The 57,671-nt window shown below is 51.1% G+C and carries 59 protein-coding genes (1 of these 59 running past the window's edge); 27 read left to right on the top strand and 32 right to left on the bottom strand.

Features of this window, described 5'->3' with window-relative positions:
* A partial coding sequence (locus FDX19_RS12240; RefSeq protein WP_137382916.1) for an MFS transporter occupies positions 1-497 on the top strand: 497 nt, incomplete at its 5' end.
* Between the two features lie 36 nt (positions 498-533).
* Here the strand turns inward: FDX19_RS12240 and FDX19_RS12245 are convergent.
* Positions 534-1,241, bottom strand: a complete 708-nt coding sequence (locus FDX19_RS12245) for a CTP synthase (RefSeq protein WP_137382917.1) — start codon at positions 1,239-1,241, stop codon at positions 534-536.
* 185 nt (positions 1,242-1,426) lie between these two features.
* Between FDX19_RS12245 and FDX19_RS12250 the strand changes: the two genes are divergently transcribed.
* Positions 1,427-1,774 (top strand): DUF488 domain-containing protein, encoded by a 348-nt coding sequence (locus FDX19_RS12250; protein WP_137382918.1) that lies wholly within the window; start codon positions 1,427-1,429, stop codon positions 1,772-1,774.
* 7 nt (positions 1,775-1,781) lie between these two features.
* On the opposite strand, the gene FDX19_RS12255 is transcribed toward FDX19_RS12250, so the two are convergent.
* Entirely contained in the window at positions 1,782-2,030 is a 249-nt protein-coding gene (locus tag FDX19_RS12255; RefSeq protein ID WP_137382919.1) for a DUF333 domain-containing protein, read from the bottom strand.
* Positions 2,031-2,216: 186 nt separating this feature from the next.
* On the opposite strand from FDX19_RS12255, the gene FDX19_RS12260 reads away from it, so the two are divergent.
* Genes FDX19_RS12260 through yoaJ form a run of 3 tightly spaced genes read left to right on the top strand, consistent with a single transcriptional unit; the run spans position 2,217 to position 3,465 of the window.
* Positions 2,217-3,242: a sensor domain-containing diguanylate cyclase gene (locus FDX19_RS12260; protein ID WP_137382920.1), complete on the top strand. Its 1,026-nt coding sequence runs from the start codon at positions 2,217-2,219 to the stop codon at positions 3,240-3,242.
* Positions 3,243-3,289: 47 nt separating this feature from the next.
* Positions 3,290-3,388 carry a YoaK family small membrane protein gene (locus tag FDX19_RS12265; RefSeq protein ID WP_086523648.1) on the top strand — a complete coding sequence of 33 codons (99 nt, stop codon included), beginning with the start codon at positions 3,290-3,292 and terminating at the stop codon, positions 3,386-3,388.
* Between the two features lie 2 nt (positions 3,389-3,390).
* Complete coding sequence (gene yoaJ / locus FDX19_RS12270) at positions 3,391-3,465, top strand: protein YoaJ (protein WP_099530266.1); 75 nt, start codon at positions 3,391-3,393, stop codon at positions 3,463-3,465.
* Positions 3,466-3,514: 49 nt separating this feature from the next.
* Here the strand turns inward: yoaJ and FDX19_RS12275 are convergent, their stop codons facing one another.
* Positions 3,515-3,763: a GlsB/YeaQ/YmgE family stress response membrane protein gene (locus FDX19_RS12275; protein WP_137382921.1), complete on the bottom strand. Its 249-nt coding sequence runs from the start codon at positions 3,761-3,763 to the stop codon at positions 3,515-3,517.
* Between the two features lie 360 nt (positions 3,764-4,123).
* Between FDX19_RS12275 and fdhF the strand changes: the two genes are divergently transcribed.
* Positions 4,124-6,271: a formate dehydrogenase subunit alpha gene (gene fdhF / locus FDX19_RS12280; RefSeq protein ID WP_137382922.1), complete on the top strand. Its 2,148-nt coding sequence runs from the start codon at positions 4,124-4,126 to the stop codon at positions 6,269-6,271.
* 55 nt (positions 6,272-6,326) lie between these two features.
* On the opposite strand, the gene FDX19_RS12285 is transcribed toward fdhF, so the two are convergent.
* From FDX19_RS12285 to leuE, 4 genes are all read right to left on the bottom strand, one after another.
* Complete coding sequence (locus tag FDX19_RS12285) at positions 6,327-6,971, bottom strand: hypothetical protein (RefSeq protein ID WP_137382923.1); 645 nt, start codon at positions 6,969-6,971, stop codon at positions 6,327-6,329.
* 227 nt (positions 6,972-7,198) lie between these two features.
* The gene (locus tag FDX19_RS12290; protein WP_003030733.1) at positions 7,199-7,381 is read right to left on the bottom strand and encodes a DUF1869 domain-containing protein; all 183 of its coding nucleotides are present in this window, start codon (positions 7,379-7,381) and stop codon (positions 7,199-7,201) included.
* A gap of 3 nt (positions 7,382-7,384) precedes the next feature.
* Complete coding sequence (gene yeaR, locus FDX19_RS12295) at positions 7,385-7,747, bottom strand: DUF1971 domain-containing protein YeaR (RefSeq protein WP_045441926.1); 363 nt, start codon at positions 7,745-7,747, stop codon at positions 7,385-7,387.
* 174 nt (positions 7,748-7,921) lie between these two features.
* Positions 7,922-8,560 carry a leucine efflux protein LeuE gene (gene leuE, locus FDX19_RS12300; RefSeq protein WP_137382924.1) on the bottom strand — a complete coding sequence of 213 codons (639 nt, stop codon included), beginning with the start codon at positions 8,558-8,560 and terminating at the stop codon, positions 7,922-7,924.
* Positions 8,561-8,807: 247 nt separating this feature from the next.
* On the opposite strand from leuE, the gene ycaC reads away from it, so the two are divergent.
* Positions 8,808-9,434 (top strand): isochorismate family cysteine hydrolase YcaC, encoded by a 627-nt coding sequence (gene ycaC / locus FDX19_RS12305; RefSeq protein ID WP_005120379.1) that lies wholly within the window; start codon positions 8,808-8,810, stop codon positions 9,432-9,434.
* A 70-nt stretch (positions 9,435-9,504) separates the two neighbouring features.
* Here the strand turns inward: ycaC and zinT are convergent, their stop codons facing one another.
* From zinT to FDX19_RS12340, 7 genes are all read right to left on the bottom strand, one after another.
* Positions 9,505-10,149: a metal-binding protein ZinT gene (gene zinT / locus FDX19_RS12310; protein WP_170974371.1), complete on the bottom strand. Its 645-nt coding sequence runs from the start codon at positions 10,147-10,149 to the stop codon at positions 9,505-9,507.
* An 83-nt stretch (positions 10,150-10,232) separates the two neighbouring features.
* On the bottom strand, positions 10,233-10,748 hold the full coding sequence (locus FDX19_RS12315) for a phospholipase D family protein (protein WP_137382926.1): 516 nt from the start codon (positions 10,746-10,748) through the stop codon (positions 10,233-10,235).
* Between the two features lie 20 nt (positions 10,749-10,768).
* The gene (locus FDX19_RS12320) at positions 10,769-11,374 is read right to left on the bottom strand and encodes an ATP-binding cassette domain-containing protein (protein ID WP_137382961.1); all 606 of its coding nucleotides are present in this window, start codon (positions 11,372-11,374) and stop codon (positions 10,769-10,771) included.
* A complete protein-coding gene (locus FDX19_RS12325) occupies positions 11,358-12,152 on the bottom strand; it encodes an ATP-binding cassette domain-containing protein (protein ID WP_137382927.1) in 795 nt (264 codons plus the stop codon). Before FDX19_RS12325 ends, FDX19_RS12320 begins: the two co-directional genes overlap by 17 nt.
* Positions 12,146-12,958 carry an ABC transporter permease gene (locus tag FDX19_RS12330; RefSeq protein ID WP_137382928.1) on the bottom strand — a complete coding sequence of 271 codons (813 nt, stop codon included), beginning with the start codon at positions 12,956-12,958 and terminating at the stop codon, positions 12,146-12,148. Before FDX19_RS12330 ends, FDX19_RS12325 begins: the two co-directional genes overlap by 7 nt.
* Positions 12,948-13,922 (bottom strand): ABC transporter permease, encoded by a 975-nt coding sequence (locus FDX19_RS12335; protein ID WP_137382929.1) that lies wholly within the window; start codon positions 13,920-13,922, stop codon positions 12,948-12,950. Before FDX19_RS12335 ends, FDX19_RS12330 begins: the two co-directional genes overlap by 11 nt.
* The gene (locus tag FDX19_RS12340) at positions 13,922-15,508 is read right to left on the bottom strand and encodes an ABC transporter substrate-binding protein (protein ID WP_137382930.1); all 1,587 of its coding nucleotides are present in this window, start codon (positions 15,506-15,508) and stop codon (positions 13,922-13,924) included. The genes FDX19_RS12335 and FDX19_RS12340 overlap by 1 nt, the downstream gene beginning before the upstream one ends.
* Before the next feature lie 431 nt (positions 15,509-15,939).
* Here FDX19_RS12340 and FDX19_RS12345 point away from each other — a divergent pair, with 431 nt between their 5' ends.
* Both FDX19_RS12345 and FDX19_RS12350 read left to right on the top strand, forming a co-directional pair.
* Entirely contained in the window at positions 15,940-18,027 is a 2,088-nt protein-coding gene (locus FDX19_RS12345; protein WP_137382931.1) for a TonB-dependent receptor, read from the top strand.
* Between the two features lie 102 nt (positions 18,028-18,129).
* The gene (locus tag FDX19_RS12350) at positions 18,130-18,372 is read left to right on the top strand and encodes a helix-hairpin-helix domain-containing protein (protein ID WP_137382932.1); all 243 of its coding nucleotides are present in this window, start codon (positions 18,130-18,132) and stop codon (positions 18,370-18,372) included.
* A 37-nt stretch (positions 18,373-18,409) separates the two neighbouring features.
* Here the strand turns inward: FDX19_RS12350 and FDX19_RS12355 are convergent, their stop codons facing one another.
* The 3 genes from FDX19_RS12355 to icd all read right to left on the bottom strand — a co-directional run bounded on the left by FDX19_RS12355 (position 18,410) and on the right by icd (position 22,741).
* Positions 18,410-20,338, bottom strand: a complete 1,929-nt coding sequence (locus FDX19_RS12355; protein ID WP_137382933.1) for a bifunctional diguanylate cyclase/phosphodiesterase — start codon at positions 20,336-20,338, stop codon at positions 18,410-18,412.
* A gap of 17 nt (positions 20,339-20,355) precedes the next feature.
* On the bottom strand, positions 20,356-20,850 hold the full coding sequence (locus FDX19_RS12360; RefSeq protein WP_137382934.1) for a molybdopterin-dependent oxidoreductase: 495 nt from the start codon (positions 20,848-20,850) through the stop codon (positions 20,356-20,358).
* Between the two features lie 640 nt (positions 20,851-21,490).
* Complete coding sequence (icd, locus tag FDX19_RS12365; protein ID WP_137382935.1) at positions 21,491-22,741, bottom strand: NADP-dependent isocitrate dehydrogenase; 1,251 nt, start codon at positions 22,739-22,741, stop codon at positions 21,491-21,493.
* Between the two features lie 202 nt (positions 22,742-22,943).
* Between icd and rluE the strand changes: the two genes are divergently transcribed.
* The 8 genes from rluE to roxA all read left to right on the top strand — a co-directional run bounded on the left by rluE (position 22,944) and on the right by roxA (position 30,799).
* Positions 22,944-23,567, top strand: a complete 624-nt coding sequence (gene rluE, locus FDX19_RS12370; protein WP_137382936.1) for a 23S rRNA pseudouridine(2457) synthase RluE — start codon at positions 22,944-22,946, stop codon at positions 23,565-23,567.
* Between the two features lie 9 nt (positions 23,568-23,576).
* Positions 23,577-24,038 (top strand): NUDIX hydrolase, encoded by a 462-nt coding sequence (locus tag FDX19_RS12375; protein WP_137382937.1) that lies wholly within the window; start codon positions 23,577-23,579, stop codon positions 24,036-24,038.
* A gap of 53 nt (positions 24,039-24,091) precedes the next feature.
* On the top strand, positions 24,092-25,198 hold the full coding sequence (gene mnmA, locus FDX19_RS12380; RefSeq protein ID WP_137382938.1) for a tRNA 2-thiouridine(34) synthase MnmA: 1,107 nt from the start codon (positions 24,092-24,094) through the stop codon (positions 25,196-25,198).
* Between the two features lie 34 nt (positions 25,199-25,232).
* Positions 25,233-25,874 carry a high frequency lysogenization protein HflD gene (gene hflD / locus FDX19_RS12385; protein WP_005120991.1) on the top strand — a complete coding sequence of 214 codons (642 nt, stop codon included), beginning with the start codon at positions 25,233-25,235 and terminating at the stop codon, positions 25,872-25,874.
* Between the two features lie 3 nt (positions 25,875-25,877).
* Positions 25,878-27,248, top strand: coding sequence for an adenylosuccinate lyase (gene purB, locus FDX19_RS12390; protein ID WP_137382939.1), 1,371 nt, complete (start codon positions 25,878-25,880; stop codon positions 27,246-27,248).
* A 202-nt stretch (positions 27,249-27,450) separates the two neighbouring features.
* Positions 27,451-28,122 (top strand): two-component system response regulator PhoP, encoded by a 672-nt coding sequence (gene phoP / locus FDX19_RS12395; RefSeq protein WP_137382962.1) that lies wholly within the window; start codon positions 27,451-27,453, stop codon positions 28,120-28,122.
* Positions 28,122-29,585: a two-component system sensor histidine kinase PhoQ gene (phoQ, locus tag FDX19_RS12400; protein ID WP_137382940.1), complete on the top strand. Its 1,464-nt coding sequence runs from the start codon at positions 28,122-28,124 to the stop codon at positions 29,583-29,585. Before phoP ends, phoQ begins: the two co-directional genes overlap by 1 nt.
* A 92-nt stretch (positions 29,586-29,677) precedes the next feature.
* Entirely contained in the window at positions 29,678-30,799 is a 1,122-nt protein-coding gene (roxA, locus tag FDX19_RS12405) for a [50S ribosomal protein L16]-arginine 3-hydroxylase (protein WP_137382941.1), read from the top strand.
* Positions 30,800-30,908: 109 nt separating this feature from the next.
* Here the strand turns inward: roxA and pepT are convergent, their stop codons facing one another.
* The gene (gene pepT, locus FDX19_RS12410) at positions 30,909-32,132 is read right to left on the bottom strand and encodes a peptidase T (protein WP_137382942.1); all 1,224 of its coding nucleotides are present in this window, start codon (positions 32,130-32,132) and stop codon (positions 30,909-30,911) included.
* A 249-nt stretch (positions 32,133-32,381) separates the two neighbouring features.
* Between pepT and potA the strand changes: the two genes are divergently transcribed.
* Genes potA through potD form a run of 4 tightly spaced genes read left to right on the top strand, consistent with a single transcriptional unit; the run spans position 32,382 to position 36,206 of the window.
* Positions 32,382-33,518 carry a spermidine/putrescine ABC transporter ATP-binding protein PotA gene (gene potA / locus FDX19_RS12415; protein WP_137382943.1) on the top strand — a complete coding sequence of 379 codons (1,137 nt, stop codon included), beginning with the start codon at positions 32,382-32,384 and terminating at the stop codon, positions 33,516-33,518.
* The gene (gene potB, locus FDX19_RS12420) at positions 33,502-34,359 is read left to right on the top strand and encodes a spermidine/putrescine ABC transporter permease PotB (RefSeq protein WP_137382944.1); all 858 of its coding nucleotides are present in this window, start codon (positions 33,502-33,504) and stop codon (positions 34,357-34,359) included. Before potA ends, potB begins: the two co-directional genes overlap by 17 nt.
* The gene (gene potC, locus FDX19_RS12425) at positions 34,356-35,135 is read left to right on the top strand and encodes a spermidine/putrescine ABC transporter permease PotC (RefSeq protein ID WP_003030794.1); all 780 of its coding nucleotides are present in this window, start codon (positions 34,356-34,358) and stop codon (positions 35,133-35,135) included. Before potB ends, potC begins: the two co-directional genes overlap by 4 nt.
* A 24-nt stretch (positions 35,136-35,159) precedes the next feature.
* Positions 35,160-36,206 carry a spermidine/putrescine ABC transporter substrate-binding protein PotD gene (gene potD / locus FDX19_RS12430; protein ID WP_137382945.1) on the top strand — a complete coding sequence of 349 codons (1,047 nt, stop codon included), beginning with the start codon at positions 35,160-35,162 and terminating at the stop codon, positions 36,204-36,206.
* Positions 36,207-36,305: 99 nt separating this feature from the next.
* Here potD and cobB read toward each other — a convergent pair whose 3' ends face one another.
* From cobB to lolC, 5 genes are all read right to left on the bottom strand, one after another.
* A complete protein-coding gene (gene cobB, locus FDX19_RS12435) occupies positions 36,306-37,127 on the bottom strand; it encodes a Sir2 family NAD+-dependent deacetylase (RefSeq protein WP_040231971.1) in 822 nt (273 codons plus the stop codon).
* A gap of 15 nt (positions 37,128-37,142) precedes the next feature.
* Positions 37,143-38,054 (bottom strand): N-acetylglucosamine kinase, encoded by a 912-nt coding sequence (gene nagK / locus FDX19_RS12440; protein WP_137382946.1) that lies wholly within the window; start codon positions 38,052-38,054, stop codon positions 37,143-37,145.
* 145 nt (positions 38,055-38,199) lie between these two features.
* Positions 38,200-39,444, bottom strand: a complete 1,245-nt coding sequence (gene lolE / locus FDX19_RS12445; protein WP_137382947.1) for a lipoprotein-releasing ABC transporter permease subunit LolE — start codon at positions 39,442-39,444, stop codon at positions 38,200-38,202.
* Entirely contained in the window at positions 39,444-40,145 is a 702-nt protein-coding gene (gene lolD, locus FDX19_RS12450; RefSeq protein WP_137382948.1) for a lipoprotein-releasing ABC transporter ATP-binding protein LolD, read from the bottom strand. Before lolD ends, lolE begins: the two co-directional genes overlap by 1 nt.
* Positions 40,138-41,337, bottom strand: coding sequence for a lipoprotein-releasing ABC transporter permease subunit LolC (lolC, locus tag FDX19_RS12455; protein ID WP_137382949.1), 1,200 nt, complete (start codon positions 41,335-41,337; stop codon positions 40,138-40,140). The genes lolD and lolC overlap by 8 nt, the downstream gene beginning before the upstream one ends.
* Before the next feature lie 260 nt (positions 41,338-41,597).
* On the opposite strand from lolC, the gene FDX19_RS12460 reads away from it, so the two are divergent.
* From FDX19_RS12460 to FDX19_RS12470, 3 genes are all read left to right on the top strand, one after another.
* Positions 41,598-42,662, top strand: a complete 1,065-nt coding sequence (locus FDX19_RS12460; protein ID WP_137382950.1) for an acyltransferase family protein — start codon at positions 41,598-41,600, stop codon at positions 42,660-42,662.
* A 119-nt stretch (positions 42,663-42,781) separates the two neighbouring features.
* The gene (gene mfd, locus FDX19_RS12465; RefSeq protein WP_137382951.1) at positions 42,782-46,228 is read left to right on the top strand and encodes a transcription-repair coupling factor; all 3,447 of its coding nucleotides are present in this window, start codon (positions 42,782-42,784) and stop codon (positions 46,226-46,228) included.
* 148 nt (positions 46,229-46,376) lie between these two features.
* Entirely contained in the window at positions 46,377-47,342 is a 966-nt protein-coding gene (locus tag FDX19_RS12470; RefSeq protein WP_137382952.1) for a L,D-transpeptidase family protein, read from the top strand.
* Between the two features lie 85 nt (positions 47,343-47,427).
* Here the strand turns inward: FDX19_RS12470 and bhsA are convergent, their stop codons facing one another.
* Positions 47,428-47,685 (bottom strand): multiple stress resistance protein BhsA, encoded by a 258-nt coding sequence (gene bhsA / locus FDX19_RS12475; RefSeq protein ID WP_137382953.1) that lies wholly within the window; start codon positions 47,683-47,685, stop codon positions 47,428-47,430.
* A 243-nt stretch (positions 47,686-47,928) separates the two neighbouring features.
* Between bhsA and comR the strand changes: the two genes are divergently transcribed.
* The gene (gene comR, locus FDX19_RS12480; RefSeq protein ID WP_137382954.1) at positions 47,929-48,564 is read left to right on the top strand and encodes a TetR family copper-responsive transcriptional repressor ComR; all 636 of its coding nucleotides are present in this window, start codon (positions 47,929-47,931) and stop codon (positions 48,562-48,564) included.
* 253 nt (positions 48,565-48,817) lie between these two features.
* Positions 48,818-50,998 carry a TonB-dependent siderophore receptor gene (locus tag FDX19_RS12485; protein ID WP_137382955.1) on the top strand — a complete coding sequence of 727 codons (2,181 nt, stop codon included), beginning with the start codon at positions 48,818-48,820 and terminating at the stop codon, positions 50,996-50,998.
* A gap of 56 nt (positions 50,999-51,054) precedes the next feature.
* Here FDX19_RS12485 and FDX19_RS12490 read toward each other — a convergent pair whose 3' ends face one another.
* The 8 genes from FDX19_RS12490 to hinT all read right to left on the bottom strand — a co-directional run bounded on the left by FDX19_RS12490 (position 51,055) and on the right by hinT (position 57,100).
* Positions 51,055-51,594 carry a glycine zipper 2TM domain-containing protein gene (locus tag FDX19_RS12490; protein WP_048211960.1) on the bottom strand — a complete coding sequence of 180 codons (540 nt, stop codon included), beginning with the start codon at positions 51,592-51,594 and terminating at the stop codon, positions 51,055-51,057.
* A gap of 168 nt (positions 51,595-51,762) precedes the next feature.
* Positions 51,763-53,067, bottom strand: coding sequence for an NADH-quinone dehydrogenase (ndh, locus tag FDX19_RS12495; protein WP_048211961.1), 1,305 nt, complete (start codon positions 53,065-53,067; stop codon positions 51,763-51,765).
* 236 nt (positions 53,068-53,303) lie between these two features.
* The gene (gene ycfP / locus FDX19_RS12500) at positions 53,304-53,846 is read right to left on the bottom strand and encodes an alpha/beta hydrolase YcfP (protein ID WP_137382956.1); all 543 of its coding nucleotides are present in this window, start codon (positions 53,844-53,846) and stop codon (positions 53,304-53,306) included.
* Positions 53,847-53,867: 21 nt separating this feature from the next.
* Complete coding sequence (gene nagZ, locus FDX19_RS12505; protein WP_137382957.1) at positions 53,868-54,893, bottom strand: beta-N-acetylhexosaminidase; 1,026 nt, start codon at positions 54,891-54,893, stop codon at positions 53,868-53,870.
* Between the two features lie 10 nt (positions 54,894-54,903).
* The gene (gene thiK, locus FDX19_RS12510) at positions 54,904-55,728 is read right to left on the bottom strand and encodes a thiamine kinase (protein ID WP_137382958.1); all 825 of its coding nucleotides are present in this window, start codon (positions 55,726-55,728) and stop codon (positions 54,904-54,906) included.
* A complete protein-coding gene (gene lpoB / locus FDX19_RS12515; protein ID WP_048212601.1) occupies positions 55,709-56,341 on the bottom strand; it encodes a penicillin-binding protein activator LpoB in 633 nt (210 codons plus the stop codon). The genes thiK and lpoB overlap by 20 nt, the downstream gene beginning before the upstream one ends.
* Before the next feature lie 22 nt (positions 56,342-56,363).
* Positions 56,364-56,738 (bottom strand): YcfL family protein, encoded by a 375-nt coding sequence (locus FDX19_RS12520; RefSeq protein WP_137382959.1) that lies wholly within the window; start codon positions 56,736-56,738, stop codon positions 56,364-56,366.
* Positions 56,739-56,740: 2 nt separating this feature from the next.
* Positions 56,741-57,100 carry a purine nucleoside phosphoramidase gene (gene hinT / locus FDX19_RS12525; protein ID WP_005121105.1) on the bottom strand — a complete coding sequence of 120 codons (360 nt, stop codon included), beginning with the start codon at positions 57,098-57,100 and terminating at the stop codon, positions 56,741-56,743.
* 348 nt (positions 57,101-57,448) lie between these two features.
* Between hinT and fhuE the strand changes: the two genes are divergently transcribed.
* Positions 57,449-57,671, top strand: the 5' portion of a protein-coding gene (gene fhuE / locus FDX19_RS12530; protein WP_137382960.1) for a ferric-rhodotorulic acid/ferric-coprogen receptor FhuE. The gene runs 1,964 nt beyond the window's last position; 223 of the gene's 2,187 nt are visible here — the first part of the coding sequence; it begins with the start codon at positions 57,449-57,451; the stop codon falls past the right edge of the window.

Here is a 57,671-nt window from a genome sequence, read left to right on the forward strand (position 1 = left end):
TCGGCTGGCTACCCGCCATTATGATCAGTCACGGCTACAGTGAAGCGCAGGCGGGCTCGCTGCATGGTTTGCTGCAACTGGCGACCGCAGCGCCTGGGCTACTGATCCCCCTTGTCCTGTATCGGTTTAAAGATCAGCGCACTATCGCCGCACTGGTCTCGTTAATGTGCGCTATTGGCGCTGCCGGGTTTGCTGCCATGCCCGAGCAGGCGGCCCTGTGGACTGTGCTGTTTGGCTTTGGCTCCGGTGCCACGATGATCCTCGGCCTCACCTTCATCGGGCTACGTGCAAGCTCTGCGCACCAGGCTGCCGCGCTATCCGGCATGGCGCAATCTGTCGGGTATTTACTGGCCGCGTGTGGGCCACCGATGATGGGGAAAGTTCACGATCTTAACGATAGCTGGCAGGTCCCGCTGGTTGGCGTCGCGCTGCTCGCTCTCATCATGGCCGTGTTTGGCGTCTGTGCAGGACGCGAGAAAGAGATCGCCAGCGCGTAATACATCGGGCAGGCGAAAAACCAACCTGCCCAGTGGTTATCCTCTGGCCGCGCGCAGCAGTGCCTGGACGAGCGGTACAGGCTTTCCTGCCAGCGCCCCTCGTTCGTGCTGAAAAAGCGTCCCTACATAAAACGGATGGGTCACCAGTTCAATTGCGCGAACATCACCCGCGTCATCCCAGCCCGTTACTCGCAGATCGCCGCTTTCAAGCTCAGCGGCAAAGGCTTCCGACACGCCATAGTTGCAGTGATACCCTTCTGTAATGACATCCCGTCCATAGGCTCTGGCGATCAGCGTATTCGCACGCAGTTCAATATCATCCGTCTTTTCGACCAACGAGCAGGTCAGTGGTGCAATCACCATACGACCCGTGGTCTCTGTTTCCGCATGCGCGGCATCACGCCAGCCCAGCACATTGCGAGCATACTCAAGAATGGCATGCTGAAAACCGCCACAAGTGCCCAAAAATGGAATACTGTTTTCGCGTGCGTAACGTACTGCCGTCAGCGCGCCTTCCGGATGCTGGTAAGGACTGCCGGGGACCACCCAGATGGCATCATAGCCGACTAAATCTTCACCACTACTAATATCAGATGTGGTGAGCCAGTCATAATCAGCCACTAATTCCAGAACGGCGGCAGCATCATCGATAGCAAGGGGAATGGCCTGGTGCGCCACAATATCGGGGCTGTAATCGCCCACCAGCGCAATGCGAAGCGTATCTTTAACAGGGGAAATTTCCATTAACTTTCCTTATGTCCAGACAATGAGGGACAACATAAGGAGCCTCAGCCTACCGATTTTTTGTTGTTATCACAATCCCTTAAATTGAGAGTCTATGTGGCCAAAATGCTATAATGGTCACGTTTTACGATCTTATTTAACCGTAATGAAGACGAGTGCAGTGGCTTAACGGAGCGGATTAAGAGATGAATATTCAGTGTAAGCGCGTGTATGACCCGGCAGAAAAAAGTGATGGCTATCGTGTTCTGGTCGACAGGCTGTGGCCACGCGGGGTGAAAAAAACCGATCTTGTTTTCAATGAGTGGGATAAAGCGCTGACGCCCTCGCCTGATTTACGTAAGGCATTCCACGCTGATGTTATCGATTTTGCCCATTTCTCCGAGCAATACCGCGCAGAACTTGCCCTACAACAGCAGGAAGGCAAGCGACTCGCGGACATTGCCCGGCAACAGCCGTTAACGCTGCTGTATGCGGCGAAGGATACGCAGCAAAACCATGCGCAGGTTCTGGCTGAGTGGCTACGCCAATTGTGACAGCTGGCTATTTGCCCGTTGCCGGATGATCTCTGCGCCAAAGTGCCCATTCATCAATAACTTCACCACCGGGTAGCTTGCAATCCGACCTTACGCCTTGCGGTGTCTGCACCGCAATCAGCACGCCGCCCTTTTGCTCACAATATACGGATGCCGGGTTCGCCATGCCAATTTTCGGTGGTACGGGTGCTTCAGGTGATGTGGAACACCCCGCCAGCGCCAAAATGCCGGGCACAACGATAGAGGCCAGTTTCATATTCACTCCTGTTAAAAACGTTACTCTGGAAGAGTACCCCGACTCCCCACCTATCTCCATGTTTTACTGACGTGTTTCAATCTCATGTCTACATTTTGACCCGGATAGCGTGTTTCATCTTTCCCTCCGATGTTCTATTATGCCGGCAATACAGGACTTATCAGCATTCTGGAGTATTTGCCTCTCATGTCAGACATGATCCTCGCCCGAGTCTCACAATCATTAGCCACGGAGCAGTCTGTTGAGAGTCTGGTTCGGCAACTTCTGGAGATGCTGGAGGTCGTGACTGAGATGGAGTCGACCTATCTTACTAAGGTCGATTTAGATGCGCGTCTGCAGCATATTCTGTATGCGCGTAATAGTAAGCAAATGCAGATCCCCGAAGGGCTGTCGGTGCCGTGGGATGAGACTCTCTGCAAGCGCGCAATAGACGCAAACTGTCTGTATAGCGATAACGTTCCCGCGCGTTGGCCAGAATGTAGCGCCGCACGCGCACTGGAGATCACAACCTTTCTGAGTACTCCAGTCCACCTGCCCGATGGCACGTTCTATGGCACCCTCTGCGCCACCAGTCGTCAGCAACAGCCGCTAAGCGAACGAGGTGAGCAGGTATTGCATCTGTTCGCGGGCCTGATTGCGCAGTCTATTCAGAAAGAATCTTTGGTTGCTCAGTTACGTGAAGCAAATGCTGCGCTGATAGCCCACTCCTACACTGACGTTCTGACCGGGCTACCTAACCGTCGGGCAATATTTGAAAATATCGAAACCCTCTTCTCGCTGGCTCGCCACCTCAGACACAAAATTATTGTCGCCTATATTGATTTAGATGATTTCAAACTGATCAACGATCGTTTTGGTCACGAAGTCGGTGACCAGTTTTTGATCCAAATTGGCCAGCGTTTACGCCGTGGATGCAGTGAGAATGATATTCTTGGTCGTCTGGGCGGTGATGAATTTTTAGTCGCCAGCCTGTCAGTGGAAAACGAAATGTCGCCGTGTATTCGTTTGCAAAGCGTGAAAAACCACTTACAGCAGCTCATTTGCGGTGACTATGACCTGGGTGGAATCTGTTTGTATTATCCGGGAGCCAGTCTGGGCGTTGTGGAAATAGACCCGCTGGAGACAGACGTCAACTGTGCGCTTCATCTTGCAGACAGTGCGATGTATCAGGATAAGAAACGTCAGGATAAAACCGCTTTTGTCGTACATTAAGCCCTGTTATGCTTAATCGTCTTAAAATTATTCTGGCAGATAAGTGTATGCGACTCGGTATTATTTTCCCCGTTATCATTTTCATTTCCGCTGTCGTTTTCCTGTCCTGGTTCTTTATTGGCGGCTACGCCTCACCAGGAGCATAACGATGAAAAAAACAACGCTTATTATGATTGGCGTGGCCATTATTGTCGTGCTGGGAACGGAACTGGGCTGGTGGTAACCCAAAATAAAGGCCACATAAATGTGGCCTTTATTGGCTGATTCGTTACTTAGCTTTTGATTTTTCTGTAGATAAACAACACCACAATCGCGCCGATAATTGCCACGACAAAGCTGCCGAAGTTGAAACCATCAACTTTACCAAATCCAAAGAATGTACTGATCCACCCGCCCACGACGGCACCAACTACCCCTAAGATAATGGTCATAAAGAAACCGCCGCCATCTTTCCCCGGCATGATCCATTTTGCCAAAATCCCCGCGATAAGACCAAAAATCACCCATGAAATAATACCCATTATTTTCCTCGCTTATGTTTTTACGTGAACGATTTACTCGTTATATAAAAGCATAGCATAGCGCCGAAAAATTAAAATTTGTGATCAGTGTCACTTTGATTTTTCATCTTTATCTGATGTTTCATGAGGTTAAACCTCGCAAAAACGGTGATATTTACTGACGTTTATCGTCATTAGTGTCAAATCGTCAGTCATTATTCTGCTATTTTTGCTTTCGCTCCCCGCCATTGCTGAATTTTCAATTCTGGCACAGTTTATGCTTTAACAGCCCGTCGCTACGACAAATCGTAGTCCGCGAAAACTCTCGCGAGACTCCGTCTACAATTCGCGCTATTTCAGCATTTAACAGGTCTGTTATTGATGAAAAAAATCACCAGTGTTTGCCCATACTGTGGGGCCGGGTGCAAGCTCAAGCTTGTTGTTGAAAATAACAAAATCATCCGCGCTGAAGCCGCTGAGGGTGTAACGAACCAAAACCAGCTATGTCTGAAAGGCTACTATGGCTGGGACTTTCTGAACGACACTCGCCTTTTGACTCCCCGTCTGACCCGACCAATGATCCGCTATGAAAAAGGTGGGAAATTCACTCCCGTCAGTTGGGATGAAGCCATCCGCTACACCGCAAAACGCTTATCCGAGATCAAAAATGCCTATGGTCCTCGCGCCATCATGACGACGGGTTCATCTCGTGGAACCGGGAATGAGACCAACTACGTGATGCAAAAATTCGCACGTGGCGTACTCAACACCAACAATGTCGATTGCTGCGCCCGCGTCTGCCACGGTCCATCCGTCGCCGGGCTGCAGGAAACGCTGGGCAATGGTGCGATGAGTAACTCAATTAGCGATATTGAAAACTCAAAATGTCTGCTCATCTTTGGCTATAATTGCGCCGATTCCCACCCGATTGTGGCACGCCGGGTGATCAAAGCTCGCCAGAACGGGGCAAAAATCATTGTCTGCGATCCCCGCCGCATTGAAACGGCCCGAATTGCAGACCAGCATCTGCAGTTGAAAAACGGGTGTAACATGGCGCTGGTCAACGCGTTTGGCCATGTGCTTATCGAAGAGCAGCTTTATGATCGCGAGTATGTACAAAAGCATGCCGAAGGCCTCGAAACTTACTGGGAAACCGTCAAGGATTACGCGCCCGAAGCCGTTGAACATTTAACGGGTGTGCCTGCACAGCAGGTTCGTCAGGCGATGCGTACTTTCGCTTCCGCCCCCTCGGCAACCGTGATGTGGGGAATGGGCGTGACCCAGTTTGGCCAGGCGGTTGACGTGGTTCGTGGTCTGTCGAGCCTGGCATTGCTGACCGGAAACCTGGGGCGTCCTAATGTCGGCGTTGGCCCGGTGCGCGGACAAAATAACGTGCAGGGCGCGTGTGATATGGGCGTACTGCCGAACCAGTTCCCGGGCTATCAGGACGTTACCGATTTCGCCGTGAGAGAGAAGTTTGCCAACGCCTGGGGTATTGACGTCAATCTGATGGATGACAAGGTCGGCACCCGGATCACCGAAGTCCCCCATCTGGCCATCGAAGGTAAAGTCAAAGCCTACTACATCATGGGTGAAGATCCGCTGCAAACCGAGGCCGATCTGGGCCTGGTCCGTGAAGGCTTTAACGCGCTCGATTTTATCGTGGTACAAGACATCTTCATGACCAAGACGGCAGAAATGGCCGACGTTCTCCTGCCCGCAACATCGTGGGGCGAACACGGCGGCGTCTTTACCTGCGCTGACCGCGGATTCCAGCGGTTTGAACAGGCGATTGAACCTACGGGGGATGTCAAACGCGACTGGGAAATCATCAGTCTGCTGGCCACCGCAATGGGCTATCCGATGCAGTATCAAAATAACCAGCAAATCTGGGATGAGATGCGCGAGCTATGCCCGCTCTTCTACGGCGTGACTTACGAAAAAATGGGTGACATGGGCCACATTCAGTGGCCATGTCCGGAGCTTGATCACCCAGGCACGCCCTATCTGTATGCACACAGCCAGTTTGATACCGCCAATGGCAAAGGTAAATTGTTTGCCGCACAGTGGCGTGCTCCTGCAGAAGTACCTGATGAAAAGTACCCAATGGTGTTATGCACCGTGCGCGAAGTCGGCCACTATTCGTGCCGCTCGATGACCGGCAACTGTGCAGCATTGCAGGCCCTGGCCGATGAGCCGGGCTATGTTCAGATCAGTACGCGTGATGCGGAAAACCTCGGTATCCGTCATCGCGATCTGGTTTGGGTGAGCTCGCGTCGTGGCAAGGTTATCAGTCGGGCTGATGTCTCTGAACGCATCAATCCCGGAACCGTGTACATGACCTATCAATGGTGGATTGGCGCCTGTAATGAGTTGACCCAGGATAATCTGGACCCCATCTCGAAAACCCCGGAAACCAAATATTGCGCCGTCAATGTTGAGCACATCACCGATCAAGGTTGGGCGGAGAACTATGCCGCGAAATCTTACAGCGAGATGAAATCACGTCTGTGTGAGGCTATCGCGTAAGTAACCTGCGCATTTGCCTGAGTCGTACCTCCAGGCTCAGGCAAATGCCATTGCGTTACTTCGCCAACTGCGGATCGTTAAACCGAATAGCCATATCTTCTGCCTGCTTATCCCGCGCCATAAAGTTAAAACTCATCAGAAATAGCCCAACCATAAACGGCAATTCGTACAGTTCTTCAATCAGATCGCCATACTGTGCGTTGTGAAGAAAGACGGGAGCCAGCAGACGATGGTGCTCGACCGTGTCGGAGATCAAAAATGCACAGCTGGTGATCGCCAACAACCAGAGCGGTAGCGGCTCATTACGCAAGCGATTGACGATCTCCCGGCGCAGGTTCGCTGAAATCACTACCGGCAAGATAATCATGGCAATTAATACAACAGAGATAGCCCTGAATAACAACCTGGGCTGATCGGGAAAATAATCGCGCCCCCAACTGGTGCTTCGTCCCAGCAAAACTAACCACCACAGCGCGGCCCACAGCCAAAATTGCTTCTCGCCATCAGGACGCGAAAAAGGCCGGATGTAGCAGAAAGTAAACACGGCACCAAAAAACAACCAAAGCGCCTGACCATTTTCAATCCATCTGACGACGCCGCCGTTTAACAAGGGGAGATTCAAATTGGCAGTAAACGGGATCACCGCAGTGACCAGCCCCAGCAGGAGTGTTGGGAATGTTAATCGGGTATCAAGTTTCATAAGCACGATGTTCTGTTAAATGAAAGACAGCCGATCATAACCCCAGCGAATTTTACGCCATTAGCAATCTATGCGATCTTCTTAAGGTTTTCTTAAGAAAACTTTTTTACAGAAAATGAACGCAAAAACTATGCTTCATGAATAAAAAAACCGCATCGCGCGTTGACGGCGCGATGCGGTTTTAATTTTAAAATGAATGCAATCAAGCAATAGCAGAGATGAAAACCCTACCAGCCGCAGACTTCGTGCTCATTCTCGGTATCGTATGAACGAACCGTATTGACCAGGTCTTTAACCACTTCAGCGGCCACATCCGGAATCAACAGCGTCATCGGCGCTTCAGTTTCATAATCGACAGACACGCCATTGCTATTATTGGTGACTGTAACGGTGTAGGTTGCTTTACCCATGATTTACTCCTTGCCGGTACGCACAACTTTTCGTTGATTTGCGCTCTCCATCAACACTTCGGGCGCCACGAAAAAGTCGATATTAAAATAGGTGTCGTCGGTCATCACTTCGATGTTATGCCATTTCTCCGGTGGAAAAACGCCGAACTGACCGGCTTCAATAATCATCACCTCTTCAGGTTCCGGGCTGTGTTCATCTGCAAATCCGAGATATTTGACCGCCCCCTGCATCACAGAAAGTCGAGGATAAACCCCGGCACGGGTACCCTTATCAAGGTGGCGTTCGAAAATTCCGGCAGGTGCAGTTTCTTTGTTCCAGAACGGCGTTGAGCGTGTATGAATATGATTTTGTGGAATTTGAAGCATTTTTCTTCCCTTTTCCAGTCGACAACCAGCGAGTCTTACTGAATCGCTGCTATGAACAGGGTACGCCTCAAAATATATATTTAAAATACCATTTATTGGTTATAACCATCCCATCTTTCGATGAAGGAAACAGCTTAATACTGAAAGCCCGCCGTCAACAGCGGGCCAATAGCGTTACGACTGAAGCGTCGCCAGACGCGCGGCAAAACCGACAAAGATCAAGCCAATGAGGGAATTCCCAACTTTAGCCAGTTTTTTCTTCGTACGAATATACTGTGTCACAAACGCACCGGAGAAAATAAGGAAGCTCAGATAGAAAAAGCTCACTATTTCAAGCGTCATCGCCAAAATAAAGAACGACAACCCTGAGTGAGTCGCGTTGACATCAATAAACTGTACGAAAAACGAAACATAAAACAGAATGGCTTTAGGATTCGTCAGACTCAGAATTAATGCACGTTTGAAAATCGCGCCAAACGGAACTTCGTCTGGCGCCGCATCGCTGGCCTTCGATTTCAGTGTGGCATACAGGATCTTCGCACCGAGATACAGCAGATAAAACGCGCCGAGATAACGAACGATATTGAACAATACGGGCGTCGTTTTGATAAGCGCAGCTACGCCGGCATAGGCCAGAAACATCAATACGGCATCACCGATAAACACACCGCTTGCGGCCAGATAACCGCCCTTCACTCCACGACCGACGCTGTTCTTCAGCACAAATATCGTATTTGGCCCCGGTACCAGCACGATAAAAATAGCCCCCACCAGATACGTCCAGTAATTCAGAACTCCATACTCTGCGAACACGTTAACCTCTTCCTGAAAAAACACATGCACTTGCTGCGAGACAATATGCTAACGAATGCGCCAGGGGATGGAAAGAGAAGCTTTAGAATATAGCATTCTGTTTCAGTCCGGTTGCAACAGCATTATTCGTTCCAGATTTGCAACGATGAAACCCACTTTTGCGCCTACCCAATGCCCCGTTTAGCCACTAATGTTTATCAGTAGATTCAGCCCGCAAGGCACCCTCTCATCACATGGAGAAAGAAAAATGACTATTGCTTATAAACGTCTTGATAAAGATCAGGCTGCCGTACTACTGGTCGATCACCAAACGGGTTTACTTTCACTGGTCCGCGACATCGATCCAGACAAGTTTAAAAACAACGTTCTGGCATTGGGCGATCTGGCGAAGTATTTCAAACTCCCGACGATTCTGACCACCAGCTTTGAAACCGGTCCTAATGGTCCATTGGTTCCTGAGCTGAAAGAGCTGTTCCCGGATGCCCCTTACATCGCACGTCCTGGCCAAATTAATGCCTGGGATAACGAAGATTTTGTTAACGCGATCAAAGCGACAGGCAAAAAGCAGTTAATTATTGCCGGGGTGGTAACCGAAGTCTGCGTCGCATTCCCTGCGCTTTCTGCCATTGAAGCCGGTTTCGACGTGTTTGTGGTCACCGATGCATCCGGTACGTTTAATCCGCTGACCCGCGATTCCGCGTGGAATCGTATGTCATCTGCCGGCGTACAATTAATGACGTGGTTCGGTCTGGCCTGTGAGTTACACCGTGACTGGCGCAACGATATTGAAGGGCTGGGAACGTTGTTCTCCAACCATATTCCTGACTATCGCAACCTGATGACCAGCTACAACACGCTGACCTCCGGAAAATAATGTTCCTGTCAGTGTAATACACAGAAACCCGCCAACATCGGCGGGTTTCATTGAACAGTTTCAGTCGGGATTAGTGGTGCAGCATTTCATCCACCACCTCTTCGCCCTTAAGCTGATAAGGGTAATAGGTTGGCCAGTTATCCATCTCTTCAAGCAGGGCAGCCTGCGAGGTATTCCCCATAAAGATATGGAAGTGGCTCGACTTACGTGGCGCAATAATGTGATCGCTGAATTGCACGTATTTCGGCGCGTCGCTGCCAGCGTCTTTACACTCGAACAGGTAACGCACACCTTTCTTACCTGACGTATAGTTCAAAATTTTATATCCGGCATAGTCATACTTACACGCTGCCACCTTTTTACCGGTATGAAACTCCATTACGCCGTTTTCAATACCAATAGTGTCAACATCGGTCGCGTAACCCTTACGGTAATAGGCTTTAATCTGCTCTGCCGTTTTGCTCTTGTCTTTCTCCGCTTTCTTTTTGAATACCGGCTCCAGTTCGCCACTCACCAGATACGGATAGACAGACTGCCACATGCCATCCCAGTCGGCTAGCGTACGGTTCTGCACATTTTTGTCATCAAAAACGCCTTCAGCCGCCTTTTGTTCTATTTCGGTCATTGGTGCACCATGGGAATGGTGACCATGCGCCAGTACCTGACTACTAACAAAAAGCATCCCCAGAGCGACTGCCAATTTTTCCACATGCATAGCCAAAATTTCACCCTCAAATCATTTGCGAGTGAAATGTTATAATATAACATTACGGTTTAATCAATATTGTTTTGCGTCACTCAACCATGCTGGCGGGCAATGTTCCAACGGCTGTCAAAATGGGCCTGGTACTGCGCCACAACGTCAGGCTCTCCACGGATTACCAACACGTTTTCAGAATTCGCAAATTCGGCGGATTTGGCAAAATTAAACGAACCGGTCTCCAGCGTGTCGCCATCAACAATCATGGTCTTGTCGTGCTGTATGTGATAGTGATCATCCAACTCGATAGCGATACCGTTGGCCGTCGCAAACGCGATCGCTTGCTGACTGACTTTCCCCTGATTACGTTTTTTATCGATCACTGCCCGGACAACAACGCCTCTTTTTTCTGCATCTACCAGCGCCTGAACAATATCCGCAGACTGAAAGGAATACGCCATCACGTCGATGGTGTGCCGCGCATGATGAATGGTATCGAGAACTAAGCCCCGCGCCGAACCTTCCGGTGAAAAACCTACCTGAACAGAGGCATTTGCCATCGGCACCGCGGCCCACAACAGGGTCGCGATCATAACCATCGATTTTATCTTCATGTTATTGACCAGTGAGTGGTTTAATCTGAGGAGTTATCCGGACAGAGTAGCGTTCGCGTGCAAATCTGATCAAGCAATGCCTGTTGATGGCTGATAATCAGCATACCTAACGGACGGCGCTGACACTCTTCAAGCAGCAGCGCCCAGATATCCCGTTGGATAGAGGGATCGAGCTGCGCAGTTATTTCATCGGCAATCAGAAAACGCGTACGCGGGTCGAGCGCCCGCAGTATGGCAATTCGCGCCAGCTCACCGCCCGAAAGTTGTCCGGGACGACGTGTTAGCCATTCCGGCTTAATATGCAGTCGGGCAAGCGTTTCTGCATCTGGCCGCCAGGCATCATGAACCGCATCACCGGTACTCCGTCTGGGGTTAAAGGTTAATTCCGGATGCTGCGGCACGAGCTGCACCGGGCAATATTGATGGCGCGGCAACGGTTGGTCCTCAACCAGAACGTCGCCGGATGTCGGCTTTTGCCACCCCGCAAGCACACGTCCCAGCGTTGTTTTTCCGGTTCCACTGGGTGCGCAAAGCCCAATACGTTCCCCTGGGGAAAGTGAGAACGAGAGATTTTGCCACAGTATTTTACCGCCCTGACGAACGAACACATTACGACAGCACAGCATACCGCTCTCCAAAAAGTTGATTTCTTTCGGGCAGCGCTCGCCATTGCCGTTGCAGATGTTCACTAATTTCACCGCGCAAAAGCTGTTCCCGGCTGACATTATCCGACACCGTTCCGTGATGTAGCGCGACAATGCGATCTGCGTGACGTGCAGCCAGAGTGAGATCATGTGTCACCCATAAAACGCCCACTCCCTGCTCACACAGGCCGCGTAGCTGTTCCAGCAGTTGATTTGCCAGAGGCGCATCAAGCCAGGCGGTAATCTCATCAGCAAGAATATAACGCGCCTGGCTGAGCGCGGCATGACACGCCAGAATGCGTTTGGCCATTCCTCCCGAAAGCTGACGCGGGAAAGCCTCTAGCACGGAGGTTTCCAGATGATGACGTTCAAGCAAGCGTTCAATTTGCCCGGCATTCCACGCCTGACCGGAAAGCTGGCTGGCTCTTCGTAAATGCTTTTCAATAGACAGCAGCGGATTCAGCGCCTGCACACCCTGCGGAACATAACTAAACGTATTACCACGGCATGCCCTGATGTCATTGTTATCCAGCATTTTTCCATCAAGGGTGATATTGCCATGAAAGCGCAAATTTTCCGGCAACAGATCGAGTAGACATTGCAGCAGCAGGCTCTTACCTTCACCGCTGCCCCCCACTAACGCCACCATCTGGCCCGGCGCAACATCAAAGGAGACATCCTGCAGCAGCGAGGACCATTTTTTTGCGCCGTACCAGCGATAACGCGCCACTTCCAGCGAAATCTGCCGCAAACTCAACATGTATCACCTCTCAACCATAAACGATGTACCGCCCGGGCAAGTTGATCAAATAGCATCACAAGGAGAAATAGCATCAGCCCAGGAAACAGCACCAGCCACCAGTCGCCATGACTAATAAACCGCAGCGCATCTGCCAGCAACAGTCCCAGCGAAGGTTCGTGGGGTGCCAGCCCGAAGCCAAGAAAACTTAACGCGGCACTGTGCAATACCGCATGAGGGAACATCAGCAACGTTCCTGTTAGCCACTGGGGCAATAGCGCGGGTAAATAGTGATGCCGCCAGCAGTAAAAGTGGCCATGCCCCAGTCGCCAGGTGAGTGTCAGATAATCACTGTGGGCAACGCGTTCCGCTTCAGCACGTAAAATCAATGCCAGCCGCGGCCAGTGTGTGAGCGCAACCGCCATAATCACCCCGCTTTTCCCGCCGCCCAACGTAAAACAGATCAAAATCAGCAACAGCAGGTGCGGCATGGACAGCATCGCATCGGTGATCAAACGCATGACGACATCCAGGCGTGGATGCATCCGAGAAATCGCCGCCATCAGTAACGCAATGAATCCGCTACACAGGGCCGCGCCAATACCGATTTGCAGGCTGGTTAGCGCCCCCTGAAAGCAACGAACCCACAGGTCGCGCCCCAGATTGTCGGTACCGAACCAGTACAGCGCATCAGGCGGAAGATGACGGGCAAGAAGATTCACGTTCAGCGGATTATCCAGCGTGGCCGCGCCATATACTGCAATCAATAACAGGCCACTCACGGACAGCAGAAGACGAACAAGCGTCGGCGTCGGGTTATAGAGCATCGGGTCGCTCCAGCGCACGATTCAGAACATGGACAAACCAGGCTGAGAGAGAGTTACCCATAAACACCAGTACGGTACTGAACAAGACAATCCCCATCAGTAACGGCAGGTCGCCGCGTAATCCGGCATCGATGGTAGCCTGCCCCAGCCCCGGATAGGCAAAAACCTTTTCAGCCAGCAACGCACCGCCCAACAGTTCGCCCAGCGAGGCAAACTGTAAACATAGCGCTGGCGTGATGGCGTGTCGCAGAACCTGGTGTCGCAACAGCGACCACCCCTTGTCACCCTGCGAACGCGCAAAACGGACAAATTCGCTTTTCATCACGCTGGCGATACTTTCCCGCGTATGCAGCGTAATTTGCCCCAGTCCCAGCAGACTAAGTGCGCAAACAGGGAGAACCAGATGGCGCAAACGTTCAGTCAGCGTTGCCATATCGCTGCTATTTCCCGGTTCCCACGCACAACAGACCGGGAACAGCGGCCAGCGCACCGCAAATACCGCCAACAGCAGCATGCCAATCCAAAAGGTCGGTAAGGAAGAAAGCAGATAGCTAAGTCGGCAGATGGCTTTATCCGGCCAACGGTTCAGGTAGCGGCCGGCAACAAACCCCATTGTCGTTCCCAATAAACCGGAAACCAACCACGCACCGCTCAGCAGCGCAAACGAAGTCGCAAATCGCTCCTTAATCACGCTGGCAACCGGGGCATTAAACAACATCGAGTAACCAAGATCGCCCTGTAGCACGCGTAAGAACCAGTGGAAAAAACGCTCCCACAGAGGTTGATCCAGGCCCCAACGCGCAGCAATACGTGCATATTGCTCCGGCGGAACATGCAGCAAATCGTTGCCAATATAGGCCCGGATTGGATCGACCGGCGAAAAGCTGAGCAAGATGAAAGTGCCAGCCGCGACCAGCACTAACAACACCATCAGCCGGAATACATGGCCTAAAACAGACTTCATCAACGGCAGGTCCAGGTCCATTCATCAAGATTGTTGAGCAATGACCAGCTACCGTGAATTTCCGGTGCACCTTTGCCCAGATCAATGCACGGATTCGCCAGATAGGTGTGCTGAATATTCAGCAGCCATGCCCATGCGGCATCCCCCTGTACGCCTGCGCCGTGTTTACCATCCCACTCAACCTGTTGCCAGAAAGGCAGCGCTTTTTGCCAGTCTGGTGCATCAATGGCCTGCTTGAGATGTTGCTCAACCACCGAATTGCTGTAGTAGCCCGGGTTGTAATACTCCACACCTGCCGCCTGCCCGCTGTAGTGATGGAAAAGCTCCATCGGATCCAGGCTCCCCCAGCCGAACAGCGTAGGATTAGCATGCATATGGCGTTCAACGGTTTCCCAGCTACCCGACTGCAGCGACACTGCAATGCCTACCGGCTCCAGCATGGCGCGCACGGCCTCGGCTAAATCACGACGGGTACTGTCGCCGCTGGCATACCACAACGTCAGACGCGCCTCTTTACCGTCTTTCGCCCGTACGCCGTCTTTGCCCACTTTCCAGCCGGCCTGATCCAGAATCGTCCGGGCTTTATCAGCGTCACCATCTTTGAATGCCACCGAAGTCCCCTGCCATGGCAATCCCTGAACCGCGCTATACGCGGGGATTGCATGACCTTCCATAACCTGCCCGGCAAGTTGCTTACGGTCAATGGCGTAATTGATCGCACGCCTGATAGCAATATCGGCTGTAATATCGTTCCCAACCGGATAACCATTAGCATCTTTCTTCCCAGCCGGAACCATTGGGAAAACAATACCGCGGTTTTCTACACTGTCGCGAACCCACAGTTTTAAATTCTGCTGTGCCGGTGCTACCGCCATCGACGGCGCAATACGTACCAGTCCCAGTTGACCACTACGCGCTGCGGCGTATGCGTTATCCTCATCGAGGAATACAAATACTAACCGGTTGAAATCATTCTTCTTACCGGCATACCACGGGTTTGCTTCCACGATCAGTTGCTGCCCCGGTTGAAAGCTCACCAGGCGGTAAGGACCTGCGCCAATCGGATTTTTGGCAAATGTTTTTTCGTCATACTGTTTTGCCGGAACAATACCTAACGAACCGAGCACGTTCACAAAAGTGCTCTGCGGATGGCTAAGCGTAATTTCTGCCGTGCGGTTGTCTATCACGCGGGCATGGGTGAAATTCCCCATGTCAATTTTTCCACCACTTTTTGCGGCTTTGTTATAGGTGAAGACCACATCTTCAGCCGTTAGCGGTGAACCATCAGAGAATTTGAGATCGGGCTTAAGCGTCAGCGTCCAGGTTTTGCCGTCGGCACTGGTCACCACTTTTTCCGTCAGCAGATTTCCCCAGCTCATATCCGCATTTTGCTTTAACACAGGCGCATGCAACAGCAGATAGCTGCCATGACTCCAGCCCAACATCGGGTCAAATCCCTCCGTCGGCTCGGGCCCAATGGCCAGTTTTAACGTCTGGCCTTCGTCTGCATGTTGCGCAGCGAGGAGTGGCGAGGTTAATGCGAGAGTCAGTGCGCACGTCAGCAGTGCCAGCTTGCCTTTAATCATTCTCTTATCCAGATTTACGTTATTTTTATCTCGTTTAACGAACAATTTACGTTAGACGGTCTCCTGGGGAAGGGATTATGGCGGACAGTCATACCGAAAAAAATGATACAGCGCAGAAAAGTATGACGATTTTTAAAAAACATCATACGACTTTCTAATACCCGGCGCTTTCACGTTCACTTCGCTGAAGTGGCTAAGCAAAATCACCGTATTTATTCAGCTTTATATTAAATAAGAAGCAATAGTTGCAGGGAAAACTATTCACCAGCTTCGGTTTTTACCTACCTCAAATTCATGACAATTTATGTATATTTATTAAAGAAAGACACAGTAAGTGACAAGTTATGTAAATATATAATGATAATTATTTGTATTATCATTTTCATCAATTATCTTACTGCCTTTGAATTTTTAACAAAGGAAGTTTGACTATGCGTTTAAAACCTGTTGCCTCTGTCGTTCTGTCCTGTATAGGGTTTACCAGCCCCTTTGTCTTCGCTGAAGACGTGATGGTAGTAACCGCTTCTGGTTACGAAAAAAAGATCACCAACGCGGCTGCCAGCGTTTCCGTTATTTCACAGCAAGAGCTACAAACCAATAAATATAACGATTTAGGTGAAGCGCTGCGTTCTGTGGAAGGTGTGGATGTCGAAAGCAGCACGGGTAAAACCGGCGGTCTGGAAATTAGCATCCGTGGCATGCCCGCCAGCTATACCCTGCTCCTGATTGACGGTATCCGTCAAAATGGTAGCAGCGACGTGACACCGAACGGCTTTTCGGCCATGAACACCAGCTTTATGCCTCCACTGGCGGCAATCGACCATATTGAAGTGATCCGCGGTCCGATGTCGACGTTATACGGTTCCGATGCCATTGGCGGCGTCGTTAATATCATCACCAAAAAGAGCACCGATAAATGGAGCACGTCCATTAATACCGGCGTTAACCTGCAAGAAAGTAATAAATGGGGTAACAGCACAGTCGCCAACTTCTGGTCAAGCGGCCCATTGATCGCCGGTGTACTGGATATGCAGGTTCGCGGCAGCACCACGCAGCGTCAAGGCTCCAGTGTCACTTCGCTGAGTGATACCTCTTCCACCCGCGTGCCGTATCCTACGGAATCCGAGAATTACAATATCGGCACTCGTCTGGACTGGAAAACCAGCGACAGCAATACGTTGTGGCTGGATCTCGATTCCGCCAGACAACGCTACGATAACGATGATGGACAGCTTGGCAATCTGACCGGCGGATATGATAAGACGCTGCGATATGAACGTAACAAAGTGACGCTCGGCCACGATACCGCATTAACATTTGGGACCTGGAAGTCCTCTGTGGGCTGGAATGAAACCGAGAACAAAGGCCGCCAGTTGGTCTCCTCGGCACTGACACCAGAGAACGCGAACCGGGCTGGTGACGCGCGTGAACTGAAGAACACCAACGTTATTCTGGATTCCATGCTGCTGACGCCGTTAGGTGACTCGCACCTGTTGACTCTCGGGGGGGAATACTGGGATGCCCGCATGAAGGACGGTGTCGTGCTGGCCAATACCGGCGAGACATTCCACCAGAAAACATGGTCGGCCTATGCTGAAGATGAATGGCATATCCTCGATTCTCTGGCCTTAACCGTGGGGACACGCTATGAACATAACGACGTCTTTGGCGGGCACCTCAGCCCACGCGCCTATATGGTCTGGGACGTATCCGACGAGTGGACCCTCAAAGGCGGTGTCACAACGGGCTATAAAGCGCCATCACTCAGCCAGCTTCATAACGGCATCAGCGGCGTAACGGCACAGGGAACGGTCAATACCGTCGGGAACCCGAACCTTAAACCTGAAGAAAGTACCAGTTACGAAACCGGGCTTTACTATGAGAATGACGCTGGGCTGAACGCCAACGTCACGGGCTTCTATACTGAATACAAAAATAAAATCGTTTCGTATTCTATCGATGATAATACCAACAGCTACACCAATAGCGGCAAAGCAAGAACCGATGGTATCGAGTTTGCCAGCACATTCCCGCTGTGGTCGGACTCGCTGAGTTTATCTCTCAACTACACCTATACCCAGAGCAAGCAAAAAGATGGCGAGAATAAAGGCGCGCCACTGAGTTATACCCCGAAACACATGGCGAACGCCCGTCTGAACTGGCAGGCAACGGAAGATATGAACGCCTGGCTGAGCGCTCGCTACCGCGGTAAGGCTCCACGCTATACGGAGAATTACGACAACCTCAGCGCCGTCCAGAAAGCGGTGTATGACGACAAAGGCGCAGATTTAAAAGCCTGGACCGTTCTGGACATGGGGATGTCTTATAAGCTGACCAAAGAACTGACGCTGAATACAGCGGTGAACAACGTGCTGGATAAAGACTTTAGTGACGTCACACTGTATCAGGTTGGCCGCAATAGTACTTATGCCGGCGACTACTATCAGACGGCACAATCCACGACCGGATACGTCAACCCGGGCCGTAACTATTGGGTATCGTTAAACTACCAGTTCTAGTTTTGCTTACCTCTGTTGGCCAGGCTATAACTGATAGCCTGGCCGCTATCAGCGTGTATTAGAAAGCGGATTGTCAGTATTGCGCATACGTAAGGAGAGACAATGCCCTTTTCAGTCACTGAGCGTCAGGCACTTCTGTCATTAAAAGGCGTTGGCCCCAAAGTCATCGAGCGGCTTGAGCAACTTGGTTTCCACTCACTTGCCGATCTCAACAACTCTACTGTCGAGGATATTACCCAGCAAGCGGCGTCTATGGTCGGCTCGACGTGCTGGAAAAACAGCCCGCAAGCAAAAGCGGCAATTGCCAACGTCTTAGCGCTGGCAAGTGCGTCGTCGTTACGCTGATTTAGCGTATCACCAGGGCACGAGGAACGGGCGCGATTTAACCGTTTCTGATTTTCCCATTGATACCCGGCTGCGGTTTACCAAACAGATACCCTTGCGCGAAATCGCAGCCCAGAGCCTGCAGGCTTGCCAGTTGTTCCTCTGTTTCGACACCTTCTGCAACAGCTTTCATATTCAGCGATTTCGCCATACCAGTAATAAGCCTGATGATATTAAGGGCGTCTTCCTGGGTAGATATCGAATGCACAAACGACTTGTCTATTTTGATTTTATCAAAGGCAAGCCGACTCAGTCGCGAAAGAGAAGAGTAGCCGGTACCAAAATCATCGATCGAAATTTTTACCCCCAGGGCTCTGAGCTTGTTAAGTGTATTCATCGGCGTATTGCTCTCGGTAAAGAGAGAGGATTCCGTCACTTCCAGCTCGAGACGCTCTGCCGGAAGTCCGGTATCTTTCAGAATGGACAGCACGATTCCGGCAAAAGCCTTGCTGCTTAGCTGGACAGGTGAAACATTGACTGAGATTTTAACCGGGATCACCCAGGAAGCCGCTTCCCGGCAAGCAATTTCAAGCACAGATTTTCCCATCTCGTTAATCATGCCTGTTTTTTCAGCAACAGGAATAAAACTATCCGGCGACAGAAGTCCTTTTAGCGGATGTATCCAACGAATAAGGGCTTCATAGCTGTAAATTTCCTGGCTGAAAGAATCGACAATAGGCTGATAATAAACCACGAATTCTTTATTCACTATGGCCATTGCCATATCATGCTCAAGAGTTCTGCTTTCTTGCAGCTTTTCTAACATCCGCTGCCGGAAGACTTTTATTTTACCCGAGCCTTCATTTTTCGCTTCATAAAGCGCCAGGTCGGCAAATTTATAAAGATAGTCGGAACGGCGTTCAGTTTCTGAGATAACAATACCAACACAAGTGGTTATATTTATAATTGCGTTATAAATAGTGTAGGGCTGGTTGATAAAATCACATATTTTTTGGGCTCGGGAAACGGCACGACTCTCTGTCAGACCGCTCGAAAGAAACGCAAACTCATCGCCGCCTAAGCGATATAGCGTGTCGGAACCCTGGCTCATAGAAATCAAACGATGGGATATCTGACGTAACAACATATCGCCAGCGTCATGGCCATACGTATCATTTACCTCTTTGAATCGATCTAAATCAAACAACATCACCGTCACAGAGTCATTGTTTTTTTCTGCCATCGCGATGGTTTTATTTAAATCCCCCCAGAACAACTGGCGATTATTCATCTCGGTGAGCGAGTCGTGATAGACGTCATACTCCAGTTTTGCATTCTGGATCTGCAGTTTTTCTTTAGATTCCTGAAGTTCCTCAGCAAGGCACTTAACCTGGAGATGTGCTCTCAAAATGTTTCTGTTCTGGAAAAAAATCAGAATCCCCAGTATCGCACTCAATATTATAAGCAACACTGAAGTCGCCGAATAAATATAATACAGAGTTTGAATGTTAGTATTTGTATTATTAATCGAGCTAACATCTTTATCTAATGCACCGGATGAAAGATGGGCTAGCGGTGCATCAAGCGCATGCATTTCTTTCAAATATGCCTTGAGTTCTGAACGGTTCATTTTCTCAAGATGAACATCCAGATAATTAAGCATTTTTTCAAGCTGTATAGCCAGTTCATAATGCGCTGGATTGCTTTCTATATAATGACCTAAATCGCCTTCTTTTATTAAATCGCTCTGGCTGAGCATAATGTCGAGACGCAGGCGTACAGCATCAAGCGTCATCGTATCATCACTAATGTAGAGACCAAGCCACGATTCAAATCGGTAATATTCTGATACCATTTGAACAGCAGACCATGAGTCGGCGTAGTGGGTCAGTTTCTGTAGCTCTTGTTGTCTTTCGTGCACAAGGAAAGATATATATCCGGTAGATATAAAAAGGAAGAATATAATGCCAGCCAGTATTCTGTTCATGATGGTCCTCTGAACCCCTACTCAATTTTCATTGAGCTGACCTGCCATGCTGACCTTGAATAAAAGATCTGATTATTCAGTTCAGGAATACTGTCATAGGGATACACGATGAATAGCGGGCCTTTATCACGGATGCGCATATATTCTCCGTTGATTTTTAGCGCAAGAATAACATTATATTTTTTGAAATCACTGAGTGGGATAACGTTGGTGTAGTCATTGAGCGCAGTAACCTTAACAACAGAACCGTTTGCCCCGACATAATCCATGAGCTTTTGCAGCGAGATACCCGTAAAGGTAGTGCGTCCATTATACCAGGGAGAGGTGGTCTGGAAACTTACCGAGCCCAGTTTCTCGAGACTGGCGATATCAAAAACGGCTTTCCCGTCTTCATTGGTATTTTCTATATTACCGGACACGGTTAAAAGGACTTTACCGACAGGTTTGGAAAGTTCACCAGCCCAGACCTGGGTAGTGACGACAAAGCTTAACAACATGACAATTAACCGCATTCTAACCTCACCAATCTATCGAATGTAAGAGAATTATAATTTAGTTATTATGCTATTTACACATGCTACCCAGCGATTATTGATACTGTAAACTCATCCACATTTTACCCCTTTAAAATCAAAGAGTTAATCTCAATTTATTTTTTGATATTGTTTAAAAAATCCATTACTGTTATTTGAGACACAGTAAATTTCGTCATCACCGTACAAAAAATAAGCCACCTGTTTAGGCGGTAAAAATAAACACGCACAAATATAAAGGTCTATTTTTTCAGGCAACGGCAGGATATTGTTTTTACAACCGAGGGTTTCGCGCCTCTCATCGAATGAGTGCTGGGCAATGAATCAGCAGGGTCTGGTTTTGCTGCTTATCCATAAAAATATGATTGCTTGCCGGGTAGAGATATCCTGGCAAGAACCGCGTCATTGAGCTTACGGCACAAGCCAGACGTAATTATCAATTTGTGTTCGCCAACGCTCATCACAAATACCATGAGGGTACAAAATACAAATCTGGCGCAGTAACCCCTATATTCGCCTCGAGCCCCCACAGGTTTAAAGCGGTTTTAATCGCCAGCGAATTCCATTAAAAAAAACGGGAACCTCTCGGCTCCCGTTCTCATACAACCCAGAATCTGGATTACATGTTTTCGATGATTGCGTCGCCAAACTCGCTACATTTCAGCAGTTTAGCACCGTCCATCAGACGTTCAAAGTCATAGGTTACGGTCTTGGCGTTGATCGCGCCTTCCATACCTTTAACAATTAAGTCAGCCGCTTCAGTCCAACCCATGTGGCGCAACATCATTTCTGCAGACAGGATGATGGAACCTGGGTTCACTTTATCCTGACCCGCGTACTTCGGTGCCGTGCCGTGGGTGGCTTCGAACAGTGCACATTCGTCACCAATGTTCGCACCCGGTGCGATACCAATACCACCAACCTGTGCAGCCAGCGCATCGGAGATGTAGTCACCGTTCAGGTTCATACAAGCGATAACGTCGTACTCAGCGGGACGCAGCAGGATCTGTTGCAGGAACGCATCGGCGATAACGTCCTTAACCACGATCTCTTTACCGGTTTTCGGGTTCTTGATTTTAACCCACGGACCGCCATCGATCAGTTCACCACCGAATTCTTCACGCGCCAACTGGTAACCCCAGTCTTTGAACGCGCCTTCGGTGAATTTCATAATGTTACCTTTATGAACCAGGGTAACAGAATCACGATCGTTAGCGATGGCGTACTCAATTGCTGCACGAACCAGACGCTTGGTCCCTTCTTCGGAACACGGCTTGATACCGATGCCGCAATGTTCCGGGAAGCGGATTTTCTTCACGCCCATCTCTTCGCGCAGGAATTTAATCACTTTCTGAGCATCAGCGGAGTCCGCTTTCCACTCAATACCCGCATAGATGTCTTCTGAGTTTTCACGGAAGATGACCATATCGGTCAGTTCAGGATGTTTAACCGGGCTTGGGGTGCCCTGGTAGTAACGAACCGGACGCAGGCAAACGTACAGGTCAAGTTCCTGACGCAGCGCAACGTTCAGAGAGCGAATACCGCCGCCAACTGGGGTGGTCAGTGGGCCTTTGATGGCAACACGATATTCACGAATAAGATCCAGGGTTTCAGCAGGCAGCCAGACGTCCTGGCCATAAACCTGAGTGGATTTCTCACCGGTGTAGATTTCCATCCAGGAGATTTTACGCTCGCCTTTATAGGCTTTCTCGACAGCAGCATCGACAACTTTGATCATCGGTGGGGTTACATCAACGCCGATACCGTCGCCTTCAATGAACGGGATAATCGGATTTTCAGGAACGTTGAGTTTGCCGTTTTGCAGGGTGATCTTCTTACCTTCCGCCGGAACAACTACTTTGCTTTCCATTCACCTCTCCTTCGAGCGCTTCTGGTTCTGCTCGTCTGTCATCACGCTGCATGTGCATTTGCGTCCTGCTACACGGATGCGTTAGAGCAACTTTTTGTTAATGATTTGTAATGAGCGTGTCAATACTACCCTATTGTTCGCCGCCATGAAAGACACTCGTTCTTAGGCTATAATGCGGCAATTGATATAATCTGAAAATACCATGCAAAAAACTTCTTTTAGAAATCACCGGGTTGAGCGATTCAGCTCACGACAAGTCACTAAACAGCGTAAAGAAAACCAGCCAAAACGGGTGGTTCTGTTCAATAAACCATACGATGTTTTGCCACAATTTACTGACGAAGCAGGACGCAAAACGTTAAAAGATTTTATTCCTGTTCAGGGTGTCTATGCTGCTGGTCGTCTTGACCGCGACAGCGAAGGACTTCTGGTACTGACCAACGACGGCGCGCTGCAGGCCCGGTTGACGCAACCCGGCAAACGTACGGGGAAAATCTATTATGTCCAGGTGGAAGGTGAGCCAACCCCCGAAGCGCTGGACGCTCTGCGCACTGGCGTAACGCTGAACGATGGCCCCACACTGCCTGCTGGTATCGAAGTGGTAGAAGAACCCGCATGGCTATGGCCGAGAAACCCGCCTATTCGGGAACGGAAACATATCCCTACCCGTTGGTTAAAAGTAACCTTATATGAAGGCCGCAATCGCCAGGTACGTCGTATGACAGCACATGTTGGATTTCCTACACTGCGGTTAATTCGTTATGCGATGGGGAATTACACGCTGGATAATCTCGCTAACGGTCAATGGCGGGATGCAACTGTATAAGGAACAGGTATGTTTAAACCGCACGTCACCGTTGCCTGCATTGTGCATGCAGAAGATAAGTTTTTAGTCGTTGAGGAAACCATCAACGGCAAAGCGTTGTGGAATCAACCCGCCGGACACCTGGAAGCCGATGAAACCCTGATACAAGCCGCGGCACGCGAGCTGTGGGAAGAAACCGGGATCAAAGCGCAACCACAACACTTCATCCGAATGCATCAATGGATTGCCCCAGACAGAACACCCTTTTTACGTTTTCTGTTTTCTATTGAGCTTGCCAATATGTGCGCTACTGAACCTCATGACGACGATATAGATTGCTGTCGTTGGGTCAGTGCGCAAGAGATCTTCTCTGCGCCAAACCTGCGTTCGCCGCTGGTTGCCGAGAGTATTCGTTGTTATCAAAGCGGACAGCGTTACCCACTCGCAATGATCGGCGAATTTAACTGGCCGTTTACAGAGGGTGTCAAGTAAAGGGCTGCGTGCTAGAATATGCCGCCTTGAAGTTCAATGTCGTGAGTATTCCTATGTCTGAAAGCCAAAAAAAAGTGATCGTCGGCATGTCCGGCGGTGTCGATTCCTCCGTTTCTGCCTGGCTGTTGCAACAACAGGGTTATCAGGTAGAAGGCCTGTTCATGAAGAACTGGGAAGAGGACGATGGTGAGGAATACTGTACAGCGGCCGCCGATCTTGCAGATGCGCAGGCTGTCTGCGACAAACTCGGCATTGAACTGCATACCGTTAACTTTGCTGCAGAATACTGGGACAACGTCTTTGAATTGTTCCTTGAAGAGTACAAAGCGGGTCGTACGCCGAACCCGGATATTCTGTGCAACAAAGAAATCAAGTTTAAAGCCTTCCTCGAATTTGCCGCTGAAGATTTAGGTGCCGATTACATCGCTACTGGCCACTACGTGCGTCGCGCGGATGTAGACGGCAAAAGCCGCCTGCTGCGGGGACTCGATGGTAACAAAGACCAGAGCTATTTCCTCTATACCCTCGGCCATGAGCAGATCGCACAAAGTCTGTTCCCGGTGGGTGAACTGGAAAAACCACAGGTACGCAAAATTGCCGAAGATCTGGGTCTGGTCACTGCGAAGAAAAAAGACTCCACCGGTATTTGCTTTATCGGCGAGCGTAAATTCCGCGAGTTCCTCGGTCGTTACCTGCCGGCACAACCCGGCAAGATCATTACCGTTGACGGTGAAGAAATTGGCCAGCATCAGGGGCTGATGTATCACACCCTGGGCCAGCGTAAAGGTCTGGGTATTGGCGGAACAAAAGAAGGTACCGAAGATCCATGGTATGTCGTGGATAAAGACGTTGAGAACAATATTCTGGTGGTGGCTCAGGGTCATGAACACCCGCGCCTGATGTCCGTTGGTCTGATTGCCCAGCAATTACATTGGGTCGACCGTCAACCGTTCACCGGCACCATGCGCTGCACAGTGAAAACCCGCTATCGTCAAACCGACATTCCGTGCACCGTTAAAGCACTGGATGCTGAGCGTATTGAAGTAATTTTTGACGAACCCGTCGCGGCGGTAACACCGGGTCAGTCGGCGGTCTTTTACAACGGTGAAGTGTGCCTCGGCGGCGGCATTATCGAGCAGCGTCTGCCTCTGCCGGTATAATTATTTACACATTTGATACAAGGAAGCAGTGAACGTGGCAAAGAATTATTATGACATCACCCTCGCCCTGGCAGGTATTTGCCAGTCGGCACGCCTGGTACAAGAACTGGCGCACCAGGGGCATTGTGATGCCGATGCACTACACGTTTCACTGAACAGTGTCATCGATATGAACCCCAGCTCTACGCTGGGCGTGTTCGGCGGCAGTGAAGCCAACCTGCGCCTTGGCCTTGAAACACTGCTTGGCGTGCTTAATGCCAGCAGTCGTCAGGGGTTGAATGCAGAACTCACCCGCTACACGTTAAGCCTGATGGTGCTGGAACGTAAGCTATCAGCAGCCAAAGGCGCTATGGACACGCTGGGAGACCGTATCAACGGCTTGCAGCGCCAGTTGGACCATTTTGATTTGCAGTCAGAAACGTTGATGAGTGCGATGGCCGGTATCTATGTTGACGTCATCAGCCCACTCGGCCCGCGTATTCAGGTCACGGGTTCTCCGGCCATTCTCCAGAGCCCGCAGGTTCAGGCTAAGGTACGCGCATCGCTTCTGGCTGGCATTCGCGCTGCCGTGCTCTGGCATCAGGTTGGTGGAGGCCGTCTGCAACTCATGTTTTCTCGTAATCGCCTGACGACTCAGGCAAAACAAATTCTTGCTCATTTAACCCCGGAGTTGTGATCTATGGAATTATCCTCACTGACCGCCGTTTCCCCTGTCGATGGACGCTACGGCGATAAAGTCAGCGCGCTGCGCGGGATTTTCAGCGAATATGGTTTGCTGAAATTCCGTGTACAGGTTGAAGTACGCTGGCTGCAAAAACTGGCCGCGCACGCAGCGATCAAGGAAGTTCCTGCTTTTGCTGCCGACGCAATCGGTTTCCTTGATGCGATCGTCGCTAACTTCAATGAAGAAGATGCTGCGCGTATCAAAACCATCGAGCGTACGACCAACCATGATGTGAAGGCAGTAGAGTATTTCCTGAAAGAGAAAGTGGCGGATATCCCAGAGCTGCACGCCGTTTCCGAGTTCATCCATTTCGCTTGCACCTCTGAAGACATCAACAACCTGTCTCACGCGCTGATGCTGAAAACGGCGCGCGATGAAGTGATCCTGCCATACTGGCGCCAACTGATCGATGCGGTGAAAGACTTGTCCGTGCAGTATCGCGACATTCCCCTGCTCTCCCGTACCCACGGTCAGCCGGCCACCCCATCAACACTGGGCAAAGAAATGGCTAACGTGGCTTATCGTATGGAGCGCCAGTATCGCCAGCTCAATCAGGTCGAAATTCTCGGTAAAATCAACGGTGCCGTCGGTAACTATAATGCCCACATCGCCGCTTACCCGGAAGTTGACTGGCACCAGTTCAGCGAAGAATTTGTCACCTCGCTGGGCATTCAGTGGAACCCGTACACCACACAGATTGAACCGCATGACTACATTGCCGAACTGTTTGATTGTGTTGCCCGTTTCAACACCATCCTTATCGATTTCGACCGTGATGTCTGGGGTTATGTGGCACTGAATCACTTCAAACAGAAAACCATCGCCGGTGAAATTGGTTCTTCCACCATGCCGCATAAAGTTAACCCGATCGACTTCGAAAACTCCGAAGGTAATCTGGGTCTGTCCAATGCGGTTCTGCAGCACCTGGCAAGCAAACTGCCGGTTTCCCGCTGGCAGCGTGACCTGACTGACTCTACCGTTCTGCGTAACCTGGGTGTGGGTATCGGCTATGCGCTGATCGCCTATCAGTCTACGTTGAAGGGAGTGAGCAAACTGGAAGTAAACCGCGATCACCTGCTGGATGAACTGGATCACAACTGGGAAGTTCTGGCTGAGCCGATTCAAACCGTAATGCGTCGCTATGGCATTGAAAAACCGTACGAGAAGCTGAAAGAGCTGACTCGCGGCAAGCGCGTTGATGCTGAGGGCATGAAGCAGTTTATCGACGGTCTGGCCCTGCCGGAAGATGAGAAAACCCGCCTGAAAGCGATGACACCGGCTAACTATATTGGTCGCGCCATCACCATGGTTGATGAATTGAAATAATCAGGACAGGTGTCGGATAGCGATTTCGCCTCATTCGACCCACCGCTGATGTCATACCCAGGCCGGATACGCACGAACGCTATCCGGCTTGTTAATTTTATCGCCTTAACGATTCCCTTCCCCCGGTTTATTAAATGTTTATCCCCACAGCCACATAATCAGCGTTAAACTATTCGTACCATGAATTTAGGGAGAAACAATGATGCGCGTGCTGGTTGTTGAGGATAATGCATTATTACGCCACCACCTTAAGGTTCAGCTACAGGATTTAGGCCATCAGGTGGATGATGCAGAAGATGCAAAGGAAGCAGACTATTTTCTTAATGAACACCTGCCGGATATTGCGATCGTCGATTTAGGGCTCCCCGATGAAGACGGACTGTCGCTGATCCGTCGCTGGCGCAGTAATGACGTTTCATTGCCCATTCTGGTATTAACCGCCCGTGAAGGCTGGCAGGACAAAGTGGAAGTGCTCAGCGCCGGTGCAGATGATTACGTCACAAAACCGTTTCACATTGAAGAAGTGGCAGCAAGAATGCAGGCACTGATGCGCCGCAATAGTGGTCTGGCCTCGCAGATAATCTCGCTGCCGCCATTTCAGGTGGATCTTTCTCGCCGCGAACTGTCCGTGAACGATGAAGTGATCAAACTCACGGCGTTCGAATACACCATTATGGAAACGCTGATCCGTAATAGCGGCAAAGTCGTTAGTAAAGATTCGCTTATGTTACAGCTCTACCCGGATGCTGAACTGCGAGAAAGCCACACCATTGATGTCTTAATGGGACGTCTGCGCAAAAAAATTCAGGCGCAATATCCGGATGATGTGATCACCACGGTACGTGGACAAGGTTATCTTTTTGAACTGCGCTGATGAATAAATTACTGCGTCATTTTTTCCCGTTATCACTGCGGCTGCGCTTTCTGCTGGCAACCGCAGGCGTTGTACTGGTCCTCTCGCTGGCTTACGGCATGGTGGCTTTGGTTGGCTACAGCGTCAGCTTTGATAAAACAACATTTCGTCTGCTGCGTGGCGAAAGTAATCTGTTCTATACACTGGCCAAATGGGAAAATGGCAAAATCAATGTCGAGCTACCTGAAAATCTCGATATGCAAAGCCCCACAATGTCGCTGATTTATAATGAAAACGGCAAACTGCTCTGGGCCCAACGCGACGTTCCCTGGCTGGTACAACGTATTCAACCAGACTGGCTAAAGACAAATGGTTTTCATGAGATTGAAGCCAATGTCGACGCCACCAGCACATTGCTACGCGAAGATCATTCGGCGCAACAGAAGCTAAGAGAAGTCAGAGAAGATGACGATAACGCTGAAATGACCCACTCCGTGGCCGTAAACATCTACCCTGCCACCGCCAGAATGCCACAACTGACCATTGTGGTTGTTGATACCATTCCTATTGAGCTCAAACGCTCATATATGGTCTGGAGCTGGTTTATTTATGTGCTGGTTGCCAATTTGCTGTTGGTTATCCCGCTGCTGTGGGTTGCAGCCTGGTGGAGCCTGCGGCCTATCGAATCACTGGCGCGCGAAGTCCGTGAGCTTGAGGAGCATCATCGCGAGATGCTTAATCCTGCCACCACGCGCGAACTCACCAGCCTGGTGCGCAACCTCAACCGCTTATTAAAGAGCGAACGTGAGCGCTACGATAAATACCGCACCACGTTAACGGATCTCACCCACAGCCTGAAAACACCGTTGGCTGTATTGCAAAGCACGCTACGCTCGATGCGTAATGAGAAAATGAGCGTGAGCGATGCTGAACCCGTCATGCTGGAGCAAATTAGCCGTATTTCACAGCAAATTGGCTATTATCTGCATCGTGCCAGCATGCGCGGCAGTAGCGCCCTTCTCAGCCGGGAACTGCATCCGGTTGCACCGTTGCTGGATAAACTGACCTCTGCATTAAACAAGGTGTACCAGCGTAAAGGGGTTAACATTAATCTCGACATTTCACCTGAGACAAGCTTTGTGGGTGAACAGAACGATTTCGTCGAAGTGCTGGGCAACGTCCTGGATAACGCCTGTAAATATTGTCTGGAATTTGTCGAGATCTCAGCGCAATTAACGGAAGATCATCTGCACATTGTGGTAGAAGATGACGGCCCCGGTATTCCACGCAGTAAACGTGAAGTGGTGTTCGACCGTGGTCAGCGCGTGGATACCTTACGTCCCGGGCAAGGTGTGGGCCTGGCCGTCGCACGTGAGATCACCGAGCAATATGACGGTCAGATTATCGCTGGCGACAGTCTGCTGGGCGGAGCGCGCATGGAAGTTATTTTCGGCCGCCAACATCCGGGACAAAAAGACGAGTAATCTTTATATGTAATAAATATGTACTGACTTCACGCTTGCGGTTAAGTATCCGTTATAATCGGTTGCAGATACCAGCCTGCGGGATGCTCATTATGGAATACCAACTCACTCTTAACTGGCCCGATTTTCTTGAACGTCACTGGCAAAAACGCCCGGTGGTCTTAAAACGCGGCTTTAACAACTTTATTGATCCACTCTCCCCTGACGAACTGGCTGGGCTGGCAATGGAAAGCGAAGTCGACAGCCGGTTGGTCAGCCACCAGGAGGGCAAATGGCAGGTTAGCCACGGTCCTTTCGAAAGCTATGACCATCTTGGTGAAAACAACTGGTCACTGCTGGTCCAGGCCGTAAACCACTGGCACGAACCTACCGCAGCGCTGATGCGACCATTCCGTGAATTGCCGGACTGGCGCATTGACGATTTGATGATCTCATTTTCTGTACCCGGCGGCGGCGTTGGCCCGCATCTGGATCAATATGATGTGTTCATCATCCAGGGAACCGGTCGCCGTCGCTGGCGTGTGGGTGAAAAACTGCCGTTGAAGCAGCATTGCCCGCACCCTGACCTGCTCCAGGTCGATCCGTTTGAAGCCATCATTGATGAAGAGCTGGAGCCAGGCGATATTCTGTATATTCCACCTGGATTCCCGCACGAAGGCTACGCGCTGGAAAACGCGATGAATTACTCGGTAGGTTTCCGCGCACCGAATACCCGGGAGCTGATCAGCGGATTTGCTGATTACGTTCTGCAACGCGAACTGGGTAGCACGTACTACAGCGATCCCGATCTGCCGCCGCGCGACCACCCGGCGGACGTGCTGCCACAGGAAATGGACAAGCTGCGCGAAATGATGCTGGGGCTCATTAACCAGCCGGAGCATTTTAAACAGTGGTTTGGCGAGTTTATCTCTCAGTCGCGTCACGAACTGGACGTTGCTCCGCCTGAGCCGCCTTATCAGCCTGACGAAATCTATGATGCCCTGAAGCAAGGCGATGTCCTGGTCCGTCTGGGGGGGTTGCGCGTACTGCGCATTGGCGATGACGTTTATGTAAATGGTGAGAGAATTGACTCCCCACACCGTCCGGCGCTGGACGCACTCGCCAGCCATATTGCGCTGACAGCGGAAAACTTTGAGGATGCGCTGGAGGATCCGTCTTTCCTCGCCATGCTTGCCGCACTGGTGAATAGCGGATACTGGTTCTTCGAGGGGTAATGCATGAATGTGCCTGATGCGACGCTAACGCGTCTTATCAGGCCTACTCGAATGAAATATTCCACGCCGGATAAGCGAATCGCCATCCGGCATCCACCGGCAAAAGCGGCTACTGTTTCGCCGTCAATTCCGCAATACGCACAATCACCTGCACGGCTTTTTCCATACCTTCCAGTGTCACAAACTCATGCTTACCATGATAGTTATAGCCACCGGTGAACAGATTCGGGCAAGGTAATCCCATGAACGACAGTTGCGCACCATCGGTGCCACCACGAATGGGTTTAAGATCCGGCTCAATGTCACAATCACGCATTGCCTGCTGGGCGATATCCAGCACATGCGGATGCTCGATCACTTTCTCGCGCATATTGTAGTAGCTGTCTTCAATCACCAGCTCGATATAGCAGTCCGGATGTAACCCTTTTCCGACCTTTTTGGCGATATCCATGATTTTGCGTTTACGCGCTTCAAACTGCTTACGGTCAAAATCGCGGATAATGTAGTGCATATCAGCCCGATCAACCGTACCTTTCATGCTTGCCAGATGGTAAAAGCCTTCATAGCCTTCCGTCGCTTCCGGACTTTCATCGGCAGGAACTTCGGCATGGATGCGAGCCGCCAGCGACAGCGCGTTCACCATCACCCCTTTTGCCGTACCCGGATGCACATTGTTACCGACGATCTTGATATTGACCGACGCCGCGTTGAAGTTTTCAAACTCCAGTTCGCCCACGCCGCCACCGTCAACGGTATAGGCCCACTTCGCGTCAAATGCTGCAACGTCGAAATGCTTCGCGCCTTTACCGACTTCTTCATCTGGCGTGAAGGCCACACGAATATCGCCATGCGGAATATCTTTTTGTATCAATACGGCCAGCGCGGTCATAATTTCGGCAATACCGGCTTTATCATCCGCGCCCAGCAGAGTTTTGCCGTCTGTGGTGATCAACGTCTGACCCAGAAGCTGATGCAGCACCGGGAACATCACTGGCGACAGAACCTCATCGCCAATACCGAGCGCAATATCACCGCCACGGTAATTTTCAACGATTTGCGGATTGACATTTTTGCCACTGAAATCCGGTGAGGTATCCACATGGGAAATAAAACCGATAGCGGGAATATTGCCGGCAACGTTTGCGGGCAGCGTTGCCATCAACGTCCCCTTGTCGCTCAAGGTAATATTGACCAGCCCCATCTCTTCGAGTTGCTGCTTAAGCAACTGCAATAACTTCCACTGTCCTTCAGTGCTGGGTACCTGCCGCACGCCCGATTTTGATTGGGTGTCCAGCGACACGTAGTGTAAAAAACGCTCAAGTAGTTTATCCATGCAGTCACCCTCACTTTTTGTGACAACATTATCAATAAGCAACAAAAGACAAATATTGCGTCAGGTCACTTTTATCCCCGCAAGTGAGAATATTTCGCCCTGACATCCTTCTGAATATAAAGCTAAGTCAGTAATTCGCAACAAGGATTGGCGATTACAACGCTTTGCCGTAGAATAACGGCCCTCATTAAGAGTCATCAAGGTGGTTAACCACAAACCCCGCATCGGTCAGCCATCCGTTGCGTTTACATGGGACAGAGTAAAAAATTGAATAAACAACCGCGTTCGCTTTCTCCACTGGTGCAACTAGCGGGAATTCGCAAGAGTTTCGATGGCAAAGAGGTGATTTCCGACCTGGATTTGACCATCAATAATGGCGAATTTCTCACGCTACTTGGCCCCTCTGGCTGCGGTAAAACAACCGTTCTTCGCCTGATTGCCGGTCTGGAAACGGTTGATTCCGGTCATATTATGCTGGACAACCAGGACATCACTCACGTTCCTGCGGAAAACCGCTACGTGAATACCGTATTCCAAAGCTATGCCCTATTCCCCCACATGACCGTGTTTGAAAATGTGGCCTTTGGTTTACGCATGCAAAAAACCCCCGCAGCCGATATTCCTCCGCGCGTCACCGAAGCCCTGCGCATGGTGCAGCTGGAAGAGTTCGCTCAGCGAAAACCGCATCAACTCTCCGGTGGCCAACAGCAGCGCGTGGCGATTGCCCGTGCGGTGGTCAATAAACCGCGTTTGCTTCTGCTGGATGAGTCTCTCTCTGCACTGGACTATAAACTGCGTAAACAGATGCAGAACGAACTGAAAGCGCTGCAACGTAAACTCGGTATCACTTTTGTTTTTGTCACCCACGATCAGGAAGAAGCGCTGACAATGTCAGACCGTATTGTGGTCATGCGTGATGGCAAAATTGAGCAGGATGGCACGCCGCGAGAAATCTACGAAGAACCGAAGAATCTGTTCGTCGCCGGATTCATCGGTGAAATCAATATGTTTAACGCGACGGTCATTGAACGTCTGGACGAACAGCGTGTTCGTGCTAACGTTGAAGGTCGCGAGTGTAATATCTACGTGAACGTCGCGGTGGTCCCCGGACAGAAGCTACACGTACTGTTGCGTCCGGAAGATCTGCGTGTTGACGAGATCAACGACGATAATCATATTGAAGGACTTATCGGTTACGTGCGTGAACGTAACTATAAAGGCATGACGCTGGAGTCCGTTGTTGAACTGGAAAACGGCAAGATGGTAATGGTCAGCGAATTCTTCAACGAAGACGATCCTGACTTCGACCATTCGCTCGACCAGAAAATGGCGATTAACTGGGTAGAAAGCTGGGAGGTCGTACTGGCTGATGAAGAACACAAGTAAATTCCAGAGTGTGGTGATCGTCACCATTGTCGGTTGGCTTGTGTTGTTTGTCTTTCTGCCCAACCTGATGATCATCGGCACCAGCTTTTTGACCCGTGACGACGCTAATTTCGTCAAAATGGTCTTTACGCTGGAAAACTATGCTCGCCTGCTCGATCCGCTCTATTTTGAGGTGCTGGTTCACTCCCTCAATATGGCGCTGATTGCCACACTCGCCTGCCTGGTACTCGGCTATCCGTTTGCCTGGTTTTTGGTAAAGCTACCGGAGAAAGTGCGTCCACTGCTGCTCTTCCTCCTGATTGTTCCGTTCTGGACCAACTCGCTTATTCGCATCTACGGACTCAAAATTTTCCTCAGTACCAAAGGCTATCTCAACGAGTTTCTACTCTGGCTCGGCGTGATTGATACGCCCATTCGCATTATGTTTACCCCCAGCGCGGTCATTATTGGCCTGGTGTATATCCTGCTGCCATTTATGGTGATGCCGCTCTACTCCAGCATTGAGAAACTGGATAAACCGTTACTCGAAGCTGCGCGCGATCTGGGTGCCAGCAAACTTCAGACCTTTACCCGCATTATTATCCCGCTGACAATGCCGGGAATTATCGCCGGATGTTTGCTGGTTATGCTGCCAGCTATGGGACTGTTTTACGTATCCGACCTGATGGGCGGCGCGAAAAACCTGCTGATTGGTAATGTGATTAAAGTGCAGTTCCTGAACATCCGTGACTGGCCGTTTGGCGCTGCTACCAGTATTACCCTGACCATCGTGATGGGGCTGATGCTGCTGATCTACTGGCGCGCTTCCCGCTTGCTGAACAAGAAGGTGGAACTCGAATGATCGGTCGACTGCTTCGCGGCGGTTTTATGACCGCTATCTACGCATACCTGTACATTCCAATCATCATTTTGATTGTGAACTCCTTTAACAGCTCGCGCTTCGGTATTAACTGGCAAGGCTTTACCACCAAATGGTACGGCCTGCTGATGAACAACGACAGTTTGCTGCAGGCGGCACAGCACTCACTGACGATGGCCGTACTCTCCGCGACCTTTGCCACACTGATCGGTTCACTGACTGCGGTCGCTCTGTATCGCTACCGTTTTCGCGGTAAACCGTTTGTCAGCGGCATGCTGTTTGTGGTGATGATGTCGCCGGATATCGTGATGGCAATTTCGCTGCTGGTGCTGTTTATGCTGATTGGCATTCAGTTGGGCTTCTGGTCGCTGCTGTTTTCGCATATTACCTTCTGTCTGCCTTTTGTGGTGGTGACAGTCTACTCACGTTTGAAAGGCTTTGACGTACGTATGCTTGAGGCAGCAAAAGACCTGGGTGCCAGCGAAGTGACTATTCTGCGCAAAATCATTCTGCCACTGGCCATGCCTGCGGTAGCTGCGGGTTGGTTGCTGAGCTTTACGCTGTCGATGGATGATGTCGTGGTTTCATCCTTCGTCACCGGGCCCGGCTATGAAATTTTGCCATTAAAAATCTACTCAATGGTTAAAGTCGGCGTATCACCAGAAGTGAACGCACTGGCAACCATTTTGTTGGTTCTGTCGCTGGTTATGGTGATCGCCAGCCAGCTTATTGCACGTGATAAAACCAAGGGTCGTTGAGGCCCTTCATTCAGGGGACGTTAAATGAAAAAATGGTCACGCCACCTGCTCGCGGCGGGTGCTCTGGCACTGGGCATGAGCGCCGCTCACGCTGATGATAACAACACGCTGTATTTCTATAACTGGACCGAGTACGTTCCGCCAGGATTACTGGAACAGTTCACTAAAGAGACCGGGATCAAGGTTATCTATTCGACCTACGAGTCGAATGAGACCATGTACGCCAAGCTCAAAACCTACAAAGACGGTGCGTACGATCTGGTGGTGCCTTCCACCTATTACGTCGACAAAATGCGCAAAGAAGGCATGATCCAAAAAATCGATAAGTCGACGTTAACCAACTTCCACAACCTCGATCCGGAAATGCTCAATAAGCCGTTTGACCCGAACAACGACTACTCAATCCCGTATATCTGGGGTGCGACGGCCATTGGTATTAACAGTGATGCCATTGATCCCAAAACTGTGACCAGCTGGGCTGACCTGTGGAAACCGGAATACAAAGGCAGCCTGCTGTTAACGGACGATGCCCGCGAAGTATTCCAGATGGCGCTGCGCAAGCTGGGATACTCCGGGAATACCACCGACCCGAAAGAGATTGAAGCCGCGTATAACGAGCTCAAGAAGCTAATGCCTAACGTTGCGGCATTCAACTCCGATAACCCGGCTAACCCGTATATGGAAGGCGAAGTTAATCTGGGGATGGTGTGGAACGGTTCTGCATTCGTGGCGCGTCAGGCGGGTACACCACTGGAAGTCGTCTGGCCGAAAGAAGGGGGTATTTTCTGGATGGACAGCCTGTCTATTCCGGCAAATGCTAAAAACAAAGAAGGTGCGCTGAAGCTGATTAACTTCCTGTTGCGCCCGGATGTGGCGAAAGAAGTCGCGGAAACCATTGGTTACCCAACGCCAAACCTGGCGGCACGTAAGCTGTTAAGCCCGGAAGTGGCGAACGATAAAACGCTCTACCCGGATGCGGAAACCATCAACAAAGGGGAATGGCAGAACGATGTCGGTTCCGCCAGCGCTATCTATGAAGAGTATTATCAGAAGCTGAAAGCAGGACGCTAATTGCCCTCCTCGTAGGCCGGATAAGACGCACCAGCGTCGCATCCGGCGTATCGTCACTGCCCGATGGCGCGACGCTTATCGGGCCTACGCCATCCGTGCTCACAGCCCTTTTAATAACTTCTCAACAAACTCAGGCACCACCTGGCTTGCCGGGCCGTAATACTTCTCTTCAAACTCGCTACCCACCTGGCTTGGCTCAAGATTTAACTCCACCGTATGCGCCCCATGCAAACGCGCTTCGTGGACAAACCCCGCGGCCGGATAAACATGTCCTGACGTGCCAATGGCAATGAAAACATCTGCCATCGCCAGTGCCATATAAATTTCATCCATCCCCAGAGGCATTTCACCAAACCAGACAACGTGCGGTCGCAGTGGCGCTGGGAACTGGCAGCAATGGCATTTGTCTTCCGGCGTGACGTCCCCTGTCCAGTCTAAAATCTGCCCGCTTTGCGAACAGCGAACCTTAAGGAGCTCGCCGTGCATATGGATAACGTTCTGGCTACCCGCACGTTCGTGCAGATTATCGATATTTTGCGTTACCAGTAGAAAGCGATCACCCAGCTCGGCTTCGAGTTTTGCCAACGCAATATGCGCCGCGTTTGGCTGAATTTCGGGCTGCTGCAACTGGTGACGACGGGCGTTATAAAATGACTGAACCAATCCAGGATTACGGCTAAATCCTTCCGGCGTTGCCACATCCTCAACCCGATGTTCTTCCCAAAGACCATCTGCAGCACGGAAAGTACGAATCCCTGATTCAGCAGAAATCCCCGCACCAGTCAGGACTAATACCCTTGGTTTTTCCACCAGCTCAGGCACCACTCTGTCTCTGAAAAAGATCCGTTGACGCAGGCGATCGCGCAAATGGCGTTTATTTTTACGAAAACGGCTTAATCGATGACCCCGACGCGACAGCATAACAACCTCTTTGTATTAATCGGTAAGATGTAGGAAAGCGGCTCCGCGCATCCCACCCGCATCACCGTGTCGTGCCTGCTCAATACGCGGCACACGGGCAACGGGCAGCAAATGACGTGGCAGTCGATCCGCCAGTTGCGTCGTAATAGCGGTAAAGTTCGACAAGCCACCGCCAATCACCACTAAATCTGGATCGACGATAGTCAGGATATTCCCCAGGCAAACGGCCAGCAAATCCAGATAACGCTCTACATGCGCACGCGCATGCTCATCGCCTTGCTCCCAGAGGGCGATAATTTCACGGGCATCCAGAGGTTGATGGTAGTAATGCTGGTACAACCATGCAAATCCGCCACCGGAAAGATAGCTTTCGATGCACCCCAGTTGACCACATCCGCAGCGACGCAGTGGGAAATCAAATCCCATCAACGTCAACGCATCAACAGGCAAACGGATATGGCCGAACTCGCCGGTAATATAGCTACGTCCAGTGATAGACTTTCCGTTAAGCACCAGACCGCCGCCGACACCGGTGCCGAGGATTAAGCCCATCACTAACGGATACTGGGTGAACTCATCGTCCCAGGCTTCGGAGAGTGCAAAACAGTTGGCATCATTATCCAGACGCACATCACGATCCAGCCGTGCGCTGAGATCGGCCCGCAGCGGTTTGCCACTGGCGGCAGGAACGTTAGCCGCATACAGCGTGCCGTCTTCGGTCTCGGGCATGCCCGGAATACCAATCCCTACTGAACCCTTAACGCCAAAGCGCTGGTCCGCCTCTGTCACCAGAGCGCACACCGCATCAAGGAAAGCGTCATAGCTGTCGCGTGGCGTAGGGACACGTTTCTCCCACTGCAAACGACGGTGATTATCGAAGACGCCTAACGCAATTTTTGTTCCGCCAATGTCAAACCCGTAATACATCACCGCTCCTTGATACACGTCTTCCTTCAGGCTGCCTCTGCGTTGGCCGCACCCTCACACCCCGTCACATCGTTGTTTATGCGTCTGGTGATTTTCGGGCTTGCCGCCTTGAGACAGCATGAATGCCTTAGTGTATATCTTGTTGTTATTGGCCGCTAAGTACTCTCGCAGGGTCAATATTGCTGGCGCGACGCGCCGGATACCAACTTGCTAAAAGACTCAGCAACAATGCTGTCACCAACACGTAAATCACATCCAGCCAGTGCAATTCAGATGGCAGGAAGTCAATAAAATAAATATCGCCCGAGAGGAACTGATGGCCGATCAGCGCCTCAATACCATTGATGATCGGTGTGAGCTGCAGAGAAACAACAACACCAATAACCACCCCTATCAGGCTACCGAACAGACCCGCCAGCAGTCCATACCAGACGAAGATGGCGCGGATCAGCCCGTCTTTCGCCCCCAGCGTTCTTAATACCGCAATATCACCGCTCTTGTCTTTTACCGCCATCACTAACGTTGAGACGATATTGAAACAGGCAACGCCAATCACCAGCACCATAGCCAGATACATAATGGCGCGAATCATCTGGATATCGCGATACATATAGCCGTACGTACCGATCCAGCTCTTAATATAGACATAGTTGTTGGTCACTTCACCGGCGTCTCTGACCAACTTATTGGCGTTAAAGACATCATTGACCTTCAGGGCAATCCCGGAAACGCTGGAGCCCATATCCAGGTACTGCTGCGCGTCTTCCATTGGGATCATGGCGAAGCTGTGATCGAGCTGACCGCTCAGTTGCAGAATACCGGTAACGTGTAAACGCACACGTTTAGGCTGCTGTAGCTTGTGATCGGCGCTGGCATTGGGGATCATAATCGACACCCAGTCCCCCTGCTTCACCTTCAGCGCGTCAGCAATCCCCTTGCCAATAATGATCTGCTGCTCACCCGCTTTGAAATTATCCCAGGCATGGTTTTGCACAAATGACGGTAGCGCGCTTAAACGCTGCTCCTGCTGCGGATCCACGCCTTTTACCTGCACAGCGCGCAAGTTCGCCCCACTCTCCACCAGCCCGGTGAAATTGATATACGGCGCTGCCGCGACAATACCCGGTACCTTCTGCACGCTGGCCAGCGCGTCCTGCCAGTTATTCCACGGCTGGTTCACCGCTTCTATCTCACCGTGCGGCACGACCGCCAGAATGCGGTTGTTCAACTCGCGCTCAAAACCGTTCATGGCGCTCAAACCGACAATCAATACCGCCACACCTAATGCAATACCGATGGTGGAGATGACGGAAATCAGCGAAACCATCCCGCCGCGCCGCCGACCACGGCTAAAACGTAACCCAATCAATAACGATAAAGGCGAAGCCATTACTCTGCTCCCATCAGGCTCAGTTCGGCCGTCAGGCGACCATCGCGCATTTCAAGCTGGCGGCTCATGCGCTTCGCCAGTTGCAGATCGTGCGTCACAACCAGAAATGCTGTGCCCTGAGAACGATTCAGCTCACCCAGAAGCTCAAAAATACTGTCCGCGTTACGCGCATCAAGGTTACCTGTTGGCTCATCCGCCAACACCAGACGCGGGTTATTCACCAGCGCACGGGCAATCGCTACACGTTGGCGTTCGCCGCCTGAGAGTTCGGACGGACGGTGGCTGGCACGGTGACCCAGCCCAACCGCTTTCAGCATGTCACGTGCGCGCTCGGTAATTTCAGCCGGCTTCTTCTTGCCAATCAGTAGCGGCATCGCCACGTTTTCCAGCGCAGTAAAGTCTGGCAACAAATGGTGGAACTGGTAAATAAATCCGAGCTTCTGATTACGCAGTTCCGCTTTCGCCGCTGACGAGAGTTTGCTCATCGGTTGACCGCTAAAAATGACGTCGCCGGAAGTCGGCGTATCCAGCCCGCCGAGCAGATGAAGCAATGTACTTTTGCCGGAGCCTGAGCTGCCGACAATCGCCATCATCTCACCCTCGCCGACGCAAAAACTGACATCGTGCAGCACATCAGTCTGCACCGTGCCTTCCTGATAGCGTTTGCACAGGTTGTCGCATTGCAACAGGATCTTATTCATAACGTAAAGCCTCAGCGGGTTGAGTGGCGGCAGCGCGCCAGGAAGGATAAAGCGTAGATAGCAGCGCGATGGCCATCGCCACCAGTGCAATGACGATCACCTGCAACGGCTCAATAGCGACAGGCAACGCGGCGCCGTCCAGCAGCACGCCGATAATCGGCATCAGGTTGTTCAGTTGGCTGGCAAGCAACGCGCCCAGCACGGCCCCCAGCAGCGCGCCGATAATCCCGGCACTGGCCCCCTGAACCATAAACACCATCATTATTTGCCGCGGCGTGAGCCCCTGCGTTTGTAAAATCGCCACTTCCCCCTGCTTCTCCATTACCATCAGACCCAGCGAGGTAATAATATTAAACGCCGCTACCGCCACGATCAGGCTCAGCAACAGCCCCATCATGTTTTTTTCCATCCGCACAGCCTGGAACAGCTCGCCTTTACGCTCGCGCCAGTCCTGCCATTTGGTGCCTTGCGGCAACGTTTGTTGGCTCAGCGTATCAACCTTGAGCGGTTCGTTCAGCCACAGACGCCAACCAGTGATATTGCCTGCCGGATAACGCATCAGACGTGACGCATCCTGGATGTTGGTCAACATCTGATAACCATCGACTTCACTATTGGCGGCAAAGGTGCCAATCACCGTAAACAGACGCTGGCTCGGCAGGCGTCCCATTGGCGTAAACTGACTGGCAGAAGGCACCATCACGCGAATTTGATCGCCGCGGTTCACACCTAACTGTCCGGCAAGCTGCTCACCGAGGATGACATTATACTTACCCGGTTCGAGATCTGTTTGCTTCACGTTGACCAGATACGGCGTTAACGGATCTTTTTGCGCCGGGTCGATGCCCAGCATCACCCCGACCGCCACGCTACGCGCACTCTGCAGGACCACATCGCCCGTTGTCAGCGGCGCAACGCGGTTGACGCCGTTCAATACCACGGCTTTTTCCGGCAACTGCTGCGGGTTAAGAGAGCCTTGCTCAGCCGAGAGAATAGCCTGAGGCATCAGACCAAGGATGTTATTTTGCAGCTCGCGTTCGAAACCGTTCATCACCGACAATACCGTGACCAGCGCCATTACCCCAAGAGTAATGCCAATGGTAGAGAGCCAGGAAACGAAACGACCGAAGCGATCTGCTGCACGCCCACGCATATAACGCAGGCCAATGAATAGAGCGACAGGTTGGTACATGAAATCCGTCTGGTTGCTGTTAGCAAAGTCACGAGTATATAAGCGAAAGCGGGATGGGTAAATGACTGAACCGTAAGTGTTCGTCAGCATTGTTCTGAAAAGTATAACCAAATCAATTCGCTAAAGTTTCCACTTTTCCCTCATCCGTTGTTCCTGATCTTTATCTTAAAAAAATAAAAAGCAGACGGTTACGCATTACAGCGAAGGCAGGGTTTTGCAGGATGGCAGGCTATCTCACACAATATGGATACGCCACTGCAATGAATAAGAAAGAGTTATGGATTAATCAAATCAAAGGGTTATGTATCTGCCTGGTGGTCATTTACCACTCGGTCATTACCTTTTATCCCCATCTCACCGCCTTTCAACATCCACTCTCACAGGTGCTAACCAAATGCTGGATCTACCTCAATCTGTATCTGGCACCGTTTCGCATGCCTGTCTTTTTCTTTATTTCGGGCTATCTGATCCGCCGCTACATTGCAAACGTCCCGTGGACTACCTGTGTAGACAAACGCATCTGGAGTATTGCCTGGGTACTGGTGCTGTGGGGAATCGTGCAATGGCTGACGTTAACCGCGCTCAATAGCTGGCTGGCCCCGCAACGCGACCTGAGCCAGGCGGCCAATGCAGCCTATGCCGGTTCGCTGGGAGACTTTACCCAGGGAATGCTCACAGCCAGTACCAGTCTGTGGTATCTGTATGCGCTGATTGTCTATTTTGTCCTGTGTAAGATCTTCAGCCGCTGGGCATTACCGCTACTGGTGCTGTTTGCATTGCTGAGTGTGGCAATCAACTTTTTCCCGACCCCATGGTGGGGGCTGAACAGCGTAGTACGTAATTTGCCCTGGTACAGTCTCGGTGCCTGGTTTGGCGCAACGCTGATGATGTGGATCAAAGACGTTCCCCTGCGCCGTCACGCGGTCATCGTGACAGTGAGTGCACTGGTGGCTGTCATCGCCTGGCGGGCAAATATTTCGCTATTACTCTCATTTGTTTCCATCGTACTCATCATGAAGTTGTTTTATCAATTTGAACAACGTTTTGGCATGAGTGCATCCAGTCCATTAAGCGTGATAGGTTCCAATACTATCGCCATCTACACCACCCACCGAATTCTGGTGGAACTGATAAGTTTAACGCTGCTTCCTAAACTCAATCATACCGTCTGGTCCGCAAACGTAGAGCTGGCCCTGCTACTGGTGTACCCGTTCGCCTGCTTACTGTTGTGTACGCTGGTCGGACTAATGGTACGAAAAATTTCACAAAAAACCGTTGCCGACCTGCTTTTCTCCCCGCCGTCTTTCTCCACCGTTTCCCGCTAAACCTTACGCGCTTTTTGCCCCCATCCGGGGGCGAATCAATTTGCTTATGAGGGACGATCACGGATAATAAAGAAACATTGCTTATCAGACGTATATCCAAACGAGATCCTGACAACCGAATGCCTGAACAACATCGTTACACGCTTCCAGCCGGCGCTTCCGATCAGCGCCAGTTGGGTGAACTTACCGGTGCCGCCTGCGCGACGCTGGTTGCAGAAATCGCCGAACACCATCCGGGACCCGTGGTGCTTATCGCGCCGGACATGCAAAATGCTTTGCGACTGCATGATGAAATTCGTCAGTTTACCGACCAGATGGTGATGAATCTGGCTGACTGGGAAACACTGCCCTATGACAGTTTTTCCCCGCATCAGGAAATTATCTCCTCGCGACTCTCCACGTTGTATCAACTGCCTGCGATGCAACGCGGTGTGCTGATCGTACCGGTCAACACGTTGATGCAGCGCGTCTGCCCGCACAGCTATCTACACGGTCATGCACTGGTGATGAAAAAGGGTCAGCGCCTGTCGCGTGATGCCCTGCGTGAGCAACTGGACAGCGCTGGTTATCGCCATGTTGATCAGGTTATGGAGCACGGTGAATACGCCACACGCGGTGCATTGTTGGACTTGTTCCCAATGGGCAGTGAACTGCCTTATCGCCTTGATTTCTTTGATGACGAAATCGACAGCTTGCGTCTGTTTGACACCGACACCCAGCGCACGCTGGAGGAAGTCGACGCTATTAATTTGCTGCCTGCCCACGAATTTCCAACGGATAAAACAGCTATTGAGCTGTTCCGCAGTCAGTGGCGCGACACCTTTGAAGTGAAACGCGACGCCGAACATATTTATCAGCAGGTCAGTAAAGGCACGTTACCTGCCGGGATTGAATACTGGCAACCGCTGTTTTTCAGTGAACCGCTGCCACCGCTGTTCAGCTACTTCCCTGCCAATACGCTGTTAGTAAATACCGGTGATATTGAAACCAGCGCAGAACGCTTCCAGGCCGATACCCTGTCACGTTTTGAGAATCGCGGCGTTGACCCGATGCGTCCGCTCCTGCCGCCTGAATCGCTGTGGCTGCGGGTTGACGAACTGTTTTCCGAGCTGAAACACTGGCCTCGCGTCCAGCTCAAAACCGAAAGTCTGGCAAACAAAGCGGCAAACACTAATCTGGGATTCCAGAAGCTGCCGGACATCGCCGTACAAGCGCAACACAAATCGCCGCTGGATGCGCTGCGTAAATTCCTGGAAACCTTCAACGGCCCGGTCATTTTCTCGGTAGAGAGTGAAGGTCGCCGTGAAGCACTCGGCGAACTTCTGGCTCGCATCAAAGTCGCGCCAAAACGTATTTTACGCCTTGATGAAGCCGCTGACAGCGGTCGCTATCTGATGATTGGTGCGGCAGAACATGGTTTCATTGATACAAAACGCAACCTGGCCCTGATTTGCGAAAGCGATCTCCTTGGTGAACGTGTGGCACGTCGCCGCCAGGATTCCCGCCGCACAATTAACCCGGATACATTGATCCGAAACCTCGCTGAGCTGCATCCGGGGCAGCCCGTCGTGCACCTTGAGCACGGCGTGGGTCGCTATGCCGGTATGACCACTCTGGAAGCAGGCGGCATTACTGGCGAATACCTGATGCTCACCTATGCCAACGACGCCAAATTGTATGTCCCGGTGTCATCGTTGCATTTGATAAGCCGCTATGCCGGAGGCGCGGAAGAGAATGCCCCGCTGCATAAACTTGGTGGAGATGCCTGGTCCCGCGCCCGGCAGAAAGCCGCCGAGAAGGTGCGTGACGTCGCGGCGGAGTTGCTGGATATTTACGCCCAGCGTGCGGCAAAAGAAGGTTTTGCCTTTAAGCACGACCGCGAACAGTATCAGCTGTTTTGTGACAGCTTCCCGTTTGAAACCACACCCGATCAGGCACAGGCCATCAACGCGGTACTCAGCGATATGTGCCAACCGCTGGCAATGGACCGTCTGGTGTGTGGTGACGTCGGCTTCGGCAAAACCGAAGTGGCGATGCGCGCTGCATTTCTCGCCGTCGAGAACCACAAACAGGTGGCCGTTTTAGTGCCGACTACCCTGCTCGCTCAGCAGCATTTCGACAACTTCCGCGACCGCTTTGCCAACTGGCCCGTGCGCATTGAGATGCTGTCCCGTTTTCGTAGCGCCAAAGAGCAAGCGCAGATTCTGGAGCAGGTTGCCGAAGGTAAAATCGATATTCTCATCGGCACGCACAAACTGCTGCAAAGCGATGTGAAACTCAAAGATTTGGGGCTGCTGATTGTCGATGAAGAGCACCGCTTCGGTGTCCGTCACAAAGAGCGTATTAAAGCGATGCGCGCCGATGTCGATATTCTGACGCTGACCGCAACCCCGATCCCGCGTACGCTCAATATGGCGATGAGCGGCATGCGCGATCTGTCAATTATCGCCACACCGCCAGCGCGTCGTCTGGCCGTCAAAACCTTTGTGCGCGAGTATGACAATCTGGTGGTGCGCGAGGCTATCCTGCGTGAAGTGCTACGCGGCGGGCAGGTCTACTACCTGTTCAACGATGTTGAAAACATCCAGAAAACCGCTGACAGGCTGGCAGAGCTGGTACCGGAAGCACGTATCGGGATTGGACACGGGCAAATGCGCGAACGCGAGCTGGAACGTGTGATGAACGACTTCCACCATCAGCGCTTCAACGTGCTGGTGTGTACCACCATCATCGAAACCGGGATCGACATTCCAACCGCTAACACCATTATTATCGAGCGCGCTGACCATTTCGGGCTGGCACAATTGCATCAGCTACGCGGCCGCGTGGGACGTTCACACCACCAGGCCTACGCCTGGCTGTTGACGCCGCATCCGAAAGCGATGACCACCGATGCACAAAAACGCCTTGAGGCAATTGCCTCACTGGAAGATTTGGGTGCAGGTTTTGCGCTGGCCACTCACGACCTCGAGATTCGCGGCGCGGGGGAACTGCTGGGTGAAGATCAGAGTGGTTCGATGGAAACCATCGGCTTCTCACTGTACATGGAACTGCTGGAGAACGCGGTTGATGCGCTAAAAGAGGGACGCGAACCGTCGCTCGAAGATCTCACCAACCAGCAAACTGAAGTCGAGCTGCGCATGCCTTCGCTACTGCCAGATGACTACATTCCCGATGTGAATACGCGACTGTCGTTCTACAAGCGGATTGCCAGTGCGAAAGGCGAAAACGAGCTGGAAGAGATTAAAGTTGAACTGATTGACCGTTTTGGTTTGTTGCCTGACCCGGCCCGTACGCTGCTGGATATTGCCCGTTTGCGCCAGCAAGCGCAAAAACTGGGTATCAGAAAGCTGGAAGGCAATGAAAAAGGCGGGACGATTGAGTTTGCCGAGAAGAACCACGTCAACCCGGTGTGGCTGATTGGCTTACTGCAAAAGCAACCCCAACACTTCCGTCTGGATGGCCCTACCCGGCTGAAGTTCATGCAAGATTTGAGCGAGCGTAAAACCCGTATCGACTGGGTACGTCAGTTTATGCGTCAACTTGAAGAAAACGCCATAGCGTAGCGTTCCGGCCGGGTGAGCATGCTGCTTGCCCGGCCGATGAATTTACAAACTCTTTGCACTTCCCTGCACTTCCCGACACAGCAAACCGCCATAATTCCTGTTTACTTTTACATTATAAAAACCACGTAAAAACAATGGATTTATGGTGATGTTAAACAATAAACAACTCTCTCGCTGGCTAACGCTTCTTACGCTCGCGGCGACCGTCGCGTTAGCGCTGCCGGCTAAAGCGAATACCTGGCCGCTCCCGCCGCCAGGCAGCAAACTGGTGGGTAAAAATGCCACTCACGTTGTCGAAAACAACGGCGGATCGCTGGAAGCCATTGCGAAAAAATACAACGTCGGCTTTTTAGCGCTGCTGCAGGCTAACCCTGGCGTCGATCCATACGTACCTCGCCCGGGCAGTGTTTTAACCATCCCATTGCAAACTCTGCTGCCGGATGCCCCACGCGAAGGGATTGTCATTAACCTCGCCGAACTGCGTCTTTACTATTACCCGCCAGGGACAAAATCGGTGACCGTGTATCCTATTGGCATTGGCCAGTTAGGCGGCGACACCCTGACGCCAACAATGGTCACCACCATCTCTGATAAGCGTGCCAACCCGACCTGGACACCAACGGCGAATATCCGCGCACGATATAAAGCCAATGGTATCGACCTCCCTGCCGTAGTACCTGCCGGGCCAGATAACCCGATGGGGCATCATGCTATCCGCTTAGCGGCTTACGGCGGTGTGTATTTGCTGCATGGAACCAACGCGGATTTTGGCATCGGTATGCGTGTCAGTTCTGGATGTATTCGCCTGCGTGACGGTGATATTGAAACCTTATTCCGTCAGGTTACGCCGGGAACCAAGGTGAACATCATCAACACGCCGATTAAAGCCTCCGTTGAACCTAACGGTATGCGCCTGGTTGAAGTACACCAACCGCTGTCAGAAAAGATTAATGACGATCCGCAGTTACTGCCAATCGTGTTGAATTCATCAATGCAGAGCTTTAAAAATGCGGCACAAACAGACGCCGCTGTGATGGAGCATGCAATGGAGCTGCGTTCAGGCATGCCGGTAGACGTGACACGCCATCACGATATTCCTGCACAAACGCTGTAAGTTCAGGTCATAAAAAAACCCCCGCCGGTTTGTTCCCGCGGGGGTTTTTTATTGAATTCGCAGTGGCATTGCGAGGGTTTACAACTTATTTGTAGATAACTGCAGTCCCGTGAAGGGTGTTAGGACCGGTAACAGAAGTAATACGGAATGACTTCGCCCCCATTTCATCTGCTTTCTGTGCCAGTTGATCTTCCAGAGAACCTAAGTTAGTCCCGGCGTTGGCAGAGATAATACCGATTTTCTGTTGGCCTGCAGGTGTAGCCTGAACCTCAACAGCGGCAAAGCTTGCAAATGAGAGTGAGCTCAGGACAGCAGCGACAAAAAGAGTTTTTACGTTTTTCATGATAGTGACCTTTAGCAGATGAATGTGTGCCGTAAGTAATTAACTTAACGATCGATAGGTAAATCATAGATGTGATCCAGGTCACACGTCAACATTTTTTTATAACGATTGTTATATAAAACATAAAGGTCTTATTTTTCATATCAATAGCGTTGAATTATTTTTATCGTGAATGCACTGGAGTGTCTGCGCGATTATTTTTATAATGGTTATTCAATAAACCCAACCAGGTACAACGGCACCATGACAACTGAAACGACAAGTTGTGCAAAAAAAAGCCGTGGCCGACCAAAAGTGTTCGACAGGGAAGCCGCGCTTGATAAGGCCATGACACTCTTCTGGCAGCACGGATATGAAGCGACATCGCTCGCCGATCTCGTAGAAGCAACCGGGGCAAAAGCGCCGACGCTGTATGCAGAATTTACCAATAAGGAAGGACTGTTTCGTGCCGTGCTGGACCGCTATATCAGTCGCTTCGCGGCAAAACACGAAGCCCAACTGTTTTGTGAAGAAAAAAACCTCGAATCCGCACTCGAGGACTATTTCACCGCCATAGCGACCTGCTTCACCAGTAAAGACACGCCTGCGGGATGCTTTATGATTAACACATCAGCCACGCTGGCCGCCTCCTCCCGGGACATTGCGCACACGGTGAAATCCCGTCACGCCATGCAGGAGCAGACGCTGGCTCAGTTTCTGCATCAACGACAAGAAAAGGGCGAAATACCGGCACACTGCGATGTACAAAAGTTGGCTGAATATCTGAACTGTATTTTGCAGGGTATGTCGATCAGCGCCCGCGAAGGAGCCACATTCGAAAAACTGATGCAAATCGCGCACACCACGTTACGATTGTGGCCTGAACTGATTAAAGATTAACCCTTTCAACACGACCCACGTCTTAATGTCATCACCGGGAGCTTACGCTGCTCCCGGTAGAAACGGCACTTCTTAATCCCTACATTCTTTATTGTTTTCATTAGGTTAATGCATTTCTTTTGTAAAATACATTGATAATGTCAATCATTATCAGCAATATTCGCATTTGCTTTAATGCCTGTTTCATAATGTAACGATCGGTTTCCATGCCGTAAAAATAAAAACAGACCAAAAAATTTTATAAGGAATACAAATGAATAAGCATCTCTGGGTGCTCAATCCTCTGTTACTGTCTTTAACCCTACCGGCAATGGCGGCAGAAGAAGAAGATCTCATCGTCAGCGCCAACCGTAGCCAACGTACTGTGTCTCAAATGGCACAAACTACATGGGTTATCGAAGGCAGAGAGATTGAACAGCAGGTTCAGGGGGGGAAAGAGTTTAAGGATGTTCTTGCTCAGTTGATCCCCGGAATCGACGTCAGCAGCCAGGGACGGACCAACTACGGGATGAACATGCGTGGTCGCGCCATCGTTGTGCTTATTGACGGTGTTCGTCTCAACTCTTCCCGCACCGACAGCCGTCAGCTCGACGCCATTGATCCGTTTAATATTGCCCACATCGAAGTTATCTCCGGGGCAACATCGCTGTATGGCGGCGGAAGTACCGGTGGTTTGATCAACATCGTCACCAAAAAAGGTCAGCCTGAGCGTGAAGTTGAACTCGAGCTGGGCAGCAAAAGCGGATTCAACAACAGTAACGATCATGACGAACGGGTTGCCGCCGCAGTTAGCGGAGGAACCGACCGCGCTTCCGGACGCATGTCTGTCGCTTATCAACGGTTTGGGGGGTGGTATGATGCCAACCACGACGCCTTAATGCTCGATAATACCCAAACCGGTTTGCAGCATTCCGACCGCCTGGACCTGATGGGTACCGGGACGATTGAGCTTGATGACAACCGCCAGCTGCAGCTGGTTACGCAGTACTACAAAAGCCAGGGCGATGACGACTACGGACTGGATCTCGGCAAGAATATGTCCGCCGTAACGGGAACCGGTAACGCTAGTACCAGCAGCGGTCTCAATTCCGACCGTATCCCCGGCACGGAACGGCATCTGATCAGTCTGCAATACTCCGATGCCAATTTCTTCGGCCAGAATCTGGTCAGCCAGATCTATTACCGTGACGAATCACTTAAATTCTATCCCTTCCCTACGCTGAGCAAAGGTAAGGTCACCAGTTTCTCCGCATCACAACAGGATACTGACCAGTTTGGTGCCAAAATCACCCTCAACAGCCAGCTGATGGAAAACTGGGAACTGACATGGGGGATCGACGCCGATCACGAAACATTCGATTCCAATCAAGAATTCTTCGATCTGGCTTATTCCCTCCCCTCCGGCGGTATGGATAACCGAACGGCCTACACCACCGGGCGCTATCCCGGTTACAGCATCACCAACTTTGCGCCTTTCCTGCAAAACAGCTACGACATTAATGACATCTTTACGCTCAGCGGCGGTATCCGCTACCAGTGGACTGAAAACCGCGTTGATGATTTTGTCGGCTATCCGCAGCAACAAGGCATCGCAACGGGCCTGGCGAACTCTGCTGATAGTATCCCCGGTGGCAAAGCAGACTATGATAACTTCCTGTTTAACGCGGGCATCCTCGCACACCTGACCGATCGCCAGCAGACCTGGTTCAACTTCTCGCAAGGTGTGGAACTTCCCGACCCCGGAAAATACTACGGCAACGGTACCTACTCGCTGGTTGGCGATCATTATCAGCTCCAGCGCAGCGTTAACGTAGCGGATTCACGCCTGGAAGGCATTAAAGTTAACTCTTACGAACTGGGGTGGCGCTACACCGGCGATAATCTGCGTACACAGCTCGCCGCTTACTATTCCACGTCTGATAAATCGATCGTCGTTAACCGCGACGATATGACCATTAACGTAAAGCCCGACGATCGCCGGATTTATGGCCTTGAAGGCGCGGTGGATTATTTCATTGCTGATACGGACTGGAGTCTGGGAAGTAACTTCAACATCATTAAATCAGAAGTGAAGCAAAACGGTAAATGGCAAAAATGGGATGTCACTCTGGCTTCGCCATCTAAAGCCACCGCATGGGTTGGCTGGGCACCGGAACCGTGGTCGCTGCGAGTACAGAGTCAGCAGACATTTGACCTGAGCGACGCCAGCGGCAACAAGCTGGATGGGTACAATACGATGGACTTTATCGGCAGCTATCAGCTCCCACTGGGTAAACTGACCTTTAGCGTTGAGAACCTGCTGAATGAAGAGTACACCACTCTCTGGGGACAGCGTGCACCGTTACTCTACAGCCCGACTTATGGCAGTCCATCCTTATATGAATACAAAGGCCGGGGTCGCACCTTTGGTTTGAACTATGCCTTAACCTTCTAATAAAAAAAGCCCCCCAGCCTGAGCGATGGGGGGCTAATGTTCAGGATAACGCTATTTTACGCCTTGTTATTCAGAACCAACTGGCCGTTGTTATCCAGCGGAATTTGCGTACCGGGATCTTTATCCATACGGATTTTGCCCTGCTGATCGCCAATTTTATACGTTACGTCGTAGCCCAGCATTTTTTCTGATTTGTCATACACCGTTTTACAACGCTGTTGAGTAGTCGTGTACGTATCGTTTTCCTGCATTGAACCCTGAATCTGGTTACCTGCATAACCGCCACCTAACGCACCGGCAACAGTCGCAATGTCTTTGCCGCGTCCGCCACCAAACTGATGACCAATTACGCCCCCGGCAACCGCACCCAGCACGGAACCGGCAATACGGTTTTCATCCTGTACAGGTTTACGGTGAGTAACCGTCACGTTACGACACTCCTGGCGCGGTGTTTTTACCGTTTCTTTAATCGGTGTTGCAGAGACGACTTGTGCAAACTGTGGGCCACGCTCAAAAACATTTAGACTGGCCACCGCTGCCACACCCAGCGCAGCAGCTACGCCAATCCCTATACCCGCCAACATTGATTTATTCACGGGACTTCCTCCTTTTTTGCTATTAGCAACAACTTTGCAACAGAAGGTAAATAATGCCAATCAGATTACGGATGAAAATCGCGGAGAGAGGGGGTAAAGCAGCATGATTCAGAGAACTCTGAAAGAAAGTGCCGGATGAAGCATTCCATCCGGCATTACAAGCCAGTATTAGTGCAGTTTAAGACGCGGACGAATCACACGGTTAATGCTGCCAACCAACATCATCAGGCCGGTTTTGAAGTAACCATGCAGCGCAATCTGGTGCATACGGTACAGCGAAATGTAGACAAAGCGCGCAATACGCCCTTCCACCATCATTGAGCCACGCGTCAGGTTCCCCATCAGGCTACCCACGGTAGAGAAGTTGGAGAGAGAAACCAGAGAACCGTGATCTTTATACTGATACGCTTTCAGCGGTTTACCGTTCATCTGTGCCAGAATGTTGTTCATCGCGCAGGATGCCATCTGGTGCGCAGCCTGGGCACGCGGCGGCACAAAACCCCCTTCCGGACGCGCGCACGAAGCACAGTCACCAATCGCATAGATGTCCGGATCGCGCGACGTCTGCAGGGTTGGTTCAACCACCAGCTGGTTGATACGGTTGGTTTCCAGACCACCAATCTCTTTCATAAAGTCTGGTGCTTTGATACCTGCTGCCCACACCATCAGATCGGCTTTGATGTACTCGCCATCTTTGGTATGCAACCCACCTTCGTCAGCGCTGGTTACCATCGTCTGAGTCAGTACACGTACGCCCAGTTTGGTTAACTCGTTATGCGCAGCACTGGAGATCCGTGGCGGCAACGCTGGCAGAATACGTTCCCCGGCTTCCACCAGTGTGACGTTCAGCGCTTCGTTGGTTAGCCCTTTATAACCATAGCTATGCAACTGTTTTACCGCATTGTGCAGCTCAGCGGAGAGTTCTACCCCCGTTGCACCACCGCCGACGATAGCGATATTGACTTTGCCGTTCGCGCCCAGGTTTGCGGAATATTTCAGGAACAGATTCAGCATTTCCTGGTGGAAGCGACGCGCCTGGTGCGGGTTATCGAGGAAAATACAGTTTTCTTTGACGCCCGGCGTGTTGAAATCATTGGACGTACTGCCCAGCGCCATCACCAGCGTGTCATACGGCACTTTACGCTCGGGGACCAGCAGATCGCCCTTCTCATCTCGCAGCTCAGCAATCGTGATGGTCTTCGCTTCACGATCGATATCCATCACCGAACCCAGCTGGAACTGGAACCCGTGGTTACGGGCATGCGCCAAATAGCTCAGCGCATCAACACCTTCATCCAGCGATCCTGTTGCCACTTCGTGCAGCAACGGTTTCCACAGGTGGCTGTGGTTTCTGTCTACCAGCGTGATTTTTGCCTTTTTCTTACGACCCAGTTTTTTACCCAACTGCGTCGCCATTTCCAGTCCGCCAGCACCGCCGCCGACAATCACGATCCTTTTCAATGGTGTAGTCAACGTGACCCCCTCAAATTTATTAACCAATTGTTAATTAAAAGTTATACACATAGCCTTTAATTAACAACAAGTTACGATAATGAAAATGTTCTTCGAGACTGAGAATAACACGAACGGTGCATTGGTCATACCAAAATTGATGTGTATCAAGTTTTGATGCTGAAAAGATAGACAACCCAGACTTTTAGGATAAAAAAACCAGCCCGAAGGCTGGTTTTCTAAACGCCCGGTAAAGATTAACCTAACGTCTTGAACGCTTTTATGCGCTGCAAATGCGGGGAGATGTTTTTGAATTTATGGGTTTGTTCTTCATCCCATACAATTTCATAGTAATGATGCAGCTCCTGCGACGAACGCTGGCTGTTCAAGGCTTCATCATGGCGCGACAGAATAACCAGGCAACGATCGCGATTCTTCTCGCGGAAGTTGGTCACACATTTTGTGGCGATATCAGCATACTCTTCCGGCCTGTCGATTTTCCCTTCCATATTCTCATACGGGAACAGGTTAGGGTTAAACACCACCTGACGAATATCACACAGGAAACCAATCCGTTCAGCCCAATACCCCCCCAGCCCAACGCCGCAAATCAATGGTCGATCATCCACATTAAGCTGCAACATTTTGTCCACTTCTTTCAGCAGATGCTGCATATCATGTTTAGGATGCCGCGTACTGTAGCTAATCAGCCTGACATCCGGGTCAATAAATTGCAGTTGCAATACTTTCTCGTGGTTGCCCGGACTGTTAGAGTCAAAACCGTGTAAATAGATAATCATCGCATCCTCGCCAAACTTGCGTTAATGACCTGCTTTCTCTTCCTGCCAACGCTCATGAAGCTGGTTGAGCTGGGCGCTGACTGTCTTCCAGCGAGCCGAGTCCATCAGTTCCTGACGTGAAAATGAACCTTTATGATACAAACGTGTAACACGTTCTGCATTGATCGGCGACAGATTATCTAAAACACTGACCGCACCCTTACGATTATTGCAGACCAGGATCATATCGCAACCTGCATCCAGCGATGCCTGCCCGCGCTCTGCGTAGCTCCCCATAATTGCTGCGCCTTCCATCGACAAATCGTCAGAGAAAATCACGCCATCGAAACCGAGCTCCTGGCGCAGCACAGTTTTTAGCCAGTGAGGTGAGCCGCTCGCGGGTCGCGGGTCGACATCACTGTAAATGACGTGCGCTGGCATAATTGCATCCAGTTTGTTTTCAGTGATTAACGTCTGGAATACCGACATATCTTTCGCGCGGATCTCGGCTTCCGGACGCGGATCGGTTGGCGTTTCTTTATGCGAATCCGCCGTCACTGCACCATGTCCGGGGAAGTGTTTACCGGTCGTTTTCATGCCGGCCGCATGCATGCCATCAATAAAGCGGGTCGCCATCGCCAACGCTTTCGCGGGTTCGGCATGATAAGAGCGTTCACCAATCGCAGCACTGATATGCCCCACATCCAGAACGGGCGCGAAGCTAATATCAATATCCATCGCGATCATTTCACTGGCCATCAGCCATCCCGCTTCCTGAGCCAGTTTGCCCCCCTCTTCCAGCCCATGCAGTGCAGCAAAAGATTGCGCCGCAGGTAGACGGGTGAAACCTTCACGAAAGCGCTGGACCCGCCCCCCTTCCTGATCCACTGCCACCACCAGATGATTGCGCGACGCGGCACGAATCTGGCGAACCAACTCACGTAGCTGCTCCGGGTCATGATAATTTCGGGTAAAGAGGATTAACCCGCCTACCAGTGGATGCGCCAGAATCTCACGCTCTTCAGCGTCCAGCTCATACCCTTCGACATCCAACATTACTGGGCCCACACTGCTCTCCTTATCCTTTTATTGTTAGCTGCCGCCAGGTTTCATCGGCCAGCCTGATAAATTGTCGATCGCCGGTTTGTTGCCAGCGATACTCGAACCATCCCACCTTCAGCATCATCACCCACAGCTGCCAACGTCTGACCTGCCGCCACAGGACATCGGGTTCAATATGCGCATGTTTGGCATAGGCATCGACCAACTGTCGGCGCTGAGAGTCATCCGCGGCCCACACTGCCGCGAGTTCCAGAGCAATATCACCGTCTCCGGCGTATTCCCAGTCGATTAACCGCGGTCCCGACGCCGTGCGTACAATATTGTCGCCGTGAACATCCATATGCAATGGTCCCAAACGTAAGGGACGCGGTTCACCTTTAGTTCTTAGCCGCTTTAGCAGTTGCAACCAGCGTGGCGTTCGGCGCGCCGGATCGCTACACTGCCAGTACTGTTCGAGCAGTGGCAACAGATTGATTCGCCAGCCCAGACGGGGTTGCTGATGCAAATAATACAGTAAGCCTGCGAGTTCGTCGGCTTCCGGTAATCTGGATTCTACCTTACCGTGAAAAAAATCGACTGCCATCCACCCCCGCGTATAAAAACGGGGTCTGGGGGCAAGATTCTCAGGCAGATGCTTTAACGCGTGATACTGGCGTAGAAAATGCGATTCTGGCGCGTCAGGGTCGTGATGGCAGCGCAGCACTAAACGGTGGGCTTGATGTTCGATGATGCAGCTCCCGCCGCTCAAACCGCTTTGGCTGGTTGCGACGAGATGATACTGCGGGAAATAGCGCGACAGAACTTCATCGCGCGTCAGTCTGTTATTGTTGCTGAACGGCACCTTTACCTGACCAGATTATCTCGCCAGTTTGTACCAGCATTAATTGCATTTGCAGCGCAGGTGAATTGACGTTACCGGAAGCGCTGGAATAGAGCACATACTGAGCGCCAACGTTACGGGCAATACCAATCGCTTTGCTGCGTGTTCCCAGGCTGTCGTTCGGCGACAGACCTAACTGCTGCTTGGCTACTGCCAGCTGCTGCGCAGAAACCAGGGTAAATTTACCATTATTCGCCAGCGCATTTCGCAAAGTCTCGGTGGCTTCACCCGCGTTTAACGAGCCGTTGGTACGGTTATTTACGCTATCAACCAGCAGTACGCCCCCAGCTTTCACACCCTCAGCCTGCAGCATTTTGCCGACCATCGGCTGCATTGCCCCGTTCCAGTCATAATGACGCTGACGTGGAGTTGGCTGCGCCGTTTGGTCCTCGTGTTCAATCGGCCCCGGCTGCTGCGGTATGGTTGGCACCGTTGGTACAACCGGAACTGGCTGTTGCGGTTGTACGGGTTGTTCCGGCACCGGCTTCACTTCCTCTACCGGCGCGGGCTCACGTTGAGCCACACAACCAGAGAGAAACATCGCCAGCGCGGCAATCAATGCGTAGCGATTCATTTTAATCTTCAAGATTCACCCCTTACAAATAAAGATAAAGCCTAACCTTGTGCGCCCCCAGATAATTGGCGCTGCCGTACAGCGTTACCGACGAACGAGCCGGAATAGTGATGCTGCGTGGCGCTTCCAGAGGGTGCATCTCCAGCCCTCTGGCGTCATACCAGTAAAACCGATAATGAACGGTGACAGGTTCTTGTCTTTCGTTATAGAGTCGTGAGGATGCAGAGGCCTGAATATCAGACGTTGTTAACTCAGGCGGCTCTGCGGTGATACCCGCCGCCAGTATTGTGGATTCCATCACCAGAGACTGTTCATCACTGACCGGAATTTCCGGGTGTGAACGGCAGCCAGCCAGCAACAGCAGACCCAACGTAAGCGCAATGCATCCTCTGGTCATTATTAAAGACCTTTATGCGCGAGCATTGGACCAAGCGCACGTCCACCCAGCAGATGCATATGAATGTGATACACCTCCTGACCGCCGTGACGGTTGGTGTTCATAATCAAACGGTATCCATCTTCGGCAATGCCTTCCTGCTCAGCGATTTTCGCCGCCACGGTGATCATTCGTCCCAGCGCCTGCTCATGCTCTGCCGTCACATCGTTGACGGTTGGGATTAAAACGTTCGGGATGATCAGAATATGCGTTGGTGCCTGAGGTGAAATATCACGAAACGCAGTGACCAGCTCATCCTGGTATACGATGTCCGAGGGTATTTCACGACGAATAATTTTGCTGAATATAGTTTCTTCTGCCACGACGTTTTCCTTTTTCATTTAGAGCCCATGCGTTGTGCCATGCTACGCCGGGTGACTCTGCGAGTATAGAGTATGAGCGAGTTACTCACGCTCTTTCAACTTTAACCCTCGATTTTTTAAGCAAAAAGCCCTGCCAGTGCTGTTCTTATAACCATTTCCCGGCGCTATCGCTCAGACATAGTACTGAAACAATATTTCATTTATGCGTAGCATTTGTTTACACATTGAATATGAATGCGTATATTTCGCATTTGCATTCTCATGCAAGGCAAATAATTAACAGCCAAAGGGTTCATTACGCACTCACGTGATTCGAACTTAATATTAAAAATTATCAAGGACTTTCCGATGTCTTTCACAACACACTATCGGGACGAACAGCATCGTTCTGCCATTGTCCCATCCCTCCTGGCTGCCTGCATCGCGGCTGCGTTATTGCCTTGTACCAGCCTCGCCGCCTCCGCAGAAGAGACGGTGATCGTTGATGGTTCAGCCTCCGCGGCATCCAGTGATGAGCAAGATTACAGCGTTAAATCGACATCCGCAGGCACAAAAATGCAGATGACACAGC

The organism is Citrobacter sp. wls619, from assembly GCF_005281345.1.
Lineage (GTDB): Bacteria > Pseudomonadota > Gammaproteobacteria > Enterobacterales > Enterobacteriaceae > Citrobacter.

Bases quoted from the DNA above. Each gene is read 5' to 3' on its own strand.
- comR (WP_137382954.1), top strand. From the start codon at position 47,929: ATGACAACTGAAACGACAAGTTGTGCAAAAAAAAGCCGTGGCCGACCA.
- pepT (WP_137382942.1), bottom strand. From the start codon at position 32,132: ATGGATAAACTACTTGAGCGTTTTTTACACTACGTGTCGCTGGACACC.
- rluE (WP_137382936.1), top strand. From the start codon at position 22,944: ATGCAAAAAACTTCTTTTAGAAATCACCGGGTTGAGCGATTCAGCTCA.
- FDX19_RS12350 (WP_137382932.1), top strand. From the start codon at position 18,130: ATGCCCTTTTCAGTCACTGAGCGTCAGGCACTTCTGTCATTAAAAGGC.
- icd (WP_137382935.1), bottom strand. From the start codon at position 22,741: ATGGAAAGCAAAGTAGTTGTTCCGGCGGAAGGTAAGAAGATCACCCTG.
- mnmA (WP_137382938.1), top strand. From the start codon at position 24,092: ATGTCTGAAAGCCAAAAAAAAGTGATCGTCGGCATGTCCGGCGGTGTC.
- FDX19_RS12265 (WP_086523648.1), top strand. From the start codon at position 3,290: ATGCGACTCGGTATTATTTTCCCCGTTATCATTTTCATTTCCGCTGTC.
- FDX19_RS12470 (WP_137382952.1), top strand. From the start codon at position 46,377: ATGTTAAACAATAAACAACTCTCTCGCTGGCTAACGCTTCTTACGCTC.
- FDX19_RS12325 (WP_137382927.1), bottom strand. From the start codon at position 12,152: ATGTTGAGTTTGCGGCAGATTTCGCTGGAAGTGGCGCGTTATCGCTGG.
- mfd (WP_137382951.1), top strand. From the start codon at position 42,782: ATGCCTGAACAACATCGTTACACGCTTCCAGCCGGCGCTTCCGATCAG.
- FDX19_RS12355 (WP_137382933.1), bottom strand. From the start codon at position 20,338: ATGAACAGAATACTGGCTGGCATTATATTCTTCCTTTTTATATCTACC.
- potB (WP_137382944.1), top strand. From the start codon at position 33,502: ATGAAGAACACAAGTAAATTCCAGAGTGTGGTGATCGTCACCATTGTC.
- FDX19_RS12245 (WP_137382917.1), bottom strand. From the start codon at position 1,241: ATGGAAATTTCCCCTGTTAAAGATACGCTTCGCATTGCGCTGGTGGGC.
- FDX19_RS12485 (WP_137382955.1), top strand. From the start codon at position 48,818: ATGAATAAGCATCTCTGGGTGCTCAATCCTCTGTTACTGTCTTTAACC.
- FDX19_RS12335 (WP_137382929.1), bottom strand. From the start codon at position 13,922: ATGAAGTCTGTTTTAGGCCATGTATTCCGGCTGATGGTGTTGTTAGTG.
- cobB (WP_040231971.1), bottom strand. From the start codon at position 37,127: ATGCTGTCGCGTCGGGGTCATCGATTAAGCCGTTTTCGTAAAAATAAA.
- purB (WP_137382939.1), top strand. From the start codon at position 25,878: ATGGAATTATCCTCACTGACCGCCGTTTCCCCTGTCGATGGACGCTAC.
- nagK (WP_137382946.1), bottom strand. From the start codon at position 38,054: ATGTATTACGGGTTTGACATTGGCGGAACAAAAATTGCGTTAGGCGTC.
- fdhF (WP_137382922.1), top strand. From the start codon at position 4,124: ATGAAAAAAATCACCAGTGTTTGCCCATACTGTGGGGCCGGGTGCAAG.
- lolC (WP_137382949.1), bottom strand. From the start codon at position 41,337: ATGTACCAACCTGTCGCTCTATTCATTGGCCTGCGTTATATGCGTGGG.
- FDX19_RS12330 (WP_137382928.1), bottom strand. From the start codon at position 12,958: ATGCTCTATAACCCGACGCCGACGCTTGTTCGTCTTCTGCTGTCCGTG.
- FDX19_RS12255 (WP_137382919.1), bottom strand. From the start codon at position 2,030: ATGAAACTGGCCTCTATCGTTGTGCCCGGCATTTTGGCGCTGGCGGGG.
- FDX19_RS12520 (WP_137382959.1), bottom strand. From the start codon at position 56,738: ATGACCAGAGGATGCATTGCGCTTACGTTGGGTCTGCTGTTGCTGGCT.
- FDX19_RS12260 (WP_137382920.1), top strand. From the start codon at position 2,217: ATGTCAGACATGATCCTCGCCCGAGTCTCACAATCATTAGCCACGGAG.
- FDX19_RS12250 (WP_137382918.1), top strand. From the start codon at position 1,427: ATGAATATTCAGTGTAAGCGCGTGTATGACCCGGCAGAAAAAAGTGAT.
- lpoB (WP_048212601.1), bottom strand. From the start codon at position 56,341: ATGAATCGCTACGCATTGATTGCCGCGCTGGCGATGTTTCTCTCTGGT.
- lolD (WP_137382948.1), bottom strand. From the start codon at position 40,145: ATGAATAAGATCCTGTTGCAATGCGACAACCTGTGCAAACGCTATCAG.
- FDX19_RS12340 (WP_137382930.1), bottom strand. From the start codon at position 15,508: ATGATTAAAGGCAAGCTGGCACTGCTGACGTGCGCACTGACTCTCGCA.
- ycfP (WP_137382956.1), bottom strand. From the start codon at position 53,846: ATGATTATCTATTTACACGGTTTTGACTCTAACAGTCCGGGCAACCAC.
- phoQ (WP_137382940.1), top strand. From the start codon at position 28,122: ATGAATAAATTACTGCGTCATTTTTTCCCGTTATCACTGCGGCTGCGC.
- FDX19_RS12315 (WP_137382926.1), bottom strand. From the start codon at position 10,748: ATGAAGATAAAATCGATGGTTATGATCGCGACCCTGTTGTGGGCCGCG.
- potD (WP_137382945.1), top strand. From the start codon at position 35,160: ATGAAAAAATGGTCACGCCACCTGCTCGCGGCGGGTGCTCTGGCACTG.
- FDX19_RS12275 (WP_137382921.1), bottom strand. From the start codon at position 3,763: ATGGGTATTATTTCATGGGTGATTTTTGGTCTTATCGCGGGGATTTTG.
- phoP (WP_137382962.1), top strand. From the start codon at position 27,451: ATGCGCGTGCTGGTTGTTGAGGATAATGCATTATTACGCCACCACCTT.
- FDX19_RS12290 (WP_003030733.1), bottom strand. From the start codon at position 7,381: ATGGGTAAAGCAACCTACACCGTTACAGTCACCAATAATAGCAATGGC.
- zinT (WP_170974371.1), bottom strand. From the start codon at position 10,149: ATGCATGTGGAAAAATTGGCAGTCGCTCTGGGGATGCTTTTTGTTAGT.
- ycaC (WP_005120379.1), top strand. From the start codon at position 8,808: ATGACTATTGCTTATAAACGTCTTGATAAAGATCAGGCTGCCGTACTA.
- FDX19_RS12360 (WP_137382934.1), bottom strand. From the start codon at position 20,850: ATGCGGTTAATTGTCATGTTGTTAAGCTTTGTCGTCACTACCCAGGTC.
- bhsA (WP_137382953.1), bottom strand. From the start codon at position 47,685: ATGAAAAACGTAAAAACTCTTTTTGTCGCTGCTGTCCTGAGCTCACTC.
- lolE (WP_137382947.1), bottom strand. From the start codon at position 39,444: ATGGCTTCGCCTTTATCGTTATTGATTGGGTTACGTTTTAGCCGTGGT.
- potC (WP_003030794.1), top strand. From the start codon at position 34,356: ATGATCGGTCGACTGCTTCGCGGCGGTTTTATGACCGCTATCTACGCA.
- potA (WP_137382943.1), top strand. From the start codon at position 32,382: ATGGGACAGAGTAAAAAATTGAATAAACAACCGCGTTCGCTTTCTCCA.
- FDX19_RS12460 (WP_137382950.1), top strand. From the start codon at position 41,598: ATGAATAAGAAAGAGTTATGGATTAATCAAATCAAAGGGTTATGTATC.
- FDX19_RS12375 (WP_137382937.1), top strand. From the start codon at position 23,577: ATGTTTAAACCGCACGTCACCGTTGCCTGCATTGTGCATGCAGAAGAT.
- roxA (WP_137382941.1), top strand. From the start codon at position 29,678: ATGGAATACCAACTCACTCTTAACTGGCCCGATTTTCTTGAACGTCAC.
- yeaR (WP_045441926.1), bottom strand. From the start codon at position 7,747: ATGCTTCAAATTCCACAAAATCATATTCATACACGCTCAACGCCGTTC.
- FDX19_RS12320 (WP_137382961.1), bottom strand. From the start codon at position 11,374: ATGCTGTGCTGTCGTAATGTGTTCGTTCGTCAGGGCGGTAAAATACTG.
- FDX19_RS12345 (WP_137382931.1), top strand. From the start codon at position 15,940: ATGCGTTTAAAACCTGTTGCCTCTGTCGTTCTGTCCTGTATAGGGTTT.
- FDX19_RS12285 (WP_137382923.1), bottom strand. From the start codon at position 6,971: ATGAAACTTGATACCCGATTAACATTCCCAACACTCCTGCTGGGGCTG.